The 56774-nt window shown below is 73.6% G+C and carries 52 protein-coding genes, 1 tRNA gene and 2 rRNA genes (1 of these 55 running past the window's edge); 12 read left to right on the top strand and 43 right to left on the bottom strand.

All coding sequences use genetic code 11. The annotated features are described in order from the left end of the window. Together BM223_RS12790 and BM223_RS12785 are read right to left on the bottom strand one after the other, a co-directional pair. Window positions 1-1795: the 5' portion of an acetoacetate--CoA ligase gene (locus BM223_RS12790; RefSeq protein WP_052138575.1), read on the bottom strand. It extends 83 nt beyond the left edge of the window; only the first 1795 of its 1878 coding nucleotides appear in the window; its start codon is at window positions 1793-1795; the stop codon falls past the left edge of the window. Next, window positions 1792-2457, bottom strand: a complete 666-nt coding sequence (locus BM223_RS12785; RefSeq protein ID WP_038678764.1) for an acyltransferase — start codon at window positions 2455-2457, stop codon at window positions 1792-1794. Before BM223_RS12785 ends, BM223_RS12790 begins: the two co-directional genes overlap by 4 nt. An 80-nt stretch (window positions 2458-2537) precedes the next feature. Here BM223_RS12785 and BM223_RS12780 point away from each other — a divergent pair, with 80 nt between their 5' ends. Next, window positions 2538-3680 carry a CDP-glycerol glycerophosphotransferase family protein gene (locus BM223_RS12780; protein WP_052138573.1) on the top strand — a complete coding sequence of 381 codons (1143 nt, stop codon included), beginning with the start codon at window positions 2538-2540 and terminating at the stop codon, window positions 3678-3680. 1 nt (window position 3681) lies between these two features. Here BM223_RS12780 and BM223_RS12775 read toward each other — a convergent pair whose 3' ends face one another. Next, the gene (locus BM223_RS12775; RefSeq protein WP_141267311.1) at window positions 3682-4383 is read right to left on the bottom strand and encodes a hypothetical protein; all 702 of its coding nucleotides are present in this window, start codon (window positions 4381-4383) and stop codon (window positions 3682-3684) included. 120 nt (window positions 4384-4503) lie between these two features. Here BM223_RS12775 and BM223_RS27905 point away from each other — a divergent pair, with 120 nt between their 5' ends. Beyond that, the gene (locus tag BM223_RS27905) at window positions 4504-5844 is read left to right on the top strand and encodes a DUF2786 domain-containing protein (protein WP_052138572.1); all 1341 of its coding nucleotides are present in this window, start codon (window positions 4504-4506) and stop codon (window positions 5842-5844) included. Here the strand turns inward: BM223_RS27905 and BM223_RS12765 are convergent. Continuing rightward, window positions 5841-6404: a TetR/AcrR family transcriptional regulator gene (locus BM223_RS12765; protein WP_038678760.1), complete on the bottom strand. Its 564-nt coding sequence runs from the start codon at window positions 6402-6404 to the stop codon at window positions 5841-5843. The genes BM223_RS27905 and BM223_RS12765 overlap by 4 nt on opposite strands. Window positions 6405-6535: 131 nt before the next feature. Between BM223_RS12765 and BM223_RS12760 the strand changes: the two genes are divergently transcribed. Then, entirely contained in the window at window positions 6536-7744 is a 1209-nt protein-coding gene (locus BM223_RS12760) for a cytochrome P450 (protein WP_038678758.1), read from the top strand. 19 nt (window positions 7745-7763) lie between these two features. Here the strand turns inward: BM223_RS12760 and BM223_RS12755 are convergent, their stop codons facing one another. Beyond that, the gene (locus BM223_RS12755) at window positions 7764-8141 is read right to left on the bottom strand and encodes a PaaI family thioesterase (RefSeq protein WP_038678756.1); all 378 of its coding nucleotides are present in this window, start codon (window positions 8139-8141) and stop codon (window positions 7764-7766) included. Continuing rightward, window positions 8138-8977 carry an SDR family oxidoreductase gene (locus BM223_RS12750; RefSeq protein WP_038678754.1) on the bottom strand — a complete coding sequence of 280 codons (840 nt, stop codon included), beginning with the start codon at window positions 8975-8977 and terminating at the stop codon, window positions 8138-8140. The genes BM223_RS12755 and BM223_RS12750 overlap by 4 nt, the downstream gene beginning before the upstream one ends. A gap of 101 nt (window positions 8978-9078) precedes the next feature. Here BM223_RS12750 and BM223_RS29505 point away from each other — a divergent pair, with 101 nt between their 5' ends. Further along, window positions 9079-9813, top strand: a complete 735-nt coding sequence (locus BM223_RS29505) for a PaaX family transcriptional regulator C-terminal domain-containing protein (RefSeq protein ID WP_038678752.1) — start codon at window positions 9079-9081, stop codon at window positions 9811-9813. Next, a complete protein-coding gene (locus BM223_RS29500) occupies window positions 9810-10790 on the top strand; it encodes a cation diffusion facilitator family transporter (RefSeq protein ID WP_038678750.1) in 981 nt (326 codons plus the stop codon). Before BM223_RS29505 ends, BM223_RS29500 begins: the two co-directional genes overlap by 4 nt. Here BM223_RS29500 and BM223_RS12735 read toward each other — a convergent pair. Next, window positions 10787-11770 carry an AurF N-oxygenase family protein gene (locus tag BM223_RS12735; protein ID WP_052138570.1) on the bottom strand — a complete coding sequence of 328 codons (984 nt, stop codon included), beginning with the start codon at window positions 11768-11770 and terminating at the stop codon, window positions 10787-10789. The genes BM223_RS29500 and BM223_RS12735 overlap by 4 nt on opposite strands. Window positions 11771-11937: 167 nt before the next feature. Next, complete coding sequence (locus BM223_RS12730; protein WP_038678747.1) at window positions 11938-12723, bottom strand: SDR family NAD(P)-dependent oxidoreductase; 786 nt, start codon at window positions 12721-12723, stop codon at window positions 11938-11940. A gap of 128 nt (window positions 12724-12851) precedes the next feature. Between BM223_RS12730 and BM223_RS30065 the strand changes: the two genes are divergently transcribed. Then, on the top strand, window positions 12852-13463 hold the full coding sequence (locus BM223_RS30065; RefSeq protein ID WP_038678745.1) for a TetR/AcrR family transcriptional regulator: 612 nt from the start codon (window positions 12852-12854) through the stop codon (window positions 13461-13463). A gap of 60 nt (window positions 13464-13523) precedes the next feature. Here the strand turns inward: BM223_RS30065 and BM223_RS12720 are convergent, their stop codons facing one another. Further along, complete coding sequence (locus BM223_RS12720; RefSeq protein WP_038678743.1) at window positions 13524-14564, bottom strand: NADP-dependent oxidoreductase; 1041 nt, start codon at window positions 14562-14564, stop codon at window positions 13524-13526. 26 nt (window positions 14565-14590) lie between these two features. Next, window positions 14591-15367: a helix-turn-helix domain-containing protein gene (locus tag BM223_RS12715; protein ID WP_038678741.1), complete on the bottom strand. Its 777-nt coding sequence runs from the start codon at window positions 15365-15367 to the stop codon at window positions 14591-14593. Window positions 15368-15486: 119 nt separating this feature from the next. Between BM223_RS12715 and BM223_RS12710 the strand changes: the two genes are divergently transcribed. Beyond that, complete coding sequence (locus tag BM223_RS12710; RefSeq protein WP_038678740.1) at window positions 15487-15837, top strand: nuclear transport factor 2 family protein; 351 nt, start codon at window positions 15487-15489, stop codon at window positions 15835-15837. Window positions 15838-15839: 2 nt separating this feature from the next. Here the strand turns inward: BM223_RS12710 and BM223_RS12705 are convergent, their stop codons facing one another. Then, complete coding sequence (locus BM223_RS12705; RefSeq protein WP_038678736.1) at window positions 15840-16298, bottom strand: VOC family protein; 459 nt, start codon at window positions 16296-16298, stop codon at window positions 15840-15842. 108 nt (window positions 16299-16406) lie between these two features. On the opposite strand from BM223_RS12705, the gene BM223_RS12700 reads away from it, so the two are divergent. Next, window positions 16407-17360 carry a helix-turn-helix transcriptional regulator gene (locus BM223_RS12700; protein ID WP_038678735.1) on the top strand — a complete coding sequence of 318 codons (954 nt, stop codon included), beginning with the start codon at window positions 16407-16409 and terminating at the stop codon, window positions 17358-17360. 1 nt (window position 17361) lies between these two features. Here BM223_RS12700 and BM223_RS12695 read toward each other — a convergent pair whose 3' ends face one another. Together BM223_RS12695 and BM223_RS12690 are read right to left on the bottom strand one after the other, a co-directional pair. After that, on the bottom strand, window positions 17362-23589 hold the full coding sequence (locus tag BM223_RS12695; protein WP_052138568.1) for a CshA/CshB family fibrillar adhesin-related protein: 6228 nt from the start codon (window positions 23587-23589) through the stop codon (window positions 17362-17364). 291 nt (window positions 23590-23880) lie between these two features. Beyond that, window positions 23881-23954: transfer RNA gene (locus tag BM223_RS12690), tRNA-Pro, on the bottom strand. A gap of 177 nt (window positions 23955-24131) precedes the next feature. On the opposite strand from BM223_RS12690, the gene BM223_RS12685 reads away from it, so the two are divergent. Next, window positions 24132-24668 carry a hypothetical protein gene (locus BM223_RS12685; protein ID WP_038678733.1) on the top strand — a complete coding sequence of 179 codons (537 nt, stop codon included), beginning with the start codon at window positions 24132-24134 and terminating at the stop codon, window positions 24666-24668. Window positions 24669-24675: 7 nt separating this feature from the next. Here the strand turns inward: BM223_RS12685 and BM223_RS12680 are convergent, their stop codons facing one another. Continuing rightward, the gene (locus BM223_RS12680) at window positions 24676-27990 is read right to left on the bottom strand and encodes an error-prone DNA polymerase (protein ID WP_038678732.1); all 3315 of its coding nucleotides are present in this window, start codon (window positions 27988-27990) and stop codon (window positions 24676-24678) included. A gap of 66 nt (window positions 27991-28056) precedes the next feature. Between BM223_RS12680 and BM223_RS12675 the strand changes: the two genes are divergently transcribed. Further along, on the top strand, window positions 28057-28926 hold the full coding sequence (locus BM223_RS12675; RefSeq protein ID WP_082003960.1) for a 2-phosphosulfolactate phosphatase: 870 nt from the start codon (window positions 28057-28059) through the stop codon (window positions 28924-28926). A gap of 16 nt (window positions 28927-28942) precedes the next feature. On the opposite strand, the gene BM223_RS12670 is transcribed toward BM223_RS12675, so the two are convergent. The 7 genes from BM223_RS12670 to cmk form a co-directional block, all read right to left on the bottom strand. After that, entirely contained in the window at window positions 28943-29158 is a 216-nt protein-coding gene (locus BM223_RS12670; RefSeq protein WP_038678730.1) for a hypothetical protein, read from the bottom strand. A 128-nt stretch (window positions 29159-29286) separates the two neighbouring features. Then, window positions 29287-29871, bottom strand: a complete 585-nt coding sequence (locus BM223_RS12665; RefSeq protein ID WP_038678728.1) for a hypothetical protein — start codon at window positions 29869-29871, stop codon at window positions 29287-29289. 81 nt (window positions 29872-29952) lie between these two features. After that, window positions 29953-31623, bottom strand: a complete 1671-nt coding sequence (locus tag BM223_RS12660; protein ID WP_052138566.1) for a Y-family DNA polymerase — start codon at window positions 31621-31623, stop codon at window positions 29953-29955. After that, window positions 31623-32231, bottom strand: a complete 609-nt coding sequence (locus BM223_RS12655; protein WP_141267314.1) for a hypothetical protein — start codon at window positions 32229-32231, stop codon at window positions 31623-31625. The genes BM223_RS12660 and BM223_RS12655 overlap by 1 nt, the downstream gene beginning before the upstream one ends. A 69-nt stretch (window positions 32232-32300) precedes the next feature. Further along, window positions 32301-33641, bottom strand: a complete 1341-nt coding sequence (gene der, locus BM223_RS12650) for a ribosome biogenesis GTPase Der (protein ID WP_038678726.1) — start codon at window positions 33639-33641, stop codon at window positions 32301-32303. Further along, on the bottom strand, window positions 33634-34350 hold the full coding sequence (locus BM223_RS12645) for a lysophospholipid acyltransferase family protein (protein WP_038678724.1): 717 nt from the start codon (window positions 34348-34350) through the stop codon (window positions 33634-33636). The genes der and BM223_RS12645 overlap by 8 nt, the downstream gene beginning before the upstream one ends. After that, the gene (gene cmk / locus BM223_RS12640; protein WP_371861503.1) at window positions 34347-34982 is read right to left on the bottom strand and encodes a (d)CMP kinase; all 636 of its coding nucleotides are present in this window, start codon (window positions 34980-34982) and stop codon (window positions 34347-34349) included. The genes BM223_RS12645 and cmk overlap by 4 nt, the downstream gene beginning before the upstream one ends. 165 nt (window positions 34983-35147) lie before the next feature. Between cmk and BM223_RS12635 the strand changes: the two genes are divergently transcribed. Continuing rightward, on the top strand, window positions 35148-35894 hold the full coding sequence (locus tag BM223_RS12635; RefSeq protein ID WP_038678722.1) for a formylglycine-generating enzyme family protein: 747 nt from the start codon (window positions 35148-35150) through the stop codon (window positions 35892-35894). Between the two features lies 1 nt (window position 35895). On the opposite strand, the gene BM223_RS12630 is transcribed toward BM223_RS12635, so the two are convergent. The 19 genes from BM223_RS12630 to BM223_RS12540 form a co-directional block, all read right to left on the bottom strand. Next, window positions 35896-36975 carry a prephenate dehydrogenase gene (locus BM223_RS12630; protein WP_038678721.1) on the bottom strand — a complete coding sequence of 360 codons (1080 nt, stop codon included), beginning with the start codon at window positions 36973-36975 and terminating at the stop codon, window positions 35896-35898. Window positions 36976-36997: 22 nt separating this feature from the next. After that, entirely contained in the window at window positions 36998-37402 is a 405-nt protein-coding gene (locus BM223_RS12625) for a VOC family protein (RefSeq protein ID WP_038678719.1), read from the bottom strand. Continuing rightward, entirely contained in the window at window positions 37383-38222 is an 840-nt protein-coding gene (locus BM223_RS12620; protein ID WP_038678717.1) for a helix-turn-helix domain-containing protein, read from the bottom strand. The genes BM223_RS12625 and BM223_RS12620 overlap by 20 nt, the downstream gene beginning before the upstream one ends. A gap of 15 nt (window positions 38223-38237) precedes the next feature. After that, window positions 38238-38990, bottom strand: a complete 753-nt coding sequence (locus tag BM223_RS12615) for a pseudouridine synthase (RefSeq protein ID WP_038678714.1) — start codon at window positions 38988-38990, stop codon at window positions 38238-38240. After that, window positions 38980-39612 (bottom strand): SMC-Scp complex subunit ScpB, encoded by a 633-nt coding sequence (gene scpB / locus BM223_RS12610; protein ID WP_038678712.1) that lies wholly within the window; start codon window positions 39610-39612, stop codon window positions 38980-38982. Before scpB ends, BM223_RS12615 begins: the two co-directional genes overlap by 11 nt. Then, on the bottom strand, window positions 39605-40468 hold the full coding sequence (locus BM223_RS12605; protein WP_038678709.1) for a segregation and condensation protein A: 864 nt from the start codon (window positions 40466-40468) through the stop codon (window positions 39605-39607). Before BM223_RS12605 ends, scpB begins: the two co-directional genes overlap by 8 nt. Further along, entirely contained in the window at window positions 40461-40826 is a 366-nt protein-coding gene (locus tag BM223_RS12600; protein WP_038678708.1) for a hypothetical protein, read from the bottom strand. The genes BM223_RS12605 and BM223_RS12600 overlap by 8 nt, the downstream gene beginning before the upstream one ends. Beyond that, complete coding sequence (locus BM223_RS12595) at window positions 40811-41785, bottom strand: ParA family protein (RefSeq protein ID WP_174823541.1); 975 nt, start codon at window positions 41783-41785, stop codon at window positions 40811-40813. Before BM223_RS12595 ends, BM223_RS12600 begins: the two co-directional genes overlap by 16 nt. A 148-nt stretch (window positions 41786-41933) precedes the next feature. After that, on the bottom strand, window positions 41934-44444 hold the full coding sequence (locus BM223_RS12590; RefSeq protein ID WP_052138561.1) for a DEAD/DEAH box helicase: 2511 nt from the start codon (window positions 44442-44444) through the stop codon (window positions 41934-41936). After that, window positions 44437-45396, bottom strand: coding sequence for a site-specific tyrosine recombinase XerD (locus BM223_RS12585; RefSeq protein WP_174823542.1), 960 nt, complete (start codon window positions 45394-45396; stop codon window positions 44437-44439). The genes BM223_RS12590 and BM223_RS12585 overlap by 8 nt, the downstream gene beginning before the upstream one ends. Before the next feature lie 13 nt (window positions 45397-45409). Continuing rightward, on the bottom strand, window positions 45410-46525 hold the full coding sequence (gene ald / locus BM223_RS12580; RefSeq protein WP_038678702.1) for an alanine dehydrogenase: 1116 nt from the start codon (window positions 46523-46525) through the stop codon (window positions 45410-45412). Between the two features lie 136 nt (window positions 46526-46661). Further along, entirely contained in the window at window positions 46662-47150 is a 489-nt protein-coding gene (locus tag BM223_RS12575; RefSeq protein ID WP_075018607.1) for an Lrp/AsnC family transcriptional regulator, read from the bottom strand. Next, window positions 47143-47739 (bottom strand): NUDIX domain-containing protein, encoded by a 597-nt coding sequence (locus BM223_RS12570; RefSeq protein ID WP_038678700.1) that lies wholly within the window; start codon window positions 47737-47739, stop codon window positions 47143-47145. Before BM223_RS12570 ends, BM223_RS12575 begins: the two co-directional genes overlap by 8 nt. Before the next feature lie 10 nt (window positions 47740-47749). Then, window positions 47750-49459 (bottom strand): CTP synthase, encoded by a 1710-nt coding sequence (locus BM223_RS12565; protein WP_038684288.1) that lies wholly within the window; start codon window positions 49457-49459, stop codon window positions 47750-47752. Between the two features lie 33 nt (window positions 49460-49492). Further along, a complete protein-coding gene (gene recN / locus BM223_RS12560; protein ID WP_052138557.1) occupies window positions 49493-51241 on the bottom strand; it encodes a DNA repair protein RecN in 1749 nt (582 codons plus the stop codon). Continuing rightward, on the bottom strand, window positions 51238-52221 hold the full coding sequence (locus BM223_RS12555; protein WP_052138555.1) for an NAD kinase: 984 nt from the start codon (window positions 52219-52221) through the stop codon (window positions 51238-51240). The genes recN and BM223_RS12555 overlap by 4 nt, the downstream gene beginning before the upstream one ends. Beyond that, the gene (locus BM223_RS12550; protein ID WP_038678697.1) at window positions 52218-53051 is read right to left on the bottom strand and encodes a TlyA family RNA methyltransferase; all 834 of its coding nucleotides are present in this window, start codon (window positions 53049-53051) and stop codon (window positions 52218-52220) included. The genes BM223_RS12555 and BM223_RS12550 overlap by 4 nt, the downstream gene beginning before the upstream one ends. Then, a complete protein-coding gene (locus BM223_RS12545; RefSeq protein ID WP_052138553.1) occupies window positions 53051-53263 on the bottom strand; it encodes a hypothetical protein in 213 nt (70 codons plus the stop codon). The genes BM223_RS12550 and BM223_RS12545 overlap by 1 nt, the downstream gene beginning before the upstream one ends. Window positions 53264-53272: 9 nt before the next feature. After that, a complete protein-coding gene (locus BM223_RS12540; protein WP_038684282.1) occupies window positions 53273-54334 on the bottom strand; it encodes an HAD-IIA family hydrolase in 1062 nt (353 codons plus the stop codon). Window positions 54335-54384: 50 nt separating this feature from the next. Here BM223_RS12540 and BM223_RS12535 point away from each other — a divergent pair, with 50 nt between their 5' ends. After that, window positions 54385-55542: a DUF1015 family protein gene (locus tag BM223_RS12535; protein WP_052138551.1), complete on the top strand. Its 1158-nt coding sequence runs from the start codon at window positions 54385-54387 to the stop codon at window positions 55540-55542. On the opposite strand, the gene BM223_RS12530 is transcribed toward BM223_RS12535, so the two are convergent. From BM223_RS12530 to BM223_RS12520, 3 genes are all read right to left on the bottom strand, one after another. Next, a complete protein-coding gene (locus tag BM223_RS12530; protein WP_038678695.1) occupies window positions 55502-55870 on the bottom strand; it encodes a single-stranded DNA-binding protein in 369 nt (122 codons plus the stop codon). The genes BM223_RS12535 and BM223_RS12530 overlap by 41 nt on opposite strands. A 309-nt stretch (window positions 55871-56179) precedes the next feature. After that, window positions 56180-56296: ribosomal RNA gene (gene rrf, locus BM223_RS12525) — 5S ribosomal RNA — on the bottom strand. A 191-nt stretch (window positions 56297-56487) separates the two neighbouring features. After that, a 23S ribosomal RNA gene (locus BM223_RS12520) occupies window positions 56488-56774 on the bottom strand; the annotation flags it as partial.

Raw genomic sequence — 56774 nt, 5'->3', positions numbered from 1 at the left:
GCGCCGCGGCCGGGTCGTGGCCGGTGAGCACCTTCTTGACCGGGACCTCGAGCTTCTTGCCGGTGCGGGTGTGCGGGATCCCCGGTGCCCGCAGGATCACGTCGGGGACGTGGCGCGGCGACGCGTGCCGGCGGACGGCGTCCCGGATGCGCGCGTCGAGCTCCGCGTCGAGCTCGACCCCGTCGGCGAGGTCGACGAACAGCGGCATCCAGTAGCCGCCGCCGGGCTCGTCCACGCCGATCACCAGCGCCTCGCGGACCTCGGGCAGCGCCTCGACGGGCTCGTAGATGTCGGCGCTTCCCATCCGCACGCCGTTGCGGTTGAGGGTGGCGTCGGAGCGGCCGTGGATGAGCACCGAGCCGTGGTCGGTGAGGGTGATCCAGTCGCCGTGGCGCCACACCCCCGGATAGGTCGAGAAGTACGCCTCGCGGTAGCGGCTGCCGTCGTCGTCGCCCCAGAAGCGGAGGGGCATCGACGGCATCGGCCGGGTGACCACGAGCTCGCCGACCTCGCCGCGGACCGGCCGTCCCCCGGAGTCGAAGGCCTCGAGCGCCACACCGAGGCAGGGCCGGGACAGCTCGCCCGGCCAGACCGGCAGCGTCGGCGCCGGCCCGACGAAGGCGCTCACCACGTCGGTGCCGCCGCTGATCGAGCAGATCTGCACGCCGGGGCCGAGGGCGTCGGCGAGCGCCTCGTGGCTGCTCGCCGGGAACGTCGAGCCGGAGATGCCCACCCGGCGCAGCCGGGACAGGTCGTGCCCGGCCGGTCCGCGTCGCGCCTTCTGGCCCAGCGCGACGTAGCCGGGGCTCATCCCGACGACGCTCACCCGGTGCCGCGCGGCGAGCGCCCAGAGCCCGTCGAGGCCGGGGTGGGTCGGGCTGCCGTCGTACGTCACGACGGAGGCGCCGGTGAGCAGGGCGCCCACGACGAAGTTCCACATCATCCAGGACGGCGTGGTGTGCCAGAGCAGCCGCTCGCCCGGGCCGAGGTCGAAGTGGAGCGCGGCGACCTTGGCCTGCTCCAGCAGCGCGCCGCCGTGCCCGTGCACGATCCCCTTGGGTCGGCCGGTCGTGCCCGACGAGAACAGCACCCACAGGGGGTGGTCGAAGGCCACCGCGACGGGCGCGAGCGGGACGTCGTCCGCGAGCGCCGCGGCCCACGCCGGGCCGGCGACGTCGAGCGTCGCGCGCAGGGTGGGCAGCGCGCCGGTGAGCTCGGCGACGACGTCGCCGCGGTCGTGCGCCTCTCCCCCGTGGACGTACGACGACGCGTGCACCAGCACCACCGGGTCGAGCTGCTCGAAGCGCGCACGCGCCGCGGATGCCGCGTAGTCCATGCCGCACACCGACCAGACGGCGCCCAGGCTGGCCGTGGCGAGGAAGGCGACGATCGCGTCCGGCGTGTGCGGCAGGTAGCCGACCACGCGGTCGCCCTCCCCCACACCCAGACCGCGCAGGGTCGCGGCGAGGCTCGCCGTCTGCCGGCGCAGCTCGCCCCAGGTGAGCTCGCGGACGTCGTCGGGGTCCTCGCTCGCGCCGACCACGGCGACCTCGTCGTCGGGCCGGCCGTCGAGCACCGCGGCGGCATAGCTCACGCGCGCCTCGGGGAACCACACCGCGCCGGGCATCCGCTCCTCGGCGAGCACCGGGCCCGGCAGGTCGAGACCGAGGTGGGTGGCCACCGCGGCCCAGAACGCGTCGAGGTCGCGGACCGACCAGGCCCACAGGTCGTCGTACGTCCCCGGGACGCCGACGGCGGCCGCGAACTGCTCGATCCGGCTCGGCCGCTCCCTCATGCGGTCAGGGTAGGGGCGGCCTCCTCGCGGACCCGCACCCACCCGGCGCCCGGCTCGAGCCGCCGGATCAGCTTGGCCGGCACCCCGCCGACGACGCTGTGGTCGGGCACGTCGCCGCGGACCACGGAGCCCGCCGCGACGACGACGTTCCGCCCGATCGTCGTCCCGGGCAGGATCATCGCGCCGTGCCCGATCCACGAGCCGGCGCCGACCGCGACCGGCTGGTGGGCGCCGAACTGGCGGCCCACGGGGACGTCCGGGTCGGTGTAGCCGTGGCTGGCGTCCGACACGAAGACGTCCTGGCCGAACCACACGTCGTCGCCGATCTCGATCGACTCGTGCGCGGTGATGCAGACCCGGGCGCCCAGCACGCAGCGCTCGCCGATGACGAGACCGCGCTCGGGCAGCACCGCCTGGGTCGGCCCGTAGCCGACCGAGAGGGTCGCGTACTTGCCGATCAGGGTGTCGCGCCCGATGTGGATCGCGGCCGGGTTGACGACGTCCGAGAGCGGGAACGCCAGGCACGCGCCGGGCCCGAACGTGCCAAACCGGTCACCCAGGTCGGTGCCCGGCGCCACGTCGCCGACGTGCTCGGCCCACCGCCACGCGGCGTGGACGGAGCGGTTCAGGAGACGGCGGAGCGGACGCCGGAGATCGGGCACCGGTGGAGGTTACCGAAATGCAACCTTGGCAGGGGTTCTCCGGTTCGTCCGCACCGCCGGCGGACCCGTAAAATCCGGGAGTGCAGAAGCCCCACGTCATCGCCTACTTCGCCGACGACCCGACCCGGGTCTACCAGCTGCTCCAGTGGCTGCCGGTGCTCGAACGGCTCGATGACACCCATCCCGTGGGCATCCTGGTCCGCGACCCCCAGACCCATGCGGTCCTCGAGGGGCGCACCACCCTGCCGCTCCACCTGGCCCCGGGCTTCGCCGACCTCGCCGCCGCCTACGACGAGCTCGACGCCAAGGTCGTCCTCTACTGCAACAACTCGATGCTCAACTTCAACTCGCTGCTCGACGGCCGGATGCTGCACGTGCACATCAACCACGGTGAGAGCGACAAGCAGAGCATGGTGTCCAACAACGCCAAGGCCTACGACCGCGTCTTCGTGGCCGGCGAGGCCGCCGTGCTGCGGCACCGGGCCGCGCTGATGGAGCTCGACGAGTCGCGCCTGGTCCGGATCGGCCGCCCCCAGCTCGACCTGCGCCCGGCTCCGCTCGTGCCGCCGAGCGAGCGTCGTACGGTGCTGTACGCGCCGACCTGGGAGGGCGACGCCGACTACAACGACTACACCTCGGTCGACGTCTTCGGTGCCGACATCGTCCGCTCGGTGCTCGCCGTCCCCGACGTCCGGCTGGTCTACAAGCCGCACCCGAAGGTGACCACCAGCCAGACCCCCGCGATCCGTGAGGCGCACCAGGCGATCCTCGAGCTCGTCGAGCGTGCCGCCGAGGCCGAGCCCGAGGCCGGCCACGCCGCCATCTGGCAGGGCGACATCCTCGCCGTCTTCCCCGGCTGCGACGCGATGATCACCGACGTCTCGTCGGTCGGCCTCGACTGGCTCTACCTCCAGACCGACAAGCCGATCCTCATCACCGACCGGCACCACGACGCCGAGCGGCTGCGCCGGGAGGTGCCCGTCAGTCGCTGCGCCGACGTCATCGACGCCGACGACCTGCCCGGCCTCACCGCCCTGCTCACCGACCGGCTCGCCCACGACGAGCACCGGATCGCCCGCGCCGCGATGCGCCACCACTACTTCGACGACAACGGCGTCGGCGACAGCACCGTCCGCTTCGTCGAGGCGATCACCGCCCTCGTCGAAAAGCGCGACCGGCTCCGGGGGGCGAGCCCCGAAGCCGGTCTGGTGGAGTCGGCCTGACTCAGTAGCGCCAGGTCGTGATCACGTAGTACGAGTAGCTGGTGATGTAGCCCGAGCCGGCCTTCACGACGGCACGGAAGTGCGTCTTCCGGCCGCTGATCGTGAGCTTGGTCGACCAGGCGCCCTTGGCGTTGGTCTTGACCGTGCGGAACTTCTTCCACTTGCACGAGGCGACCTTCGGGTTGGCGCAGGTCGACTTCTGGATCAGGACCGGCTTGCGGCCGTAGGACGCGATCTTGCCGCTGAAGTTGCGGGTGCGCTTCTTGAACTTGTCGTTCAGGTTGCGGGCGACGCCGACCTGGACCGTGTTCGAGGTCTTCGCCGGGTACACGTCGGGGCCGACGGTCGCGCCCGAGTAGACCACCCGGTACTGCGTGTTCTTGGCGGGGCGGACCGTCCAGCTCAGCGGCTGGGTGCCGGGGCCGAGGGTCGTCACGCCGACCCCGGTCCAGGTGCGCGCGCCGTAGGGCAGCTGCTGGAGGGTGGCCGTGCCGGCCGGGACGTAGTAGGTGCCGTCGACGTCGACGTAGCCGACCTGGGCCTCGACCGTCGCGGTGCCACCGGCGCGGACCGCGATCGTGGCCCGGACCTCGACTACGGTCGGGAAGGTGTCGGCGTGCGCCGGCGACGCGACCGTGACGAGCGACAGCGAGCTCGCCACGAGCGCGACGACCATCAGGACGACGCGACGCAGTGCTTTCATGTTCATGTTCATGGGAGTCCCCGGAATTGAGTTGTGGTGAGCCTTCGCGGCGAATGCCGCCAGCGGAGGCTACCCCGGCCGGTCCCGGGTTATGTCGGCGGTACCTGACAGGCTGTTCCCATGCCCGACACCCGTGACGTCTACGCCGCCGAGGACCTCTTCGCCGGCTGGCTCGACGACGCGAGCCGGACGCCGGGCGAGCCGCTGCGGGTCCGGGTCGGGTCGAGCCTCCAGACGTTCGAGCCCGAGGTCGAGCCGCGCTTCTCCGACCCGGCTGCCGCGCAGGCCTACGTCGACCGGGTGCTGGCCCACCTGACCGCCACCGGCAGCAGCTACGACGACGGCACCGGCCTCGACCGGGCCGCGGTGCCGGTCGTGGTCCGGCCCCGCCGCGGCCGCTCCCGCGCCCACTACGAGTACGACGAGCTCCCCCTGCGCGGCGTGATGGCGATCCCGCCCCGCGAGGTCGGGGGCGCCTGGTCGCTGCGCGCCGCGGTGGTGCTCCACGAGCTGGCCCACCACCTGTGCCCGGCCGAGGGGCACGGGCGGGAGTTCCGCACCACCTTCCTGCGGCTGCTCGAGGACATCGGCCAGCCGGTCCAGGCCGACCTGCTCCACACCGCCTACCGGCTGACCGGGCTCGACACCGGCGTCGACGGCGAGGACCGCACGCTGCTGCGCATCGGCCGGCTGCTGCGCCAGGCCGAGCGCACCACCAACACCGCCGAGCGCGACGCCTTCTTCGCCAAGGCCCAGGCGCTCGCGACCCGGCACCAGATCGCGCTCGCCGTCGCCCGGGCCACCGCGGGCGCCGAGGAGCAGCGCGAGGACCCGGCCTACGAGACGGTCCTCATCGGCGAGTCCGGCAAGCGCTCGCTGGCGCGCTACGTGCGGCTGGTGCTCGAGATCGCGCGGGCCAACGACGTCCGGGTGGCGATCTACACGAGCAACACCCGGGTCACGCTCTACGGCTTCCCGTCCGACCTCGCCGTGGTCAAGGCGCTCTACGCCTCGCTCGTCACCCAGATGGTCGCCGACGGCGACGCCCACCTGCGCTCGGGCGCCCACAAGGCCGACCAGCGGCAGGTCTGGGACGCGCGGCGCCGGCGCTGGGAGGTCCGGCCGGTGCACGGCTCGACCGCCCGGGCCGCGTTCTACGAGGCATGGGCCGACCACGTCGGCGAGCGGCTCGCCGCCGCCCGCGCCCAGGCCCGGGCCACCGCGGTCGCCGCCGACGCGCCTGTCGCCGACGGGCCCACCTCGACCGAGCTGGCGCTGCGCGCCAAGGAGGTCGAGGTCGTCGACTACTTCGGCCGGATGCAGCGCGAGCACGACATCCGCGGCACCTGGAAGGGCACCGCCTCGGCCGGCCACGCCGCGCCGGGCTCCCGCGACGCGGGCACCGAGGCCGCGGCCCGGGCCCGGCTCGGCACCGAGCAGGCGATCGACCGGCGCCGCTAGGCCCCGTCGTCGTCGACCAGGCCGAGCGGCGGCACGACGTACGACGCGACGAGCGCGCGCTCGGCCGCCGGGTCGCGCCCCGGCATCGCGACGAGGGCGAGCACCGAGCGGACGATCCACTCCCCGTCGCGCGGGTCGGGCCGGGCCGCGCCGGTCAGCGCCCGGGCCAGCGCGGTGATCCCGTCCGGCCCGCCGAGGACGTCGTCCAGGCTGCCGCGGTCGCGCAGCCACACGGCGACGACCGGGTCCGCCCGGATCGCCTCCGCCGCGGTGACGATCGCCTCGACGGCGCGCGCGGCACCCGTCAGCCCGGCGGTGGCCGCCTCCACCCGGGCGACGACATCCTGGGCGCCGGCGGCGAGCAGCGCGTCGACGAGCGCCGCGCGGCTGCCGACCAGGCGGTAGAAGGTGGCCCGGGAGCAGCCGGCGCGCCGGGCGACAGCGTCCGCGGTGGTGCGCTCGATCCCCCGCTCGAGGAAGAGCTCGCGCGCCGCGCGGTGGATCCGCCGTACGGCGGCCTCGCGGCGGCGTCCGTCCAGCAGCCAGTCCCCCTGGGTCACGGTGAGAGCGTCTCGCACCGAGACACTCCCTGACCAGTCCCAGGCGGTGGATGAGACATCCGGACCGGTGCTGCGCACCGGGGTGTCCGGCTCCGTTGACGCTCCCGCGGCGACGCCCTGACCCTGGTGCCATGTTCGACGTCTTCGACCCGGCGCTCATCGACGACCCGTACCCGGCGCTGGCCCGGCTGCGGGCGACGGCGCCCGTGCACCGGGTCGGCGGGACCGGCTTCCACCTGGTCTCGTCGTGGGAGCTGGTCCAGGAGGTGCTCGCCGCGCCCGAGTCCTACTCCTCGCACCTGCGCTCGGTGCTCCTGCGCCGGCCCGACGGCTCCGCTGGGGCGCTCCCCCTCGACGGCGGCGGCACGATCGAGCAGGTGCTCGCGACCGCGGACGAGCCCGCGCACCAACGGCACCGCAGCGCCGTCCTGGCCACCCTCGGACGCCGCGTCCGGGGGCTCGGGGCGTCGGTGCAGGACAACGTCGACCGGCTGTGGGCCACGTACTTCACCGGCGCCACGGGCGACTGGGCGCGCGACCTGGCCGACCGGCTCCCCCTGCTCCTCGTCGCCGAGCTGATCGGACTGGCGCCCGACGACGTCCCGGACCTGCTGCGCTGGGCCTACGACAGCACCGAGATGCTCGGCGGCTGGGTCGACGACGACCGACTGGAGGCGACGGTCGCGGCGTCCCTCGCGCTGCACGCCTACCTCGCCGAGCGCTTCGACGCCGCGCTCGACCGGCCCGGCGACGACCTCATGGGCGAGCTCGCGCTCGCCTGCCGCGCCGGCGACCTCGAGGCCGGGACGGCGGTCCTGGTGCTGCTCCAGCTCGTCGGCGCCGGCGGCGAGTCCACGGCCGGGCTGCTCACGACGGCGGCCCGGCGGCTGGCCTCCGACCCGGACCTGCAGTGCCTCCTCCGCGCCCGGCCCGAGCTCGTCGACCCGTTCCTCGACGAGTGCCTGCGGCTGGAGTCACCCTTCCGCGGCCACTACCGCCACGTCCCCGCCGCGACGACGCTCGGCGGCGTCGCGCTGCCCGCCGGCAGCAGCCTGCTCCTGCTCTGGGGCGCCGCCAACCGGGACCCGGCCCGCTTCGCCGAGCCGGACGTCCTCGACCTGGGCCGCGACGGCGTCCGGCGGCACCTGGCGTTCGGCCGCGGCGCGCACTTCTGCGTGGGCTCCGCGCTCGCCCGCCTCGAGGCGACCGTCGCGGTGCGCGCGCTGCTCACCCGCACCACGTCGTTCGGCCTCGACGGACCCGAGGACGAGGCCGCCGCCTGGGTGCCGAGCATCCTCGTGCGCCGGCACGCGCGGCTGCGGCTCGCGCTGAGCCACTGAGCCACCGAGCGCTGGGCCGCTACCCCCGCGCCCGGCGGTTGGCCCGGCCGGTGGCCCGCGCGACGAGCTCGTCACCGTCGGTCAGCCGGACGACGAAGATGTCCTCCTTGGCCAGCCGCTCGGCGACCTCGGCGGTCGCGACGAGGGTGTCGCCGGCCCGCGCCGGGCGCACGTAGTCGATCTGCACGGCGCTCACCACCCCGGAGTGCTCGGCGTCGTTGGCCGCAGCCGCCAGGGCGATCCCGGCCAGCGAGAAGAGGAACGAGCCGTGCGCCGTCCCGTGCGGGTTGAGGTGGTCGCCGGTGACGACGACGCGCGCCTCGGCCCGCCCACCGCCGTGGCCGGTGACGGCGACGCCGAGCGTCGCCGCGAAGGCGTCGCGGGGACCGCCGCTCATCGTGGTCCGTCCACGAAGATGTCGTACTCCAGCTCTGCCCCGCCCCCGCCGCCGTACGGCGCCAGGTCGGTGACGCCCGCCTCGCGCAGCACGTCGACGTCGAGCACGGCCTGCCCGGTGAACTCGCGCGAGGGCCGGCTGAGGATCTCGACCGCCGCATCGGCGACGATCTCGGGCGTGCGCGCCTTGGCGATCGCCGCGTCACCGCCGAGCAGGTTCTGCACCGCCGCGGTGGCGATGAGCGTCTCGGGCCACAGGCAGTTGGCGGCGACGCCGGCCTCGGCGTACTCGGCCGCCCAGCCGAGGGTCAGCAGCGACATGCCGTACTTCGCGAGCGTGTAGGCGGGGTGCTTGCCGAGCCACTCCGGCGACAGGTTGAGCGGCGGGCTCAGCGACAGGATGTGGGGGTTGGTGCCCGCGCGCAGGTGCGGCAGGCAGGCGCGGGTGAGCAGGTAGGTGCCGCGCAGCTGGATCTGCGTCATCAGGTCGAACCTCTTGACCGGCAGCGCCTCGGTGCCGTCGAGCGCGATCGCCGAGGCGTTGTTGAGGCAGATGTCGATGCCGCCGAAGCGCTCGACCGCGCGGGCCACCGCGTTCTCGACGGACGCCTCGTCGCGCACGTCGCCGACCACGGCGAGAGCCTGGCCGCCGGCCGCCTCGATCTCGGCCGCCGCGGTGTGCACGGTGCCGGGCAGCCGCGGGTCCGGCACGTCGGTCTTGGCCAGGAGGACGACGTTCGCCCCCTCGCGCGCCGCCGCCAGCCCGATCGCCAGCCCGATCCCCCGGCTGCCGCCGGACATCATCAGGGTCCGCCCCGCAAGTCGCTTCTCGCTCATGGCGTCACCGTTACACAGCGCCGACAACCGCGCCAAGACTGTTAGACATAGATCACAACAGTTCCTCGACAGCCGTCGGCGGTCGGTAACATGGCCGGGCCATGGCTGCTCCCGACCTCAAGCCCGTCTCCACCCGATCGGCGCTGCTCACCCTGCTCCTCGGCGCCGAGGTGCCGCGGCTCTCCACCCGCGAGCTCGTCGCCGCCGCGTCGGTCGTCGGCTTCGCCGAGCCCACCGTGCGGGTCGCGCTGTCCCGGATGACCGCCGCCGGGGACGTCGTCCGCGACGACGAGGGCGGCTACCGGCTCTCCGAGCGGCTCGTCGTCCGGCAGCGCCGGCAGGAGGAGGCCGCCCACCCCACCCTGCGCGACGACTGGGACGGCGCCTGGGACCTGCTCGCCGTCACCACCGCCGGACGGACGGCGAGCGAGCGGGCCGAGCTGCGCACCACCCTGACCGAGCTCCGCCTCGCCGAGCTCCGCGAGGGCCTGTGGACCCGGCCCGCGAACCTCGGCATCGACTGGCCGGACGCCGTCACGGAGGTCTGCGAGCGCTTCACCGGCGCCGCTCCCGTCGCCGCCCCCGTCGCGCTCGCCGCCCGGCTCTGGGACCTCGACGGCTGGGCGGCCACCGCCCGCACGCTCCTCGCCGCGACCGCCACCGACGACCCGGTGCTGCGGTTCACGGCGTGCGCCACCTCGGGCCGGCACCTGCTCACCGACCCGGTGCTGCCGCCGTCCCTGCTGCCGGCCGACTGGCCCGGCGACGCGCTGCGCGCCTCGCACGTCGCGTACAAGCAGTGGGTGGTGGACATGCGCCGCACAATGGTGGGGTGACGACGCCCGAGGCTCCCGCGGAGTCGAACGAGAGCCTGCTGACCGTCCTCGTCGCGCTCGCCGCCAACGCGCTCATCGCCGTGGCCAAGACCGTCGCCGCCGTCGTCACCGGCTCCGCGTCGATGGTCGCCGAGGCCGCGCACTCGTGGGCCGACGCCGGCAACGAGATCTTCCTGCTCGTCGGCGAGCGGCAGAGCGCCCGGCCCCCGGACGACGAGCACACCCTCGGGTACGGCCGGGCCGGCTACATCTGGTCGATGTTCGCCGCTTTCGGGCTGTTCAGCGTCGGGGCGGCGGTGTCGGTGTGGCACGGCGTCCAGTCGCTGGGCGGCGAGGCGGACCCGCCGTCGTACACCTGGGCGTACGTGGTGCTCGCGATCGCTTTCGTGCTCGAGGGCACCTCGTTCCTCCAGGCACTCCGCCAGGCGCGGGCCGCGGCGGCGCCGCGCCGGCTGCGACCGATCCGCTACCTCCACGTCACGTCGAACCCGATGCTGCGCGCCGTCGTCGCCGAGGACTCGGCCGCGCTCGCCGGCCTGGTCATCGCGTTCACCGGCATCCTGCTCCACCAGCTGACCGGCGACCCGATCTGGGACGCGCTCGGCTCGATCGTGGTCGGCGTGCTGCTCGGGCTGGTCGCGCTCTTCCTGATCCGGCGCAACATGGACTTCCTCACCGGCGAGGCGGTCACCCCGCTCGCCCGCAACGTCGTCCTCCACGCACTGCTCGAGCACCGGGACATCGCGCGGGTCAGCTACCTGCACATGGAGTGGGTCGGGGCCGACCGGATCTTCCTCGTCGCCGCGGTCGACGTCGTCGGCGACGCGCCCGAGTCGGACGTCGCGGGGCGGCTCGCCTCGATCGCGGACGACCTGCACGAGCGCCCCGAGATCGTGCGCGCGGTGCTCACGCTCACCCGGCCCGACGACGCGACCGACCTGCGGCCCGCCGCCCTTCCGGACTGGTACGAGGACTAGTCGGCCGCGGAGGCCGGCTCGCTGCGGAACCGGTTGGGCCGCCCGGCGATGCCCAGCGCCCGCCACACCCGGCGCGAGACCGGGTTCATCAGCCCGGTCTCCTCGGCCAGCATCCGGACGTCGCCGAACATGTCCCGCAGGAACTTGCGCGACGAGGGGCTCCCCCACCACACCTCGCGGACGACGTCCTTGGGGATGCCCATGTCGCGCACCGCCCGCGGCCCCGGCACCACGATGGCGTCGCACAGGACCCGCATCAGCACCGGCGTCAGCACGGAGGCGAACCCGCGCTGCAGCCGGTTGAGCCGGGGCGCGCGGTGCTCGAGGTACTGGTGCGCGAACCCGATGTGGCGCGCCTCCTCGGCGACGTGGATCTGGCTGATCCGGTGCAGCAGCGGGTGCAGCTCCTCGCCCGAGCGCAGCATGACCTTCTGGACGTAGTCGATCGGCTCCTCGCCGCCGAGCACGCCGATGAAGAAGATGAAGGGAAGGTGCTTGGCGGCCAGCGGAAGGAACGGCCCCAGCGCCCGGAACAGGCTGTGCGCCCCCGGCACGTCCAGGCCCGTGCGGTTGACGAACTCCTGGAACATCTGGGTGTGGTGGCACTCCTCCGTCGCCTCGTGCGTGGAGTAGCGGAACTCGGCCCGGCCGTTCGGCAGGTCGAGGCAGTACATCATCAGCCCCGCGATGAGGACCTGCTCGAACTGCAGCCCGACCTTGACCACATTGGTCTGCCGGTAGAAGCCGACCTCGATCTGCCGCTCCCGCGGGAGCGAGCGGTACCACTCCGTGCGCCCCAGCGGGTCGACCGCCGGCAGGATCCAGCGCGGGTCGGCCGGGTCGATCGCGTAGGCCGGGTCGTCCCAGGCGATGTCGGTGGAGGCGTCGAAGTGGTGCTCCACCGACGCCTCCGACAACGTCCGCAGCAGCGCCTGGTAGTCGCCCTGGCTGACACCCTGCTTCATCCCGACAACGCTCATGCACTAGATGCTACCGCCGGTAACATCTACCGCAACCGTTCCACCCCGCCGAAGTGCGCCGGTTGCGGGCCCGAAGTACGCCGGTTGCGGGTCCGAGTGCCGCACCTCGCACCCGCAACCTCCGCACCTCGCACCCGCAACCTCCGCACTTCGCGGGGCCGGAAGGATCAGAAGTGGGTGCCGCCGTCGATCCGGACCTCGGTGCCGGTGATGAAGGCGCCGTCGTCGCTGGCGAGCATCGCCACCACGCCGGCGACGGTCTCGGGGCCGGCGAAGCCCTGGCCGAGGGCGGGGGCGAGCTTCATGAAGAGGCTCATGTCGGCGTCCTCGGGGAGGCCGGGGCCGGCGCTCTGCTTGCTCTGGCCGCTGCCGTCGGTCATCCCGGACGAGATCGAGCCGGGCTGGACGGCGGTGAAGCGGATGCCGGCCTGGGCGTACTCGGCCGCCAGGGCGTGGGTCATCGACTGGATGCCGCCCTTGCTCGCGGCGTACGCCGCCATGTAGGGGTGGGCGAACTGCGCGGAGGTCGAGCTGAAGTTCACGACCGCGGCGCCGTTGCCCTCGAGCAGCGCCGGGACAGCTTCGCGGATGACCAGGAAGGTGCCGACCAGGTTGATCCGCAGCACCTGCTCGAAGGCGTCGACCGCCATCTCGTGGGTGTGCGCGGAGCGCAGGATGCCGGCGGCGTTGACGACGGCGTCGAGCCCGCCGAGCACCTCGACGGTGCTTGCGACGCCCGCGCGGACCGACTCCTCGTCGGCGACGTTCATCACCACGGTCGCGAGCCGGCCGGCGGCGGCGCCGGCCTTCGTGACGGTGTCGGCGAGGCCGGCCTCGCTCACGTCGGCGGCCACGACCCGGCCGCCCTCGGCCAGCATCCGCAGCACGGTGGCCTGCCCGATGCCCGAGCCCGCTCCGGTGACCAGGACCCGGCGTCCCTCGTAACGGTTCATGATGGTTCCTCTCTGTCGCTCTCGCTTCGCTGTCGGTCACGGTGGCGGCTTCGTCATCGCGTTACTGGCACAACGTGCCACACCTGCACAATATGCCCGGAAGGCAGCGGAACGCTACGCTCGGTCTCGTGACCGAGACAGCAGGGACGACGACGGGCGGCTCGCTGACCGAGCGCCGCAAGGCGGAGACCCAGCTGGAGATCGCGCGGACCGCGGCCCGGCTCTTCACCGAGCACGGCGCCGCCGGCACCACGGCCGAGGCGATCGCCGAGGCCGCCGGGATCGCGCTGCGCACGTTCTACCGCTACAGCCGCACCAAGGAGGACGCCGTCGCGCCCCTCCTCACCGTGGGCGGCGACGCCTGGCGGGCCGGGCTCGCGGCGACCGAGCCCGGCACCCCCCTGCTGCCCGCGGTCGAGGCCGCGGTCCGCGCCACGATGACGAGCGCCGACGACGACCCCGGACTCACCTGGGTCCGCGGCCTGCTCCGCGCCGCAGCGGACGACGTCGCGCTCGCCGCCGTCTGGGGCCGGGTCAACCTCGACTCCGAGCGCCGGCTGCGCCCGATCCTCGCCGCGATCGCCCCCGACGCCGACCCGGTCGACCTGCTCCTCGTCGCCGCCGCGGCCACCGACGCCATCCGGATCGCGTTCGAGTCCTGGGCCGAGGGCGACGCGCCGGAGGCACCGGTCGAGCTCGCCGTCCGGTGCCTCCGCTCACTCACGGCCGGCCTGGCCTGATCTGACCCTGGCCGGCTGCGGGCTGCGCAGCTCGCCCCGGGGGCGGTGCGCCGATGATGACTAGCTGGTCGGGTCGTCGCCGACCTGGACCAGCAGCTTGCCGAAGTTGCGGCCCACGAGCAGCCCGCGGAACGCCTCGAGCGCGTTGTCGAGCCCCTCGACGACGTCCTCGCGGTAGCGGACCTGCCCGTCGCGCACCCAGCCGGACATCTCGCGCAGGAACGGCTCCTGCAGGGTCGGCTCGAACTCACTCTGGATGAACCCGCGCACCGTCAGGCTCAGCGTCAGCACCCGGCTCATGAACCCGGGCAGCCGGTCCGGCCCCTCCGGCGCCTCGGTCGCGTTGTAGTTGGCGACCAGCCCGCACACCGGCACTCGCGCGTAGAGGTTGAGCCGCCGGGTCACCGCCTCGGCGACCGGGCCGCCGACGTTCTCGAAGTAGACGTCGACGCCGTCGGGAGTCGCCGCCGCGAGGTCGTCGCGGAACGTCGGCGAGCGGTGGTCGAGCGCCACGTCGAAGCCGAACTCCTCGGTCAGCGCCCGCACCTTCTCCGGACCGCCCGCGATGCCCACCGACCGCGCGCCCTTGAGCTGCGCGATCTGGCCCACGGCCGACCCGACGGGTCCGGTCGCCGCGGCGACCACCACCGTCTCGCCCTCCTTCGGGCGGCCGATCTCGAGCAGTCCGGCGTACGCCGTGAAGCCGGGCATGCCCAGCACGCCCAGCGCCGTCGAGACCGGCGCCGCCTCCGGGTCGAGGCGCCGCGTGTGCCGCGCGTCGGCCACCGCCAGCGTCTGCCACCCCGTGTAGGCCAGCACCAGGTCGCCGACCGCCCGTCGCTCCGAGCGGCTCTCGACGACCTCGCACACCGTCGCCCCGACCATGACCCCACCGACCGGCACCGGCTCGGCGTACGACTTGGCGTCGCTCATCCGGCCACGCATGTAGGGGTCGAGCGAGAGGTAGACGGTGCGGAGCAGCACCTGGCCCTCGGTCAGCTCCGGGACCTCCTCGGTCGTGGTCGTGAAGTCGCTGTCGGCGGGCTCGCCGACGGGGCGGGTGGTGAGGCGGATCTGGGTGGTCGTCCGGTTCGTGGGCACGCATCGAATCTAGCGCCCGGCCACCGTCACCCGAAGAACGCCCGCGTCTCCTCGTCGGCCGGCAGGAACGTCTCCAGGTGCAGCCCCTCCAGCGCCGCGTCCGTCGCCGTGGTCAGCTGCGCCGACGTGCTGAACATCCGCAGCGTGCGCTCCCCCAGCCGCAGCTGCATCGTCACCACCGGCCCGCCCGCCGCGGGGTCGGTCCGCGGGACGCCGCCGCGCAGGTCGGCGATCTCGGCCGCGAGGGCGCGGTGCCGCGGGTCGTGGGTCCGCTCGGCGCGGTGCCGGACCTGGTGGTGCAGGTGGGCCGCCCACTGGTCGAGGTTCGCGATCCGCGGGGCCAGGCCGTCGGGGTGGACACACAGGCGGACGACGTTGATCGGCGGCTCCACGAGCGCCGGCCCGCAGCCGTCGAGCAGGGCGGCGACCGCGGCGTTGGCGTCGACGACGTCCCAGTGGTCGTCGAGCAGGAGGGCCGGGTAGGGCAGGTGCGCGTCGAGCAGGCTGCGCAGGCCGTCCATGACGACGGCGAGCGAGGCGTCGTCCCAGGCCCGGTCCTGGTAGCGCGGCGCGTAGCCGGCCGCCAGGAGCAGCCGGTTGCGCTCGCGCAACGGCACCTCGAGGTTGTCGGCCAGGTGCAGGATCATCTCCGGCGTCGGGTGCGCGCGGCCGGTCTCGACCCGGCTCAGGTGCCGGGTCGAGACGGTCGAGCGGTTCGACAGCTCCTGCTGGCTGAACCGGCGGCGCTCCCGCCACTCGCGGAGCAGCGGCCCCACCTGCGGGCTCTCGGCTACGGCGGTCATGGCCCCACCCTAGGGAGCCGGCGACGCCGTCCCCATGACCTCGGAGGTCATGGCCGGACGGCGCCCGCCCGGGCCACGGTTGACCCCGTCCGATCCACTCCCCACGAACGGAGCCCACCATGAACCACGTCGTCGACGCCTACCTCGCCACCTGGAACGCCGCGCCCGCCGAGCGCGAGCAGCTGCTGGCCGAGCACTTCTCCCCCGACGTCACCTACACCGACCCGCTCGCCCAGGTCGCCGGCCACGCCGGGCTGCACGCCCTGGTCGACGGCGTCCACGCCCAGTTCCCCGGCTTCGTCTTCACGCCGGTCGGCGCGCCCGACGGCCACCACGACCGGATCCGCTTCCAGTGGGGTCTCGGCCCCGAGGGCGCCGAGCCGGCCGTGATCGGCTTCGACGTCGTCGTGCTGGACGACGCCGGCCGGATCCGCGACGTGCACGGCTTCCTCGACCGCGTGCCCGCCTGACCTCAGTCGGCCGCGACGTCGAGCACCCAGGTGACGCCGAAGCGGTCGGTGAGCATCCCGAAGCCCGGGCTCCACGCCGACGCGGCCAGCGGCTCGACGACGGTGGCGCCCTCGGCGAGCCCGTCCCAGTAGCCGGTGACCTCCGCCAGGCTCGTGCCGCGCACGGACAGGAAGAACGTCCGGTCGGTGATCGTGGCGCCGCCCGCGCGGGTGGTGACGCCGGCGAGCGCGGCAGGGTCGGCGGCGGCGTCGCCCGGGACGTCGTACGCCATGACCCGGAAGCCGGTCTCGCTCTCGAGCTGGCCGAAGACGAGCCGGTCCGCGCCCGGCGTGCCCGCGGGCTGGCCGAGGTCGCCGTAGGTCCTCGCGACGACGTCGCCGCCGAAGACCTGCTGGTAGAAGGCCAGCGCGGCCCGCGCGGTGCCGTGGAAGTTCAGGTGGGTGGTGGTCGTGATGCTCACGGGGACTCCTGGAGGTCGACGTCGGGTCGCGGCGGTCGCCGCGCCCCGACGCGACCTTCCCGCACGAAGCGGACAGATTCGGTCCGCTTCTTGCCCGAGAATGAAGGTGTGCTCGCCAGCTCATCGCGGATGTTGTCGCTCCTGTCCCTGCTGCAGACCCGGCGCTCCTGGCCGGGCCCGGTGCTGGCCGAGCGCCTGGACGTGACCCCGCGGACGGTGCGCCGCGACGTCGACCGGCTCCGCGAGCTCGGCTACGCGATCGAGGCGGCCAAGGGACCCGACGGCGGCTACCGGCTGGCCGCCGGCGCCGACCTGCCGCCCCTGCTCTTCGACGACGACCAGGCCGTCGCCCTCGCCGTCGCGCTCCAGCACGTCGCGGCCTCGGGCGTGGACGTCGGCGAGGCCGCCCTCCGCGCGCTGGCGACGGTCCGCCAGGTGATGCCCTCGCGGCTGCGGCACCGCGTCGACGGCATCGCCTTCGAGAGCACGCCAGCGCCGGACCGGGCCGCGGTCGACCCCACCGTGCTCGCGGCCGTGAGCGCCGCCGTCCGCGACACGCGCACCCTCCGCTTCGACTACGCCGGCGGCGGCGAGGACGTCGTACGGCGGCGCACGGAGCCGCACGCCCTGGTCGCCCGGTCCGGGCGCTGGTACCTGGTCGCCTGGGACCTCGATCGTGCCGACTGGCGCACCTTCCGCCTCGACCGGCTCGCCCCGCAGCCCGGCGGCGTCCGCTTCACCCGGCGCCCGCTGCCCGCACCGGACGCCGTGACCTTCGTCGCCGCCCGGGCCAGGGGCGCGACCACGAGCACGGACGACCGCTGGCCCTGCACCGGCCAGGTCGACCTCCCGCTCCCCGCCCGCGAGGTCGCCCCCTGGCTCGGTGACGGGACGCTCGAGGAGCTGCCCGGCGGCGGCACCCGGATCACGATCGGCTCGTGGTCGTGGACCGGCGTCCTGGCTCTCGTCGCGCGGTTCGACGTCCCGTTCACGATCGTGGGACCCGAGCCGCTGCGAGTGGCGGCCGGCACGCTCGCGGCGCGGATGGCAGCCGCCGGCTGACTCACCCCCGGCGCCGGGGCCGGTGCTGACGACGTCCGTACCAGGCCAGCGCCAGACCGCCGAGCAGGGCGGCGAGGCCCGCGCCGACGTACCCGGGCGAGACGGCGGAGCCGGTCGCCGGCAGCGCGCCGCTGCCGCCGGAGTTGCCGCCTACTGCGCCGGGCGCTGTCGCGGGCGCCGGACCTGACGCAGGCGGGACCTCGTAGGTGACCGTGTCGGCGGCCGACGTGGTGCGGCCCTCGGGGCTCTGGGCCGCGACCTCGGCCGTGTTCCGCAGGCTCGTCCCGGCGTCGCCGGAGCGCAGCGTGTAGGTCACGTCGGCGCAGTCCCGGGACGTCCCCGGCGCCAGCGGACCGGACCCGCACGCCACCGGCCCGCCCAGCATCGGATCGTCGACCGCGATGTCGTGGAGCACCGTGTTGCCGGTGTTGGTGACCCGGAACCGGTAGACCAGCGTGTCGCCGGCCGACCCGCCCCGCGGCGCCTTGTCGGTGTACCTGCCGGTCGTCTTGTCGAGCGCGATACCGGGCCGGTCGGGCGCCACCGCCGGCGTGTACGTCGACCGCGCGATCGTCCCGTTGACGTCGGCGACCTGGTAGTCGACCGGCGTCGCGGTGCCGGTGAAGTCCGGCTCGGGCGTGAACACGATCTTGCCGTCCTCGATCGTGTAGACGCCCTCGCCGGGCACGGTGACCGAGTCGACCGGGTCACCGTTGCCGTCGAGCAGGGTGAGCGACGCGGGGTCGAGCGGGACCGCCGGGTCGCCCGCCTGGTCGTTGGCGAGCGGGTCGATGCTCTGGGGCCGGCCCTGCGGCCCGGACGTCTGGTCGGGGTGCGCGGTCGGCGTGACCGGCGTGAGCGTCGGCGTGTACGTGGACTCGACGGTGTTGCCCTCGGCGTCGCCCACCCGATAGCGGACGGGGGTCGCCGTGCCGGCGAAGCCGGGCTCCGGCGTGAAGACGAGCTTGCCGTCCTCGACGGTGTAGGTGCCCTCACCGGGCACGGTCACGGTGTCGGTCGGGTTCCCGTCGGCGTCGACCAGGGTGAGCGTGTCCGGGTCGAGCTCGACGCCGTCGGCACCGTCGTTGGCCAGCGGGTCCACCGACTGCGGGACGCCCTGCGGACCCGAGGTCGTGTCGGGCTGCGCCACCGGCGTCACCGTCGGCGTGTACGTCGACTCGGCCGTGGTGCCGTTGGTGTCGGCCACCCGGTACTTCACCGGGGTGGCCTCGCCCACGAAGCCGGGCTCGGGGGTGAAGACCAGCTTGCCGTCCTCGACCGTGTACGTGCCCTCCCCGGGGATGGTGACCGTGTTGGCCGGGTTGCCGTCAGCATCGAGGAGGGTGAGCGAGTCGGGGTCGAGCGGCACCGCGTCGTCCCCGGCCTCGTCGTTGGCCAACGGGTCGATCGACTGCGGCCGACCCTGCGGGCCCGACGTCTCGTCGGGGCTCGCCTTCGGCGTGACCGGCGTGATCGTCGGCGTGTACGTCGACTCGGCCGTGGTGCCGTTGACGTCGGCCACCCGGTACTTCACCGGGGTGGCCTCGCCCGTGAACTGCGGCTCCGGCGTGAACACGATCTTCCCGTCGGAGACCGTGTAGGTGCCCTCGCCGGGAACGGTCACCGAGTCGACCGGGTCACCGTTGTCGTCGAGCAGCGTCAGCGAGTCGGGATCGAGCGGCACCTGGTCGTCGCCGGCCTCGTCGTTGGCCAGCGGGTCGATCGACTGCGGCTGGCCCTGCGGACCGGACGTCTCGTCCGGGTTCGCGACCGGGCTGACCGGCGTCACGGTCGGCGTGTACGTCGACTCGGCGGTGGTGCCGTTCACGTCGGCGATCCGGTAGCGGACCGGGGTCGCCTCGCCCGTGAGCTGCGGCTCCGGGGTGAACACCAGCTTGCCGTCCTCGACCGTGTAGGTCCCCTCACCGGGAACGGTGACCGACGAGACGGGATTGCCGTCGGCGTCGAGCAGGGTGAGCGACGCGGGGTCGAGCGGGACGGCGTCGTCGCCGGCCTCGTCGTTGGCCAACGGGTCGATCGACTGCGGGACACCCTGCGGACCCGACGTGGTGTCCGGGTTCGCCGTCGGGCTGACCGGCGTCACGGTGGGCGTGTAGGTGGACTCGACGGTGTTCCCGTCGGTGTCCTCGACCTGGTAGCGAACCGGGGTCGCCTCGCCGACGAAGCCGGGCTCGGGCGTGAAGACCAGCTTCCCGTCCTCGACCGTGTACGTGCCCTCACCGGCCACCGTGAGCGACGAGACGGGGTTGCCGTCGGCGTCGACCAGCGTGAGCGTCGACGGGTCCAGCTCGACCCCGTCCGCACCGTCGTTGGCCAGCGGGTCCACCGACTGCGGGACTCCCTGGGGACCCGAGGTGGTGTCCGGCTGCGCCACCGGCGTCACCGTCGGCGTGTACGTGGACTCGGTCTCGGTGCCGTTCACGTCCGCGACCCGGTAGCGGACCGGCGTCGCCTCGCCGACGAAGCCGGGCTCGGGCGTGAAGACCAGTTTGCCGTCCTCGACCGTGTACGCGCCCTCGCCAGGCACGGTGACCGTGTCGGCCGGGTTGCCGTCGGCATCGAGGAGGGTGAGCGAGTCCGGGTCGAGCGGGACGGCGTCGTCACCGGCCTCGTCGTTGGCCAACGGGTCGATCGACTGCGGCTGCCCCTGCGGGCCCGACGTCTCGTCGGGGTTCGCGGTGGGCTCGACCGGCTCGATCGTCGGCGTGTACGTCGACCGCGCGGTCGTGCCGTTGGTGTCGGCCACCTGGTAGTCGACCGGCGTCGCGGTCCCGGTGAACTGCGGCTGCGGGGTGAAGACCAGCTTGCCGTCCTCGACCGTGTACGTGCCCTCGCCGGGGATGGTGACCGTGTCGGTCGGGTTGCCGTCGGCATCGAGGAGGGTGAGCGAGTCCGGGTCGAGCGGGACGGCGTCGTCACCGGCCTCGTCGTTGGCGAGCGGGTCGATCGACTGCGGCTGCCCCTGCGGACCGGACGTCTCGTCCGGGTTCGCCTTCGGCGTGACCGGCGTGATCGTCGGCGTGTACGTCGACCGCGCGGTCGTCCCGTTGGTGTCGGCGACCTGGTAGTCGACCGGCGTCGCGGTCCCGGTGAACTGCGGCTCCGGGGTGAAGACCAGCTTGCCGTCGGACACCGTGTAGACGCCCTCACCGGGAACCGTCACCGACGAGACCGGGTTGCCGTCCGCGTCGAGCAGGGTCAGGGAGTCGGGATCGAGCGGCACCGCGTCGTCGCCGGCCTCGTCGTTGGCCAGTGGGTCGATCGACTGCGGCTGCCCCTGCGGGCCGGACGTCTCGTCCGGGTTCGCCACCGGGGTGACCGGGTTGATCGTCGGCGTGTACGTCGACCGCGCGGTCGTCCCGTTGACGTCGGCGACCTGGTAGTCGACCGGCGTCGCGGTCCCGGTGAACTGCGGCTCCGGCGTGAAGACCAGCTTCCCGTCCGACACCGTGTAGACACCCTCACCGGCAACCGTCACCGACGAGACCGCGTTGCCGTCGGCATCGAGCAGCGTCAGGGAGTCCGGGTCGAGCGGCACCGCGTCGTCACCGGCCTCGTCGTTGGCCAGCGGGTCCACCGACTGCGGGACACCTTGCGGACCCGACGTGGTGTCCGGGTTCGCCGTCGGGGTCACCGGAGTGACCGTCGGCGTGTAGGTCGACTCGACGGTGTTCCCCTCGGAGTCCTCGACCCGGTAGCGGACCGGCGTCGCCTCGCCGGTGAACTGCGGCTCCGGCGTGAACACCAGCTTCCCGTCGGACACCGTGTAGGTCCCCTCCCCCGGCACCGTGAGCGACGAGACGGGGTTGCCGTCGGCGTCGACCAGCGTGAGCGTCGACGGGTCCAGCTCCACACCGTCCGCACCGTCGTTCGCCAGCGGGTCCACCGACTGCGGGACACCCTGCGGACCCGACGTGGTGTCGGACTGCGCCACCGGCGTCACCGTCGGCGTGTACGTCGACTCAGCCGTCGCGCCGTTCACGTCCGCCACCCGGTAGCGCACCGGCGTGGCCTCACCCACGAAGCCCGGCTCCGGGGTGAACACCAGCTTCCCGTCGGACACCGTGAAGGTCCCCTCACCGGGCACTGTGAGCGACGAGACCGGGTTGCCCTCGTCGTCGAGCAGCGTCAGGGACGACGGGTCGAGCGCGGCCCCCTGCGGTCCCCGCTCGTCGTTGGCCAGCGGATCGACCGACTGCGGCGCACCCTGCGCGCCCGTCGTCCGGTCCGGGTGGGCGGTCGGTCCTGGGTCGTAGGTGACGGTGATCTTCGCCCCGGCCTCCTGACCGGCACGGTCCTCGACGGTGTAGTCGACCGGGGTCGGGTCGCCCTCGAAGCCGGGCTCCGGGGTGAAGGTGATGGTCCCGTCGTCACCGACCGACCAGGTGCCCTCCCCCGGGACGACCAGCTCGGTGACCGGATCGCCCGCGGGATCGGTGAGACGCAGGGTCGACGGGTCGAGGTCCCCCTTGTCGTTGGCCAGCGGGTCGATGCGCACGGTCGATCCCCGCGGGTTGTCGCGCGACTCGTCGTCGGTCGCCTCGGGGGCGTAGGTGACGGTCACCGACGCTCCGGTCCGGAGGCCGTCGGCGTTCTCGACCGTGTAGTCGACCGGGGTCGGGTTGCCCTCGAAGCCGGGTTCCGGGATGAAGGTGATGGTCCCGTCGTCACCGACCGACCAGGTGCCCTCCCCCGGGACGACCAGCTCGGTGACCGGATCGCCCGCGGGATCGGTGAGACGCAGGGTCGACGGGTCGAGGTCACCCTCGTCGTTCGCGAGGACGGCGACCGTGACCGGGGCGCCGATCTCGTTGCCCTCGGACCGGTCGTCGGCTGCGACCGGACCCTGCACCACGCGGACCGAGACCCGGTAGTCCTCGACCTCGCCGGTCAGCGTGGGGCCGACGGGACCGATCTCCTCGCTAGGGTCGGCGATCCGGACGCGGACGAAGGTGGTGCCCGTGCCGACGACGGCATCGGCAGGGACCTGCCACGTCACCGCGACCGAGCCATCGGTACCGCACGGCTCGGTCGTCGACCGCTCGGACTCGTCGAAGCGGCCGTTGCGGTTCCAGTCGAACCAGGCGACGACGTCGCCGGGGCCGTGGCACTCGATCGGGGGTGAGGTGATCGGTTGGCCGCGGGTCGCCTCGACGGTCGCCGGGAAGGTCACCGCGTCCTCGTCGTCGACGCCGGCGCGGTCGTCGCCGAGCGCGTCGGCGCTGAACAGCTGGGTCGATTCCGGGTCGACCCGGGCGCCCAGGCGCGGCGTCGGCTGCCCCATCGCGGCCTCCTGGACGCCGGCGTTGAACGCCTGGGTGTTGCCGTACGCGAGCTCGCCGCCCTGGATCACGCCGTCGGACAGCGCGGCCGCGACGCCATAGCTCTCCGGCGCGTCACCGAAGTCGATGAACGAGACGGTGCCGAGAGCCAGCGCGCTCACGGCTCCGTTGCTCGAGTTGACGTCGAACGTCGCCGAGCTCGCGTGCTCCATGTAGGTCAGCGCGATCGGGCCACCCGGCGTACCGGAGCACTGCGTGGCGGTCGACTGCATGCGCATGCTCTCGTTGGCCTGCCCGCGGGTGAGCCAGGTACCGGTGCCGCACCCGGCGGTCCGGGCCCGCTCGAGCAGCCGCCAGGTGACGCCTGAGGGGTCGTCGGGCGTCGCCCGGATCCACTCCTGCTGGCCGTTGGGCTGGTAGTTGTTCTGCTCGGCATCGGCGAAGACCAGGCCCGACAGCGGGATCTGCTCGCCGTCGAGGGTGGCGACGCAGTCGACGTGGAAGCTCATGGTGCCGGGGTTGCGTGGGTTGGTGCCGTTGGAGATCCCCGCCACCAGCTGGTTGTTCGTCCCCGTGCCGCCGATGTTGTAGAGATCGTCGAGCGCGTCCCCGGACCACGAGCCGGACCGGTAGCGGTAGATGTCTCCCGCGCCGTCGTCGGCCCGGATGTTCGTCAGGGTGCACGTCGTCCGCAGCGTGTGCCCGCCGAACTGCTGGGTGGTGCTCGCCTGGGCGCCGTTGGAGATCCGCCCGGAGCCGTCACCGGGCCACTCCATCCAGTTGACGAGCGAGCGCCAGCGTCCCGAGCCTCCCGTCGCGTAGCGCGCCTCGGCGCTGTCGACGACCACCAACCAGGCACCCACGGCCAGGACGCCGGCCGCGACCACGGCGAACCAGCGCGCGCGGAGGCCGGACACCTGGCGCACGGCAGAACCTGCGGTCGGTACGCGGTGCGGGACGGAAGGCACGGCTGCTCACCCCCAGAGCACGTTCGTCGAGCGCCGTCGCCACAGTCCCTGGCGGCCCGCCAGATCCGGATGACGACGACGCACCTGTTGCTGCGGACGCTAGGGAGGAACCGCCCGGCCAGCCATCGATCGGCGTCGTTCGTGCGCATATCGTCGATTGAGGAGGCGACGAGCGGGTCGCGCCGCCCGGAAAACGGAAGAACCGCCCCTGGCCTGCTTCTCAGCAGATCAGAGGCGGTTCTCGTTCGGTCGGGCTGACAGGATTTGAACCTGCGACCCCCTGACCCCCAGTCAGGTGCGCTACCAAGCTGCGCTACAGCCCGAAGCCCCGTCCGGGATCGCCGTCCAGGGCGAACGGAACACTACCCCAGCCGGTCCGGGTCCCCCGAATCGCCCTCCCCCTGGCGCAATGTTCGGGTGCCGCCCTGATGCCGCGGGGACGGCGTCCTCCCTAGCGTCGTCGAGCCCGCCGACGGTCGGCGCGGCCCGAGGGAGGACTCATGTTCGGGATCCGGATCCGGCTCAGGCCCGGGATGTTCGCCGGCGTCGTCGCGCTGCTCGCGCTCGTGGTGGCGCTGTCCGGCGGCGCGTACGCCGCGGGCAAGATCACCGGCCAGCAGATCGCGAAGAACGCGATCACCAGCAAGCACATCAAGAACGGGCAGGTCACCTCCGCCGACCTGTCCGCCGAGGCGCGGACCCGGCTCACCGGACCGCGCGGCGCGGCGGGGACGCCGGGGACGCCGGGTGTCAGCGGCTACCAGGTCGTCACCGGGACGAGCGCCAAGGCGACCGGCGCCGGCGACTGGGTCGACGTGACGGTCAGCTGCCCGGCCGGCAAGAAGGTGCTGACCCACGGGGTCACCTGGACCAAGCTCGACCCGGACGACATCCAGGGCATCGGCGTCTACTACAGCTCGGTGGCCCAGGGCACGATCGTCGGCGGCGGCACCGGGGTGAAGTTCTACGGGTACGCCCCGTCGATGCCGCAGAACTGGGGCATCGTCGGCCAGGTGGTCTGCGCGAACGTGTCGTAGGCGCCTCCTACCGGAAGTCCCGCGAGGACTGGCGGGCCTGGAGCGCGTCGCCCACCCCCGGCAGGACGACGTCGAGCGGCTGGACGCCGTCGGCGATCAGGTTCGTCACGCCGTCCTGCCGCTCGACGGTGCCCCGGATCACCACTGCCACCCGGTTGCGCGCGGCCTGCCGGTGGGCGCGCATCACGCCCTGCGAGCAGACCACGTTGAGCATCCCGGTCTCGTCCTCGAGGTTGAGGAAGGTGACGCCGCCGGCTGTCCCCGGGCGCTGGCGGTGGGTGATCAGGCCGGCGACGTGGACCCGCCGGCCGGCGGTGACGCCGGGCAGGTCGGCGACCGCCTTGATGCCCGCCTCGGTGAGGGTCGTGCGGAAGTGCTCGACCGGGTGCAGGTCGGTGGAGATCCGGGTCGCCCACAGGTCGGCCAGGGTCACCTCGAGCGGGGACATCTCCGGCAGCACCGGCGCGGTGGGGGCGGGCGTGCTGCCGGGCAGCTGGCCGTCGCTCTCGGAGTACCCCGCCATCCACAGCGCCTGCCGGCGGTCGAGCCCGAAGCCGTCGAGCGCGCCCGCCGTCGCCAGCGCCTCGAGCTGGGCCGAGGACAGCCCGGCCCGGCGGGACAGGTCGCGGATGTCGGCGTACGGCGCCTCGTCGCGCGCCGCGACGATCCGGGCCGCGATGTCGTCGCCGATCCCCTTGACCGCGTCGAGGCCGAGCCGCACGGCGAGCCCGGCGTCGTACCGCTGGGGGTCGGCGGCGGTGGGCGGCGGGCCCGGCTCCAGCCCGGCCCGGGCCTGCGAGCGGGCGAGGTCGGGACGTCGTACGGTCACGCCGTGCCGGCGGGCGTCGGCGACCAGGGACTGCGGGGAGTAGAAGCCCATCGGCTGGTTGCGCAGCAGCCCGGTGAGGAAGGCCGCCGGGTAGTGCAGCTTGAACCACGACGACGCGTAGACCAGCAGCGCGAAGCTCAGCGCGTGGGACTCGGCGAACCCGAACCCCGAGAACGACAGGATCTTCACGTAGATCGCGTCGGCGCGATCGCCGGTGATGCCCTTGGCCGTCATGCCGGCGTACAGCTTGTCCTTGACCTTCTCGATCCGCTCCACGCCACGCTTGGAGCCCATCGCCCGGCGCAGCAGGTCGGCGTCGTCGGGGCTGCAGTCGCCCAGCGCGACCGCCATCTGCATGAGCTGCTCCTGGAAGAGCGGGACGCCGAGGGTGCGCGCGAGGATCGGCTCGAGCGACGGGTGGTCGTACTCGACGGGCTCGCGGCCGGTCTTGCGCCGGATGTAGGGGTGCACGGCGCCGCCCTGGATCGGACCGGGCCGGATCAGCGCGATCTCGATGGCCAGCTCGTAGAAGCTGCGCGGCTTGAGCCGGGGCAGGGTGCCGATCTGGGCGCGCGACTCGACCTGGAAGACCCCGATCGAGTCGGCCCGGCCGAGCATGTCGTAGACCGCCTTCTCCTCCTTGGGCAGCGTCGCCAGCGTCCAGCGCTGCCCGAGGTGCTCGTCGACCAGGCGGATCATGTGGTCGAGCGCGCCGAGCATGCCCAGACCGAGCAGGTCGAACTTCACCAGGCCCATCGACTCGCAGCCGTCCTTGTCCCACTGCAGGACGGTCCGGTTCGGCATCCGGGCCTTCTCGATCGGGCACACCTCGCCGATGGGCCGCTCGGTGAGCACCATGCCGCCGGAGTGGATGCCGAGGTGGCGCGGCGCGCCCATCAGCTCCTCGGCGAGCTCGACCACCTGGTCGGGGATGCCCAGCCCCTTCTCGACCTCGCTCCCCCAGCCGTCGATCTGCTTGGACCAGGCGTCCTGCTGGCCCGGCGAGAAGCCCAGCGCCTTGGCGGCGTCGCGCACCGCCATCCGCGGCCGGTAGCTGATCACGTTGCACACCTGCGCGGCGTTGCGGCGGCCGTAGGTGTCGTAGACCCACTGGATCACCTCTTCACGCCGGTCGGAGTCGAAGTCGACGTCGATGTCGGGCTCCTCCTCGCGGTGCTGGGAGATGAACCGCTCGAACGGCAGGTTGTAGAAGACCGAGTCGATCGCAGTGATCCCCAGCGCGTAGCAGACCGCGCTGCTCGCTGCCGAGCCCCGGCCCTGGCACAGGATCCCCTCCCTGCGGGCGAAGGCGACGATGTCGTGGACGATGATGAAGTAGCCGGCGAAGTCCTTCTCGAGGATCACCTTCATCTCCCGCTCCACCCGCTCCCGGGCGGCGCGCGCGTGCGGCTCGTGGTCGTAGCGCAGGGCGAAGCCCCGCTCGAGCAGGTCGCGCAGGTGCTCGGCCGGCGTCCGCCCCTCGGGGATGCCCTGCTTGGGCAGGCGCGGCGAGGCCTTGTGCAGGTCGAACGCCAGCTCGTCCGCGAGGACGACGCTGCGGTGCACCGCGTCGGGCCGGTACCGGAACCGGCGCAGCATCTCGTCGCCGCTGCGCAGGTGCGCCCCGCCGGAGAGGTCGAGCCAGCCGTCGAGCTCGGCGATGCTGCGCCGGGCCCGCACCGCCGCCATCGCCGCCGCCAGCCGCCGCTTCTCGGGCGTCGCGTGGTGGACGTTGCCGGTCGCCACCACCGGCAGCCCGCGGTCGTCGGCGAGCGCCGCGAGGAGGTCGTTGTCGTCCTCGCCGCCGGGATGGTCGCTGAGGGTCAGCTCGACCACCACGTGGTCGCGCCCGAACCTGTCGACCAGCAGGTCGAGCTCGCGCGCGGCGCCCGCCGGGCCGTCGTCGCGCAGCGCCTGGCGGACCGTGCCCTTGCGACAGCCGGTGAGCACCAGCCAGTGGTCGCGGCCGCGCTCGGCGAGCTCGTCGAGGTCGTGCGCCGGGCTGCCCTTCTCGGGCGCCCGCAGGCCCGCCTCGGTGATCGCGCCGGAGAGCCGGTGGTAGCCCTCGACCCCTCGCGCCAGCACCAGCAGGTGGCTGCCCTCGGGATCGGGGACCCCGTTCTGGGACTGGGTGAGGCCGAGGGTGAGCTCGGCGCCGTAGACCGTACTCTGGCCGTGGTCGGTGCCGGCCTCCGCGAACAGCGGCGCCCCCGCGAACCCGTCGTGATCGGTGAGCGCGATCGCCGACAGCCCCAGCCGGACCGACTCCTCGACCAGGTCGCGCGGCGAGCTGGCGCCGTCGAGGAAGCTGAAGTGGCTGTGGCAGTGGAGCTCGGCATAGGCCGTGCCCTGGTCGGGCCGCAGGATCGGGACCGGCTCCGCGCGCGGACGCTTGCGGCGCGACACCGGCGCCTCGCTGTCGGGTCCCGGCGCGCGGCCCGAGAGGCGGCGCTCGAGCTCGCGCCACGGGACGGGTGGGTTGTTCCAGCCCATGGACCTACGGTAGTCGAACATCTGTTCGAACGCACCTTGGTCCCGGAGCCGCTCTACGCTGCCGGGGTGAGCGAACCCGCACCCGCCTCTGACGCTGAAGGCGTCGCCGCCGCCCGGGCCCTTGCCCATGCCCTCGCCCATGCGCAGGCCGGGCGACAGGTCCGGCTGGAGTGGGGACCAACCGGTGGCGCCGCGATCAGCGCGGACGCGGACATCGCCGTGGTCGTCGACGTGCTCTCCTTCACGACCACGCTCACGATCGCGACCGCCCGCGGGACCCGGGTCCACCCGTTCGCCTGGAAGGACGAGCGCGCGGCGGCGTACGCACGGGAGCGGGACGCCGTACTGGCGGTCGGGCGGTTCGAGGCGCGCGGGGGCGGGCGTGGGGGTGCGGCGCCGCCGAGCCTGTCGCCGGCGCAGCTGCTGGACGCCGTCCCGGTGCCGCGGCTGGTGCTGCCCTCGCCGAACGGGTCGAGCATCTGTGCGGCGCTGGCCGGAGCCGGCACTAGGACCGGGCTCGGGCTGCAGGTGGTCGGGGCGTCGCTGCGGAACCGGACCGCCGTCGCCCGCTGGCTGGCGCCGCGGATCGCCGCAGGAGCGAGGGTCGCGCTCGTCCCCGCCGGCGAGCGCTGGCCCGACGGGAGCCTGCGGCCCGCCGTCGAGGACCTGTGGGGAGCGGGGGCGATCCTGGACGGGCTCGCCACCGAGGGCGCAGACCCGGACGCGGGACGGTGGAGCGCGGAGGCGCGCCAGGCCCGGGCGGCCTACCGGGCGGCGGCGGCTATGGGGGCCGGGCTCGAGGCGGCGCTGCTCGACTGTGCGAGCGGGCGGGAGCTCGTGGCGGTCGGGTTCCGCGCGGACGTCCTCGCGGCCGCGGCGCTGGACGCCGACGACGTCGTACCGCTGCTGGGCGGGGACGGGTTCACGGCGGCCTAGCGTCCGGCCGACCGCTTCAGGCGGCGACCCGCCGGCGCTGGCGGCGCGAGTGACGGCGGCGGGCCCAGCGGAGGCTTCGGCGCCACCAGGCCGGCCCGCGGCGCTCGGTGGTCCAGACCCAGCGGCGGCGACCCGGGCCAGGGGCGGACTCGCGCTCGTCGAGTGCGGCGGCCAGGACCCGGATCACGGGATCCTCGTGGTGCGCCCGGTCCTGCGCGGTGTCCCGGGACACTGTCCCCGCCCCTCGCTCGCTGTCGTCGTGCCGGCGCCTCTGTCGTGGCCCCGCCGTGGTCGCGTCCAGTAGAGCAGCCGGCACGCCGGGAGGCCCGCCGCCGGCGGGGGGCGTTCGCAGTTCGTCGATCAGGCGCCGGGATCGCGGGCGAGGAGGCGGTCGATCTCGGCGAGGACGCCCTTGCGGTTCTTGCCGGCAGCCTCCTGGGCGCGGGCGCGGCGCAGGCCGGCGGCGTCGAGTCCGGCGAGCCGGGGCTTGGCCTGGGCGACGGTGAGGTCGGCCAGATCCGGGACGTCCGGGAGGTCCGGTGCCGCCGCGGCGGCGGGGGCGGGGGCGGCGGGCGCCGGCGCGGGCGCCGGGGTGCGGCGGCCCGGGACGACGAGCTTGGGCGCCTGGCGGACGGTCTCGACGAGGAGCCCGGCGGTCGCGCGGACCGGGGAGGTGAGGACCTTGGGCGCGGCGAGGACCTTGCGGGACTCCGTCGTGACCGAGTCGAGCACCTGGAGGAGCGCCTGGGAGTAGGCGCGGCTGGTGGTGACCAGCTGGCCGACCAGGTGGTCGGCCTCGGCGCGGGTCAGGGCGCCACGGGCGACCAGGTCGTCCATGAGCTCCTGGAGGCGGGTCGCCTGGATGGTCACGCTGTGCTCGAGGGCGCCGTGGAGCGCCCGGAGGTTCCGGATGATCAGGTCCGCCGGATTCACCGATGCCCCCATGGCCGCCTCCCGGTCGCCGCCGCGTGCTCCTCCTGGCAGGGTAACGCCGCGGGGACGGCGGGGGCGAGGGCGAGGGTCGCGTCAGTCGTAGGCGGCTTCGACCTCCCAGCTGCCCCGGGCGTCGGGGCCGAGGGCGCTCCAGCGCAGCAGCCAGGCGCGTCCGTCGACGCCGACCACCTGGAAGCGCGCCGCCCGGGCGGGCGCCGCCCCCGCCACCCCCGCCGCCCCTGCCCCTGCTGCCCCCGCGACCAACCACCACCCCTCGTCGACCGGCCACGGTCCGGCCCAGGAGGCGATGGGCATCCAGGGCAGCGCGCGCGGGGTGACGGCGACCCGGAAGCGCCAGGGCTCGCCGGTGACGAGGCCGCGCACCGTCACCCCCACCGGTACGGCGGCCTCGTCGACGACCTCCGCCGGGGGCGGGTGGGCGAAGACGCGGCTGGGGGCGGGTCCGGGGATCCGGCCGGGCCAGGGCCGCTCGACGGGACGCAGGCCGACGGGGCGCTCACCCCAGGGCACCAGGGCCTGGCGGTCGGCGGCGCCGCGTCCGCCCTGGAGCACCGGCACCTGGACGGCGTCGTACCCCACCATCGCCTGGACCCGGGCCACGCCGCGGACCACCTGGTCGTCGGCACCGCCGCCCCAGAGCCCGTCGGCGTGGTCACCGGCGGGCTCGACGGTGTCGGGGAGGAAGCGGACCAGGGTGACCGGGGAGGTGATGTCCTCACCGGTGCTCTTGCGGCTGCGCAGGCCGGAGGTCGCCATGCCCGCCTGGAGCTGCCAGTGCACCCGGTCGACGAGGTCGCGGGAGGTGAAGCAGCGCGGGTGCAGCCAGGTGCGGGCGGAGACACCCTCCTCGAACTCGGCCTCGACCCGGACCCCGGTGGCGACCAGCTGCCGGTCGGCGAGCCCGGCGACGAAGCGCTCGGCGGTGGTCCGGACGCTGAAGGTGACCGCCTCGGCGGAGTCGAGCGGGGGCTCGAAGGCGATCTCGCAGGCCAGCTCGGGCGGTGGGGTGCGGGAGGCGAGGCGGGTGACCTCGTCGCCCTGGACCCGGCGCCAGACCTCGGTGCCGTAGCCGCCGAACCGGTTGCTCACCTCACCGGCGCGCAGCCGGGCGAAGTCGCCGAGCAGGCGCAGCCCGAGCCGGCGCAGCACGCCGGCGAGCTCGGCGCCCTCGGGACCGTCGTCGGCGAGGACGGTCACCGGCAGGCCGCGCAGGAAGTCGGCCGAGCTGCCCGGCGGGATCGCGACGCAGCCCTGCTCCGGGGCACTGCGGGCCGCGCGCTCGGCGGTGTAGAGGTCGTCGGCCGCCCCGAACCGGCTGTCCCACACCCCCGCCCGGACGAGGTGCTCGGCGAGGACCGCCGCCGCGGCCTCCTCACCGTCGACGCCGGCTCCGGCGCGCGCGAAGTAGCGCCCCGGGGCGGGCACCGCGAGCAGGCCGGGGCGCAGCGGCGCGACCCCCGGGCGGACCTCTTCGACGGCGCTGAGCACCGGCTCGAACCAGCGCGCGTCGCGGTCGGGGTTGGCGGCCAGCAGCACCAGCTCGGGGCAGCGTGCCTGGGCGTCGCGGCGCCGCTGGCCGCGCCGGACCCCCTCGGCCCGGGCGGCGGCATTGCACACCACCACCCGGTTGTTGGCCAGGACGACGGCGGGCGCCTCGACCCCCACCGGCTCGTCGGTGTCGGCCCGCTCGAGCAGCGCCGCGGTCACCGACCAGTCCGGGCACCAGACCACCATGGTCCGCATCAGGGCAGCACCGCCTCGGTGCGCACCGGCGCGCGGCCCGGCTGCCGGGCGACCAGGGTGACCCGGCGCTCGCGCAGCCGCCCGCGGCCGGCGTCGAGCCCCGCCCAGGCGACCCGCTCGGCGGCGACCCGGGCCTCGCAGCGGGGCCAGTCCCCCTGCACCACGAGCACCGCGGAGCGGGCCCGGAGCCGGGCGTCGAGGATGGCCGCGGACTTGGCGTCGACGGTGGCCGGCGGGCGGAGCACGACGACCTTGAGCACGTCGACCAGCGCCGCGGTGACCTCGAGCCAGTGCTCACCCGGGGCCGGGACGAGCACGGTGCGCGAGAGCACGATGCCCTGCTGGTGGGCGGCCTCGACGCCGAAGTCGTCCCAGCCCGCGAAGCCGACCCACTCACCGGCCTGGGAGGCGCCGGCCGCCAGCGCCATGCCGAGCGTGGCCGAGTCGACGCCGTAGACCCCGCCGGTGCGCAGCGTGAGGAGCCCGTCGAACAGCGGCAGCACCGGCACCGTCAGCCGGCTCGGCCCACCTTGGAGCGCGGCGATGCGCCCCCGCAGCTGGTCGAGGACCTGCTGCGGATCGGCGATCTCCAAGGGGCGAACACTCACCCACCTATGTTCGAACACATGTTCGAACAAAAGCAAGCGGCGGTCGCTCCCTGTGGACGAACGTCGTCGCTAGCGCCGGCCGCGCTTCTCGCGCGGCTGCACCTTGATCTCGATCGGCGTGCCGACGAAGCCGAACTCCTCACGCAGCCGGCGCTCGATGAACCGCTCGTAGCCCTGGTCGAGCTTGCCGGTGGTGAACAGCTTGAACACCGGCGGCGCGCTCTGCACCTGGCTGCCGAACAGGATCCGCGGCTGCTTGCCGCCGCGCACCGGGTGCGGGTGCTCGGCGACGATGCGGCCGAGGAAGGCGTTGAGCGCACCGGTCGAGATCCGGGTCTCCCAGCCCTCGATCGCGCGGTCGAGCGCGGGCACCAGCCGGTCGACGTGCCAGCCGGTCTTGGCGGTGATGTTGATCCGCGGCGCCCACTGCACCTGGACGAGGTCGCGCTCGATCTCGCGGTCGAGGTAGTAGCGGCGCTCGGCGTCGACGAGGTCCCACTTGTTGAAGGCGATGATGAGCGCCTTGCCGGCCTCGCGCACCTCCTGGAGGATCCGCATGTCCTGCTCGGCGATCGACTCGTTGCCGGCCAGGACGAGCACGCAGACCTCGGCCCGCTCGATGGCGGTCGAGGTGCGCAGCCACGCGTAGTACTCGTGGCCCGACGCCTCCTTGACCCGCTTGCGGATGCCGGCGGTGTCGATGAAGCGCCACTCGCGCCCACCCAGCTCGACCAGCTCGTCGACCGGGTCGACGGTCGTGCCGGCGACGTTGTCGACGACGACGCGCTCCTCGCCCGCGAGCTTGTTGAGCAGCGAGGACTTGCCGACGTTGGGCCGTCCGACGATGGCGATCCGGCGCGGGCCGCCGATCTCCTGCTCGCCGTGCTCGGGTGCCTCCGGCAGCACCGCGAGGACGGCGTCGAGCAGGTCGCCCGAGCCGCGTCCGTGCAGCGCCGAGACGTTGAAGGGCTCGCCCAGACCGAGGTTCCACAGCGCGTGCGCCTCGGCCTCGGCCCGCTCGTCGTCGACCTTGTTGGCGGCCAGGACGACGGGCTTGCCGGACTTGCGCAGCACCCGGACGACGGCCTCGTCGGCATCGGTGATCCCGACGGTCGCGTCGACGACGAAGAGCACCGCGTCGGCCAGGCCGACCGCGATCTCGGCCTGCGCCTTGATCCGCTCGGCCATGCCGCGCGCGTCGGGGTCCCAGCCGCCGGTGTCGACGACCGTGAAGGCGCGTCCGGCCCACTCGGCGTCGTACGACACGCGGTCGCGGGTGACGCCGGGGATGTCCTCGACGACGGCCTCGCGGCGGCCGAGGATCCGGTTCACCAGGGTCGACTTGCCGACGTTGGGGCGGCCGACGACGGCCAGCACCGGGACCACCCCGGTCGGGGTGTCTTCACTCATCACGTTCTCCTTGCGGGAGCGGGCCGGGCAGGCTCCGCCCCGTCTCGTCCAGGGCTTCGGCCAGCTGCCGCTGCATGTGGTCGCGCAGCGCGGCCGAGGTCAGGAGGACATTCTCCCGCGTCCGGGGCCAGGGCACCGCATCGACGGCGTAGGGCTCCCCCACGACGATGTCGATCCGGGCCCCCTTGTGCGGCAGCGAGCTGCTCGATCCACCCGGGTCGCGCGAGCCCAGGAACGTCAGCGGTACGACGGGCGCCCCGGTCACGAGCGCCAGGTAGGCCGCCCCGCCGTGGAAGGTCTCGAGGTCCCCGGGCCCCCGCGTCCCCTCGGGGAAGACGCCGACCGCGTGCCCCTCGCGCAGCACCCGCAGCGCGATCCGCACGGCCGCCGGATCGGTGTGGTCGCGGTCGAGCGGGACCTGCCCGGAGGCACGCAGGAAGGCCCCGAGCGGGCCGGTGAACATCTCGATCTTGGTCAGCGCGTGCACCGGCCGCGGCGCGAAGATCGCCATCAGCGGACCGTCGACGAAGCCGATGTGGTTGCCGGCGACGACGGCCGGCCCGGCGTCCGGGAAGCGTGCCGCGTGGTGCACCCGCACGTCCCAGCGCCGCCGGATCAGCCAGCGCGAGGTGCGCCGGCCGCGCACCAGCAGCCCCCGCGCCGGGGTCCGCACCGCGTCGCTGCGCGGTCGCTGGAGATGGGCGCTCACACGCGCTCCATCACCAGGCCCACCACCAGCTCGACGACCTCGTCGAGGGTCAGGTCCGTGGAGTCGACGTGGACCGCGCCGTCGGCCATGGTCAGCGGCGCGACCGCGCGTCCGGAGTCGATCTTGTCGCGGGCGAGCAGCGACTCCTGGGTGGCGGTGAGGTCGGCGCCGCCGTTCTCGAGCGCGCGTCGCGCCGCGCGCGCGGCCGGGTCGGCGGTGAGGTACACCTTGAGCTCGGCCTGCGGCCACACGACGGAGCCGATGTCGCGGCCCTCGACGACGATGCCGCCGGTGCCGATCAGCGCGCGCTGGAGGTCGACGAGTCGGCTGCGCACGGCGGGCACGGCGCTGACCGGCGAGACCGCGCCGTTGACCTCGTCGCTGCGGATCTCGACCGACACGTCGACGCCGTCGACGGTGATCGAGGGCGCGAGCGGGTCGGTCCCGGAGACGAGCACCGGCTCGCCGGCCCGCGCCGCCACGGCCTCGGCGTCGTGCACGTCGACGCCCTCGCGCAGCATCCACCAGGTGATCGCGCGGTACTGCGCGCCCGTGTCGAGGTAGCGGAGCCCGAGCCGGTCGGCGACCGCTCGGCAGGTGCTGGACTTGCCCGAGCCGGAGGTTCCGTCCACTGCTACGACTACGTTCACCGGCACGTTCACGGGCGGAACCTTACCGGTGAGTCACCCAGCCGTTCGACTCCGCCGACCGTCGAGCACGACCCGTCACGGTTGCCAGCAGCGGCCGGCGGGACCAATCTCGGGGATGTGAAGCACCTCGGCGGCGAAGGAGTCGGCATGACGGGAGTCCCCGCGCTCCTCGACGCGATGGTCCGCATCCCGGCGGGAGTGGTCCGCATGGGCACCCGGATCGAGGACGTCGACGCCGTCATCGCCGCGGACCGGCCGCTGGCGCTGCCTCGCGAGTGGTACCTCAAGGAGTGCCCTCGCCACGAGGTGCTCGTCGAGGAGTTCTCCCTGAGCAGGACCCAGGTGAGCGTGGGCCAGTGGCGCTCCTACGCGGCGGCCACCGCCCGCAGCGTCGCCCGGTGGGAGGGACGGCATCCCGCCGTCCCCGTGCACGACATCACCTGGGAGGAGGCCGAGGCCTTCTGCGCCTGGCTCTCCGAGCTGACCGCCCAGGAGTTCCGGCTGCCGACGGAGCACGAGTGGGAACGCGCCGCGAAGGGCGACGATGCCCGCACCTACCCCTGGGGCGACGTCTTCGACAGGGCCCGCTGCAATCTCGCGGAAGCCGGAATCGGCGACTACCTCCCCGTCGGCAGCCTGCCCGACGGCGCCTCGCCGTTCGGGGTGCTCGACCTGGCCGGCAATGGCGACGAGTGGACCTCGACGATCTACCGCCCCTACCCGGGAGCTCCCGCGGGGGTGCCGGAGGTCGACCCCTCCAGCAACGACCCGCACGTGACCCGAGGAGGCTCCTTCCGTCACCGGCGCGACCTGGCGCGCTGCTCCCGGCGCCACGCCCTGTACGGCGACGAGCACGGCGCGACCTTCCGGGTGGCGACCTCGGCGGCACTCTGACCTACCGGTGCGTGGTCCAGCCGTTCGACTCCAGTGCGACCCGCAGCTCCTCGGCGCGCGCCGCGACGACGTCCAGCTCGACGAGGCCGACGGGCCGGCCGGGGTCGTGGTCGATGCGCACGTCCTCGATGTTGACCCCGCTCGCACCGGCGTCGGCGAACAGCCGGGCCAGCTCGCCGGGGTGGTCGGGCACGGACACGCGGACGGCTTCCATCGGCTGCGGCGCGGTGCCGTGCTTGCCGGGGATGGCGCGGGTGCCGGCCTGCCCGTAGGCCAGCAGCGACTCCAGTCCGGCCCGGTCGTCGCCGGACACCGCCTCGATGGCGAGGTCGAGCCGCTGGCGCACCTCGGTGAGCAGCGCGGCGACCGCGCCGGCGTTGCCGCCGATGATCTGGCTGTAGAGGCGCGGGTCTCCCCCGGCGACGCGGGTCACGTCACGCACACCGGTGCCCGAGAGCGCCAGGTGGTCGGCCGAGGCGCCGGCGAGCGTGCCGGCGACGAGCGAGGCCATCAGGTGCGGCACGTGGGAGGTGCGAGCGACGGCACGGTCGTGCTCGGCCGGCGACAGCGGCACCGGGACGGCGCCGCACAGCACCACGAGCGCCTCGACCAGCCGGGCGGCCGCCGGGGTCGCCTCGGGGCCGGGGGTGACCGCCCAGGGACGCCCGTCGAAGAGCGCCGCGCTCGCCGAGAGCGGGCCGGAGTGCTCGGTGCCGGCCATCGGGTGGCTGCCGACGTAGCGGCTCACGGCCGGGTGCCCGGCCACCGCGGCCAGGGGTGCGGCCTTGACGCTGCCGACGTCGGTGACGACCGTGTCGGGCCCGGCCGCGTCGAGCGTCGCGGTGATCGCGGCGCCGAGCGCGTCCGGGGGGACGGCGACGACGACCAGCTGCGGGACGTCGTCGGGGGTCCGGGGCCGCCCGGCGCCGAGCCCGGACGCCGTGCGGACGTGGTCGGGGTCGGTGTCGGTGAGCAGCACCTCGAGGCCCGCGCGGCGGCAGGCCAGCGCGATGGAGGTGCCGATCAGCCCGGTGCCGACGATCTCGACCGGTCCGGACAGCCGTCCACTCGTCTCCGCCACGCAGGAAAGGCTAGAGGACGGCTCAGCCGCCCGGCTGGTAGGACCCGAACGACCAGTGGTTGCCCTCGGGGTCGCGCACGCTGCCGCCGCGGCCGCCGTAGTCCTGGTCGACCATCGCGCGCTGCACCGTGGCGCCTGCCGCGACCGCGGCGTCGAAGACGGCGTCGGGGTCGTCGGTGACGAGGTAGGCCGCGCCGTGGCCGGCCGGCTGCAACGGGCTCTCGTCCCGCACGGCGCCGAACATCAGCCCGCCACCGCCTGGCCACAGCCACTCGGCGTGGACGACGGTGCCGGACTCGTCGCGGTGCGTCGCGTGCTCGACGAAGCCGATCGCCCCCAGCCACGCGGTCATCGCGTCGACGTCGCGGAACTGGAGGGCCGGCCAGAGCCGGACGGTCGCTGCCTGGTCACTCGTGCTCGTGGTCATGACCCGAGCCTGCTCCCCCGGCGGCGGCGCGGTCTTGAACGAACGGGAACTCCTCGCGCAGCCAGGTCGTCGGCGTGCAGCCCGCCAGCGCGCGCCACTCGCGGGTCAGGTGGGCCTGGTCGCTGTAGCCGCACACCGTCGCGACCTCGGCCAGCGGCCGGACGCCGAGCAGCCGGCGCGCCGCCTCGAACCGGGCCACCCGCTGGAACGCCTTGGGCGAGAGCCCGCACTCGGCCTGCACGAGGCTGGAGAGCCGGCGCCGGCTGAAGCCGACGTCGGCGGCGACGTCGGTGACCCGCGCCCCCGAGGTGAGCAGGCCCAGCGCTCGCGCGACCTCCGCACGCGGCGCGGGGTCGCCGGCCCGTGCGGCGAGCGCCGCGAGGGTCCGGTCGACGAGGGCCACCCGGGCGGCCCAGGACGGCGTGCCGTGCAGCCGCTCCGGCAGCTCGCGCAGCGCACGCGGGACGACGTCCGCCTCGTCGAGATCGGTCAGCGCACCCGCCAGGTCGGCCGCCGGGCGCCCGAGCAGGACCCGCGCGCCCTCGACCGTCAGCGCGAGCTGGACGCCGCGCTGGGTCCCCGTGTGGTGGATGGCCGCCGGGGCGGTGTGCAGCCCGGAGAGCGACGCCCAGCCGGCGTGCAGCGTGTCCTCACGCCCGGCCCACGACACCCGGATCGGCTCGTCGAGCGGCAGCACGAAGGTGAGCGTGGTCGACGGCAGGCCGCGGTGGACGCCGGGCCCGCCGAAGTCGACGTCATAGGGGATCCGGGAGACGACGTAGCGCCGCAGGGCGGGCGGCACCGCGGAGACCGGGATCACCCACCCACGGTAGGTCTAGAGACCGACCAGCTCCAGCAGCGTGCCGAGCTCGTCGTCGGAGAGCTCGCGCAGCGTGCCGCTGCGGAGCGTGCCGAGCTCGATCGGGCCGAACCTCGTGCGGCTCAGCTGGCGCACCGGGTGGCCCACCTGGTCGAGCAGGCGGCGCACGATCCGGTTGCGGCCCTCGTGGATGACCAGCTCGACGATCGACTTGTCGGCCGCGGTGGCGAGGATCCGGGCGCGGCGCACCTGGACCGGGCCGTCGTCGAGGGTGACCCCGGCGAGCAGGTCGGCGAGCGTCGCCTTGTCGAGGCGGCCGGCGACCTCGGCGACGTAGGTCTTCTCGACCTCGAACGACGGGTGCGCCATGCGGTGCGCGAACTCGCCGTCGTTGGTGAGCAGGAGCAGGCCGGAGGTGTCGGTGTCGAGCCGGCCGACGTGGAAGAGCCGCTCGGCGCGGTCGGCGACGAGGTCGGTCAGCGTGGGCCGGCCCTGCGGGTCGGACATCGTGGAGACCACCCCGCGCGGCTTGTTGAGCACCAGGTAGACGTGGTCGGAGATCGGCGGCAGCCGCTTGCCGGACACCTTGATCACCGCGGTGCGCGGGTCGACCTTCGTGCCGAGCCGGGTGACGACCTCGCCGTCGACCTCCACCTCGCCGGCGAGCATGAGCTCCTCGCAGCGGCGGCGCGAGGCCACGCCGGACTGGGCGAGCAGCTTCTGCAGGCGGATCTGGCCGTCGTCGTCGACGGCGATCTCACGCGTCATCAGGGGTGTCCTCGTTCTGGTCGTCGGGCTGCGGCTCGGGGGTCGGCGTCGGCGCGAGCTCCTCCTCGACCTCGGCCAGGTCGGGCAGGTGCGGGGCCAGGTCGGGCAGCTCGTCGAGCGAGACGATGCCGATCCGCTCCAGGAAGTACGACGTCGTGCGGTAGAGCGTGGCCCCGTGCTCGCCGTCCTGCCCGGCCTCCTCGACCAGGCCGCGGTTGAGCAGGGTGCGCATCACGCCGTCGACGTTGACGCCGCGCACCGCCGAGACCCGGGCCCGCGAGACGGGCTGCTGGTAGGCGACGACGGCGAGCGTCTCGAGCGCGGCCTGGGTGAGCCGGGCCTGCTGGCCCTCGAGCACGAACGCCTCGACGACGGGCGCGAACTCGTCGCGCGTGGAGTAGCGCCAGCCGCCGGCGACGTTGCGCAGCTCGAAGCCGCGGCCCTGCTCGTCGTACTCGGCAGCGAGGGCGCCGAGCGCCGCGACCACCTCGGGGGCCGGGTAGCCGACCGCGGTGGCGAGCGCGAGCTCGTCCAGCGGCTGGTCGGCGACCATGAGCACCGCCTCGAGCGCGGGGCGCAGCTCGAGGAGCGGGGCGCCGGGCTCGTCGGTCTCTTCAGTCATCGCTCGGTGTCTCCTCCGGGGGCGGGACCGCCCCGTCGAACTCGTCGGTGATCAGGTCGTCCACGTCGACCGCCTCGTCGCCGGTCCAGCGCACGGTGAGCTCGCCCAGCGGCGTCATCTGGTCGAAGCCGATCACCCCCTCGCGGAACAGCTCGAGCAGCGAGAGGAAGCGGGCCACCGTGGTCAGCGTGTCCGGCGAGTCGCCGCACAGCGCGCGGAAGGTCATCGTCCCACTCCGGCGCAGCCGGTCGACCACGATGGCGGCCTGCTCGCGCACGCTCACCGTCGGCGCGTGGATGTGGTGCAGGGTCAGCTCGAGCTCGGGCTTGGGCGTCATCGCCTTGGCCGCGAGCGCAGCGAACTGCTCCAGGCCGATGCCGATGAGCACCTCGGGCAGCAGCCCGGCGAAGCGCTCCTCGAGACCGACCGCGCGCGGGTAGCGCCGCGCCTCGGCCTGGAGCCGCCGGTCGAGGACGGCCGCGACCTGCTTGTAGGCCTTGTACTGCAGCAGCCGCGCGAAGAGCAGATCGCGCGCCTCGAGCAGGGCCAGGTCCTCCTCGTCCTCGACGTCGCCGGCCGGCAGCAGCCGCGCGGCCTTGAGGTCGAGCAGGGTCGCGGCGACGAGGAGGAACGACGTCGTCTCCTCGAGGTCGCTGTCGGGGAGGTTCTTGACGTGCGCGATGAACTCGTCGGTGACCTTCGAGAGCGCGATCTCGGTGACGTCGAGCTTGTGCTTGGAGATCAGGCTCAGCAGCAGGTCGAAGGGGCCGTCGAAGTTCGCCAGGTGCACCTGGAAGCCGCCCGTGGCCCCGGTCTCGTCGACCGGGGCCTCGGGCACGGCGGCGTCGTCACTCACGCAGGCGCCTGACCAGCGCGGAGCTCTCTCCTTCGGTCTCGAGCTCACCGAGGACCAGGTGCAGCGCCTCGCGGACGAGGCGGCCGCGGTCGACGGCCAGGCCGTGCTCGCCCCGCAGGGTGAGCCGGGCCTGCTCCAGCTCCATCAGCTCGGCGGAGGTGACGTAGACCGTGATCTTCTCGTCGTGCCGGATCCGGCCGCTGGGGGCCTTCGGGGGCTCCTCCTCGGGCGCGGGCGCGACCGGTTCGGGGGCATCGGGGACGGCGCGGACCTTCCCCCGGCGCGCCGTCGGCTCCTCGTTGTCAGCGGTCGGCCGGAAGAGGTCGTCCGCGGCAGGCAGGCTCACACGTCGGGGCACCGCAGCGCCACCTCCTTCGCGAGCTGCCGGTACGCCTCCGCTCCACTCGACCCGGAGGCGTACGACGTGATCGGCTCGCCTGCGACGGTGGAGTCGGAGAACTTCACGGTGCGGCGGATGACCGTGTGGAAGACCTGGTCGCCCCAGGCCTGGACCAGGCGCTCGAGCACCTCGCGGCCGTGGAGCGTGCGGCCGTCGTACATGGTGCCGAGGACGCCGTCGACCTCGAGGTTCGGGTTGAGGCGCTGCTTGACCTTGTCGATGGTCGCCTTGAGCAGCGCGACCCCGCGCAGCGCGAAGTACTCGCACTCCAGCGGCACGATGACGCCGTGCGAGGCGGTCAGCGCGTTGACCGTCAGCAGGCCCAGCGAGGGCTGGCAGTCGATGAGGATCACGTCGTACTCGGCGATGGCGGGCGCCAGCACGCGCTGCAGGGTCTGCTCGCGGGCGACCTCGTGGACCAGCTGCACCTCGGCGGCCGACAGGTCGATGTTGGAGGGCAGCAGGTCCATGCCGGGCACACCCGAGGGGACGACGACCTCGTCGAGGCGCGTCTCGGGGTCCATCAGCAGGTTGTAGACGGTCAGCTCCATCTCGTGCGGGTTGAGCCCGAGGCCCACCGAGAGCGAGCCCTGCGGGTCGAAGTCGACCAGCAGCACCTTGCGGCCGAACTCGGCCAGCGCGGCACCCAGGTTGATCGTGGTCGTCGTCTTGCCGACGCCGCCCTTCTGGTTGCACATCGAGATCACGCGCGCGTTGCCGTGCTGGACGACCGGCTTCGGGTCGGGCAGCACGGGCATCGGGCGCCCGGTCGGGCCGAGGTCGCCGGACACGGTCTGCACCGAGACGCGGCTGGGCTCCGGCTCGCGCTCCGGAACCGGGAACTGCAGGGTCATCGCATCCTCCGTCCCCAGCGGGACGTCGTTGCCGGGCGTCGGGATCGGTGCCCGCGGCGGCATGTCCGGCGCGCTGGATCCTCCGTAGATTCCACCGACCATGGTGGCTCACCTCACGTGTGTTGTGGTCGGGCTCCTTCCCCAGAGCCCGTGACCCCTCCATCCAACAATGTCGACACGGCGACATTCTGGAGGCGCGCCGCAGCGTTCGTCAGTCGGTGAGCGAGCGCACGTCGACCGTCCGGACGACGGCCTCCCCCGCCTCGTCGCTGGCCGCGAGGTCGACGTCGGCGACGATCACCCAGTCGTGGTTGCCGTCCGGGTCGTGCAGCGTCTGGGTCGCCTCCCACGTGCCGCCCGGCCGCTTCTCGACCGTGAGCAGCACCGGGCCGCGCGCGTCGGCGTCGGTGAGCAGCCGGTCGTGCTCGGTGAAGTAGGCCTCGAGCGCGGCGTCCCACTCCTTCTCGCCGTAGTCGCCGCCCGCGTCGAGCGCGGCCAGGCCGGGGACGTCGTCGCGGGCGAACAGCTCGACCCGGCGCCACATCGCGTTGCGCACCATGACGTCGAAGACCCGGCCCTGCTGGCTGAGCGGACGCGGCGGTGGCGGGGGCGCGTGGTGGCTGACCTCGCGCGAGGCGTGCGCGGGGTCGTTGAGCGCCTCCCACTCGTCGAGCAGCGAGGAGTCGACCTGGCGCACGGTCTCGCCCAGCCAGTCGACGAGGAGCTCCAGCTCCTCGCTCCGGAAGGACGCCGGCACGGTCTGGCGCAGCGCCCGGTAGGCGTCGGTCAGGTAGCGCAGCACCAGTCCCTCGGAGCGCGCCACCTGGTAGCGCGAGACGAGGTCGGTGAACCCCATGCCCTGCTCCCACATCTCGCGCACGACCGACTTGGGCGCGAGCGCGTCCGGCGAGAGCCAGGGGTGGCGCTCGCGGTAGGTCTCGAAGAGCGGTTCGAGCAGGTCGCTCAGCGGCTCGGGCCAGGTGATGTCCTCGACGAGGGTCATCCGCTCGTCGTACTCGACGCCGTCGGCCTTGAGCGCCGCGATCGCCTCGCCGCGCGCCTGGTGGCGCTGGGCCATGAGCAGGGGGCGGGGTGCCTCGAGCGTGGCCTCGACGACCGAGACCACGTCGAGCATGAACGTCTCGCTGTCGGGGTCGAGCACGTCGAGCACCGCGAGCGCGAAGTGCGAGAGCGGCTGGTTGAGCGCGAAGTCCACCGGGAGCGCCTCGGTGAGCACGTAGCGCCGGCCGAACGCGTCGACCTCGTCGAGCCGGGTCAGCACCTCGGAGGTGACCAGGCTGCGGGCCAGCCGGACCGCGCGCTTGGCCAGGCGCAGCTGGCTGCGCCGCTCCTCGTGGTTGTCCATGAGCAGCCGCCGCATCACTGGGAACGCGTCCTCCTCGCGGGACAGGACGTTGACCAGCATCGCGTTGTCGACCTTCATCTGCGACTTGAGCGGGTCGGGCTTGCCGGCCACCAGCTTCTCGAAGGTCTGCTCGCTCCACACGACCGTGCCCTCGGGCGGCTTGCGCAGCTGGGGCTTGGACTTCTTCTTGGGGTTGGCGGCGTTCTTGGCCTCGGACTTGGCCTTGGCCTTCTCGTTGTCGATCACGTGCTCGGGCGCCTGGACGACGACGTACCCGGCCGTGTCGAAGCCGGCCCGGCCCGCACGCCCGGCGATCTGGAGGAACTCGCGCGTGCGCAGCACCCGCTGCCGCGACCCGTCGAACTTGGCCAGCCCGGTGAACAGCACGGTGCGGATCGGCACGTTGATGCCGACGCCGAGCGTGTCGGTGCCGCAGATGACGGTGAGCAGGCCGGCCTGCGCGAGCTGCTCGACCAGGCGCCGGTAGCGCGGCAGCATGCCCGCGTGGTGGACGCCGATCCCCTGCCGCAGCAGCTTGTTGAGCGACTGGCCGAAGCCGGCAGCGAAGCGGACCCCGGCGATCCTCTCGGCGATCTGCTCCTTGCGGTCCTTGGGCAGCACGGTGTCCAGGCGCCCCGGCCCGCTGAGCAGCGACACCGCGTGCTCGACCGCGGCGGCCTGGGTGAAGTGGACGACGTACACGGGGCCCTGGCCGGTGGTGACGAGCTCCTCGAGCTTCTCCCCCATCGGTTCCAGCGACCAGGTGAAGTCGAGCGGCACCGGGCGCTCGGCGTCGTCGACGATCGTGGTCTCGCGGCCGTTGCGGCGGGTCAGGTCGGCGCCGAGCTCGGTGGTGTCGCCGAGCGTGGCCGACATGAGCAGGAACTGCGCCTGGGGCAGCTCGATGAGCGGCACCTGCCAGGCCCAGCCGCGGCCCGGCTCGCCGTAGAAGTGGAACTCGTCCATCACGACCATGCCCACGTCGGCGGCCGAGCCCTCGCGCAGCGCGATGTTGGCCAGCACCTCGGCGGTGCAGCAGATGATGGGCGCGTCGGCGTTGACCGCGACGTCGCCGGTGAGCATGCCGACGTCCGCCGCGCCGAACACCTCGACCAGGTCGAAGAACTTCTCGCTGACCAGCGCCTTGATCGGCGCGGTGTAGAACGTCACCCGGTCGTCGGCGATCGCACCCATCGCGGCGGCCATCGCCACCAGCGACTTGCCCGACCCCGTCGGCGTCGCGAGCACGACGTTGTCGCCGGCGAGCAGCGCCAGGATCGCGTCCTCCTGGTGCGGGTAGAGCGTGAGCCCCTGGCTCTCGGCGTGCTCCAGGATGCGGTCGTAGGCGTCAGCCATGGCGGGCCCTCGGGTGCGCGGTCGCGAAGACCTCACGCAGGTTGTCGACGGTGACGAGCGTGTAGACCTGCGTCGTGGTGACCGACGCGTGGCCCAGCAGCTCCTGGACCACCCGGACGTCGGCGCCGCCGTCGAGCAGGTGCGTGGCGAACGAGTGGCGCAGGGTGTGCGGCGAGACGTCGCGGGTGACGCCGGCACGCTCGGCGGCCTTGACCAGCACCGCCCACGCCGACTGGCGGCTCAGCCGGCCGCCGCGCGAGTTGAGGAACAGCGCGCCACCGCTGGTCGAGCCGGTCGAGACCCCGACCAGCGCCGGCCGCCCCCGCACCAGGTACGCCGCCAGCGCGGCCCGCGCGTACGAGCCGACCGGAACCAGCCGCTCCTTGCCGCCCTTGCCGCGCAGCAGCACGGTGGCGTCGGCCTGGTCGAGCTCGGGGACGGCGAGGTGGCTGACGTCGTCGACGTCGAGGCCGACCGCCTCGGAGATCCGCGCCCCCGTGCCGTAGAGGACCTCCAGCAGCGCCCGATCGCGCAGCGCGAGCGGGGTGTCGGCAGCGCCGGCCGCCTCGAGGATCGCCTCGACGTCGGCCAGCGGCAGCGCCTTGGGCAGCCGCTTGGCCGGGCTCGGCGGCTTGACCCCCGCGGCCGGGTCGACCGCGGCGAGCCCGTCGGCGACAGCGAACTTGTGGAAGCCGCGCACCGCGACCACCGTGCGGGCCGCGCTCGACGCGCTCAGCGGCGGGTGGTCGGCGTCGCCCTCGCGCAGCCGCATCAGGAACTCGGTGACGGTCGCCTCGGTGACCTGGTCGAGCGAGGTGATCCCCTCGGCCGCCAGGTGCGCGCGGTAGCGCCGCAGGTCGCGCCGGTAGGACGTCAGCGTGTTGACCGCGAGCCCCTTCTCGACGGACAGGTGGTCGAGATAGGTGCGGACCGCCCGATCCACCGCACCTATCGCACTCACCCGGTCAGGCTAGCGCCTCCGCGGTCGGCACCGACGCGATCCCCGTGGCCTCGCCGACGGGGGCGTTGGTCAGCAGGCCGGCGTGGGTGTTGAGGCCCAGCGCGAGACTGGCGTCGGCCCGGCAGGCCTCGCGCCATCCCTTGTCGGCCAGCGCGACGGCGTACGGCAGCGTGGCGTTGGTCAGCGCGTAGGTCGACGTGTTCGGAACCGCACCCGGCATGTTCGCCACGCAGTAGAACGTCGAGCCGTGCACCTGGTAGGTCGGGTCGGCATGCGTGGTCGGGTGCGTGTCCTCGAAGCAGCCACCCTGGTCGACCGCGATGTCGACGAGCACCGAGCCGGGCTTCATCCGCGAGACGAGGTCGTTGGAGACCAGCTTCGGCGCCGCCGCGCCGGGGATCAGCACCGCACCGATGACCAGGTCGGCCTCCATGACCTGCTGCTCGAGGGTCAGCTTCGACGAGGCCAGGCCGTGCACCCGGTTGTTGTAGCGCCAGAACGACATCCGCAGCTTGTCGAGGTCGGTGTCGAGCAGCGTGACGTCCGCCCCCATGCCGAGCGCGATGTTGGCCGCGTTCTGGCCGGAGACGCCGGCACCGATGATGACGACCTTGGCGTTGGCGACGCCGCCCACACCGCCCATGAGCACGCCGCGGCCGCCCTGGGCCTTCATCAGCGAGTAGGCGCCGACCTGGGGCGCCAGGCAGCCGGCCACCTCGGACATCGGGTAGAGCAGCGGCAGCGCGCCCGAGGGCAGCTGCACGGTCTCGTAGGCGATCGCGGTCACCTTGCGGGCGACGAGCTCTTCGGTCAGCACCTTGTCGGCGGCCAGGTGGAGGTAGGTGAAGAGCACCTGCCCCTCCCGCATCCGGTGGTACTCCTCGGCCACCGGCTCCTTGACCTTGAGGACCATCTCGGCGCTGCCCCACACCGCGTCGGCGTCGGGCAGGATCGTCGCGCCGGCCGCGACGTAGTCGTCGTCGGTGATCGAGGAGCCGACGCCGGCCCCCGTCTGGACCACGACCTCGTGGCCGTGCGCCACCAGCTCGTGCACCCCGATCGGCGTGATCGCCACCCGGTACTCGTGGTTCTTGACTTCCTTGGGCACGCCGACGCGCATGGGCATCCCTCCTGGTCATGGAATCCGTGGCGGATTCCCCTGTGGAGAGAAATCATGAAGATCAGTCGGCGCCACCGCTAGACACGCCAGCGAAAATTCGCGCGGCGCGCGGAAACCCGGATCGGATCGTCGGTGATCAGGCCTGCGCCGGGCGCTGCGCCGAAGCCTGTGCGGCGACCTGGTTGCCGCGCAGGTGCTCGAAGATCAGGCTGGTCTCGGTCATCGCGACGTCCTTGGTCCCGCTGAGGTGGTGGAGGACGAACTCGCGCAGCTCCTCGGAGCCGGCGGTCGCGACGTGGATGAGGAAGTCGTCGGCGCCTGCCAGGAAGTAGACGTTGAGCACCTCGGGCAGCGTCGACATCGCGTGCGCGAAGGCGCTCAGCTCGCCGCGCGCGTGGGGCCGCAGCCGGACCGAGATCATCGCCTGGAGCGGACGGCCGATGCTCGCCTGGTCGATCTCGGCGTGCGCGCCGCGGATCACCCCGCGCTCGAAGAGGGCCCGCACCCGGCCGTGGCAGGTCGAGGGCGCGATGCCGACCCGGGCCGCCAGCACGTTGTTGGCCAGCCGGGCGTCGTCGCGGAGCTCGCGGACGATGGCGGCGTCGATCGGGTCGAGCTCAACCATGCCGCGCCTCGCGATCGCGACGCACCTGCAGCGCGAGCACCGCCTGGACGACGGGCCCGTCGGCGACGTCGCCGGCGAGGATCGCGTCGACCAGCTCGGCGAACGGCACCCAGAGGACCTCGAGGTCGGCCTCCTCGTGGCGCAGCTCGAAGTCGCCGCGGTCGGCCTCGCTCAGCTCCTCGGCCAGGTAGTAGTGGATCCGCTCGGCCGAGTAGCCCGGCGAGCTCCACGTCGAGAGCAGGTGGGTCCACCGCTCGGCCGCGAGCGCCGCCTCCTCGCGCAGCTCGCGGCGGGCGACCTCCTCGGGGTCCTCCCCCGGGTGGTCGCACACCCCGGCGGGCAGCTCGACCAGCCGGTGCTGCGCGGGGTGTCGGTACTGGCGCAGGCACAGCACCCGGTCGTCGGCGTCGATCGCCAGGATCACCGCCGCGCCCGGGTGCTCGACCACGAGCCGCCGGAAGTCGCCCTCGTCGTCGGCGCCGGGACGTCGTACCTGGTCCGAGCGCAGGGCGAGCACCCAGCCGTCGCGGTGCAGGTCGGTGCGCGAGTCCACCGGCCAGACCTCGGGGGTGTCCCTCAGGTCGGTCACGGCCGGCCCGTCACTCGTCGTCGGTCGGCTCGGCGTGGAGGCCGGAGTCGTCGATCTCGAGGCGCGTCTCGCGCTGCCGGGCGATCGCGGCGCCGACCAGGCCCGCGAACAGCGGGTGCGGCCGGGTCGGCCGCGAGCGGAGCTCGGGGTGCGCCTGGGTGCCGACGTAGTAGGGGTGGACGTCGCGGGGCAGCTCGACGAACTCGACCAGGTCGAGCTCGGTGTTGAGCCCGGAGAAGACCAGGCCGGCCTCCTCGAGCTGGCTGCGGTAGGCGTTGTTGACCTCGTAGCGGTGGCGGTGCCGCTCCTCGATCACCTCGGCGCCGTAGACCTCGCGCGCGATCGTGCCGGCCTTGAGCTGGGCCGGGTAGAGGCCCAGCCGCATGGTGCCGCCCAGGTCGCCGGCGCCCTCGACGATGGACTTCTGCTCCTCCATCGTGGCGATGACCGGCTCCGGGGTGTCCGGGTCGAACTCGGTGGAGCCGGCCTTGGTCAGTCCCAGCTCGGTCCGGGCGTACTCGATGACCATCGACTGCAGGCCCAGGCACAGGCCGAGCGTCGGAATGCCGTGGTGCCGGGCGTAGGTGAGCGCACCGAGCTTGCCCTCGAGGCCGCGGATGCCGAAGCCACCCGGGACGCAGATCCCGTCGACGTCGGCGAGGTGCTTGGTCGCGCCGGCCGGGGTCTCGCACTCGTCGGAGGCGACCCAGCGCAGGTTGACCTTGGCCTCGTGCGCGAAGCCGCCGGCGCGCAGCGCCTCGGTCACCGAGAGGTAGGCGTCGTGCAGGTCGATGTACTTGCCGACCAGCGCGATCGTCACCTCCTCCTTGGGGTGGTGCACGCGGCGCAGCAGGTCGTCCCAGACGGTCCAGTCGACGTCGCGGAAGGGCAGGTTGAGCCGGCGCACGACGTAGGCGTCGAGGCCCTGGCGGTGCAGCACCTTGGGGATGTCGTAGATGGACGGCGCGTCGGCAGCGGTGACGACCGCGTCCTGGTCGACGTCGCACATCAGCGAGATCTTCTTCTTGATGCTCTCGGGCAGCTCGCGGTCGGCGCGGCAGACCACGGCGTCGGGCTGGATGCCGACCTGGCGCAGCGCGGCGACCGAGTGCTGGGTCGGCTTGGTCTTCAGCTCGCCCGAGGGGCCGATGAACGGCACCAGCGAGACGTGGAGGAAGAAGACGTTGTCGCGGCCGATGTCGTGGCGCACCTGGCGCGCGGCCTCGAGGAACGGGAGCGACTCGATGTCGCCGACCGTGCCGCCGATCTCGGTGATCACCACGTCGACGACCTCGTCGCCGTAGCCCATGGCGAGGATCCGGTCCTTGATCTCGTTGGTGATGTGCGGGATCACCTGGACCGTGTCACCGAGGTACTCGCCCTTGCGCTCCTTGGCGATGACCGAGGAGTAGACCTGCCCGGTCGTCACGTTGGCGATCTGGTTGAGGTCGGTGTCGAGGAAGCGCTCGTAGTGCCCGATGTCGAGGTCGGTCTCGGCGCCGTCGTTGGTGACGAACACCTCGCCGTGCTGGAACGGGTTCATCGTCCCGGGGTCGACGTTGAGGTACGGATCGAGCTTCTGCATCGTCACCCGCAGGCCGCGCGAGCGCAGCAGCCGGCCGAGGCTGGAGGCGGTCAGGCCCTTGCCCAGCGAGGAGGCGACGCCTCCGGTGACGAAGACGTGCTTTGCCTGTCGATTCGAACCACTACCCGGCGCCATGTTCACGGGATTCCATCCTACTACTCGAAGACCTCAACCGTTACGTCGCCGCGCCAGGTCGAGCAGCTCGCGTGCGTGCGCGAGTGCCGTGTCGGACTCGGCGAGGCCGGCCAGCATCCGGGAGAGCTCCCGTTCGCGGGCCGCGTCGTCGAGCGTGACCAGGCCTGAGCTGGTCACCGTGCCGTCGCTGGACTTCTCGACCAGCACGTGCCGGTCGGCGAAGGCGGCCACCTGCGGCAGGTGGGTGACCACGAGCACCTGGGCGTCGTCGGCGAGCGTCGCCAGCCGGCGCCCGATCTCGACCGCCGCCGCGCCGCCGACCCCCGAGTCGACCTCGTCGAAGACGAACGTCGGCACCGGGCTGGTGCCCGCCAGGCAGACCTCGACGGCCAGCATCACCCGGGAGAGCTCACCGCCCGAGGCGCCCTTGTGGAGCGGACGGGGATCGGAGCCGGTGTTGGCCGCGAGCAGGAACTCGACCTCGTCGAGGCCGCTGCGCCCGAACCGGACCCAGCGCTCCCCCACCTGGAGCAGGTCGGCCGGCGGGTGCGCGGGATCGGCCGGCGCGTCGGCCGCGCGCGGCGCGACCCGGATGGTCACCACCGCGTGCGGCATCGCCAGCAGGGTCAGCTCGTCGGAGACCGCCGTGCCCAGCTTGCTCGCCGCCTTGACCCGGGCCTCGGTGAGCTCGGCACCCACCGTGGCCAGCTCGGCCCGGAGCGTGGCGGCCCGGGCCGCCAGCTCACGGATGCGGTCGTCGGTGGAGTCGAGGTCGAGCAGGCGCAGCGCGGACTGCTCGGCCCAGGCGAGCACCTCGTCGACCGTGTCGCCGTACTTGCGGGTGAGGGCGACGAGCGCCGCGCGCCGCTCGGAGACCGCCGCCAGGCGGTGCGGGTCGGTGTCGATCCGGGAGGCGTACGACGCCACGTCGGCCGCCACGTCGGAGAGCAGGTAGCTGACCTCGCTCACCCGGTCGGCCAGCTCGGCCACCGCGGGATCGTGGTCGCGGACCCCGTCGAGCAGCCCCCGGGCCGCGGCGACCGCGGCCATCGCGTCGGGTGAGCCGAGCTCGCTCGACAGCGCCTCGCGCGCCTGCTCGGCAGCACCGCGCAGCGTGTCGGCGTGGCCGAGCCGGGCCTCCTCGGCCGCGAGCTCGGCGTCCTCGCCGGGCTGCGGCGCGACCGCCGCCACCTCGTCGACGCCGAACCGGAGCAGGTCGGCCTCGCGGGCCCGCTCGCGCGCGGTCGCGGTGACCTCGGCGAGGTCGCGCTCGGTGGTGACGAGCTGGTCGTGGACCTTGGCGTACTTCGCGAGCAGCTTGTCGAGCTTGCCGAACCGGTCGAGCGCCTGGCGCTGGGTCTGCGGCTTGAGCAGCCGGTGCTGGTCGGACTGGCCGTGCACCGCCACCAGCGGCTCGGCGATCTCGGCCAGCGTGGCGATCGGGACAGACGCGCCGCCCGCGAACGCCCGAGAGCGCCCCTCGGCGCTCACGTTGCGCGCCAGCACCACGCCGTCGTCGTCGGCCTCGCCGCCGGCCTCCTCGACCGCGGCGACCAGCCGGGGCAGCGCCTTCGTCGCGACCAGCCCCTCGACCCGCGCCTGCTTGGCGCCCGCCCGGACCGCACCACTGTCGGCGCGCCCGCCCAGCAGCAGGCCGAGCGCGGTGACCACCATCGTCTTGCCGGCACCGGTCTCACCGGTGATCACGGTCAGGCCCGGCCCGAGCTCGAGCGTGGAGGAGTCGATGACTCCCAGCGAGCTGATCCGCAGCTCCTCGATCATGCGTCCTCCCCTCGGGCTCGTCGTTCTTGTCGTCGTTGCTCGGCCGCCCCGCGCCAGCCCTCGACCGAGAGGCCGAACTTGGCGACCAGGCGGTCGGTGAACGGCGCCTGGTGCAGCCGCACCAGGCGGACCGGCCGCAGCCCCCGGCTCACCTCGATGCGAGCGCCGGGCGGCAGGTCGACGCTGCGTCGTCCGTCGCACCACAGCACCCCGGAGCCCTGGTTGCCCTGGAGCACCTCGATCGCGATCACCGACGACGGCGCCACCACCATCGGCCGCGAGAACAGCGCGTGCGCGCTCAGCGGCACGATGCACAGCGCCTCGACCTGCGGCCACACGATGGGGCCCCCGGCGCTGAAGTTGTAGGCGGTCGACCCCGTCGGCGTCGCGCACACCACTCCGTCGCAGCCCCACCGGGACAGCGGCCGGCTGTCGACCTCGACCACCACCTCGAGCATCCGCTCGCGGGCCGCCTTCTCGACGCTCGCCTCGTTGACCGCGAACGTCGCGTAGACCAGCTCGCCGTCGACGAACGCCCGGACGTCGAGGGTCAGCCGGTCCTCGGTCGTGTAGCGCTGCTGGACGATCGCGTCGATCGTCGCCGCGACGTCCTCGTGCTCGGCCTCGGCGAGGAACCCGACGTGCCCGAGGTTGACCCCCAGCACCGGCGTCGAGCGCTCGTGGGTCACCTCGGCCGCGCGCAGGATGCTGCCGTCGCCACCGATCACCACCGTCAGCTCGCAGCCGTGGCTCGCGTCGCTCTCGGAGTCGGTCAGCTCGACCCGCGGCACGTAGTCCTCAGGCTCCAGCTCGAGGTCGTCGGCCTCGTGCCGCAGCAGCCGGACCACGATGCCGTGCCCGGTCAGCTCCTTGACGAACGACCGGGCCACGTCCCGCGCCTCGGACCGGCCGGTGTGGGCGAGGACGAGCACCCGCCGAGGCGTGGTCGCCGGCGTCGCGCTCGTCCCTGGGGTCGTCATGGACTCACCCTCTCATCCACCCCCGACGTTCCGCGCCGGACGACCTCCGCCATGGACTCGTCGTCCAGGGCCGGCGGCCCCTTCCGCAGCCAGAGGAAGAACTCCACGTTGCCCGACGGCCCCGGCAGCGGGCTCACCGTCACCGCCCGCGCACCCCACCCGCGCTCGGCCGCCGCGTGCGCCACGCCCAGCACCGTCTCGACCCACAGCTCGGGATCGCGGACCACCCCGCCCTTCCCGAGCCGGTCCTTGCCCACCTCGAACTGCGGCTTGACCATGAGCGCCAGGTCGCCGTCGTCCTTCGTGACGCCGAGGAGCGCGTCGAGGACCAGGCGCAGCGAGATGAACGACAGGTCGCCCACCACCACGTCCACCGGTCCCCCGATGTCGTCGGTCGTCAGGGTCCGGACGTTCGTCCGGTCGTGGACCGTCACCCGCTCGTGCTGCTGCAGCGACCAGTGCAGCTGCCCGTACCCGACGTCGACCGCCACCACCTCGTCCGCCCCCGCCCGCAGCAGGACGTCGGTGAACCCGCCCGTCGACGCCCCCGCATCGAGGCAGCGCCGCCCCTGGACCGCCAGCCCGAGCGGCGCGAACGCCGCCAGCGCCCCCACCAGCTTGTGCGCCCCGCGCGAGACGTAGTCCGGACCGTGCTCGCCCTCGCGCACCACGATCGCCACGTCGGTCGTCACCCCCGTGGCCGCCTTGGAGGCCACCGCGCCCCCCACCTTCACCCGCCCGTCGGCGATCAGCTGCGCCGCCCGCTCCCGGGACGGCGCCAGCCCGCGGCGGACCAGCTCCGCGTCGAGCCGGAGTCGTCGCGGCGGCACTACGGCGTGACGGCCGGCGTCGGACCCGATGCCGGGGCCGGGGCCGGGGCCGGCGGGTGGTCGAGGGTGCGCCGGAGCTCGGCGTGCGCCTCCTCGAGGACTCCCGCGTGCTCCTCGAGCGGGCGCCGGTCGAGGCCGGCGACGAGGTCGAGCACACGGTCGACAGCGTCGATGCCGGTCGGCGTGGGCGCCGGAACAGGTACCTCGGTCATGCTGCGAGGCTACCGCGCCGGCCGCTCCCGCCCGGGGACCCGGAGCCCGGCGATGTCCACCACCGCGCCCGTCGTGTCGAGGTGGTGCCAGGCGGTCGCCGCGGCCACCCGCCACCAGTCCGCCTCGTCCGGCTCGGTGGGCTCGGTGGGCTCGATCTGCAGGCGGCCGTCGCGGACCGAGCCCGCCCAGCCGCCCAGGACCCAGCGCTCCCCGTCGCCCGCCGGTGCGGGGTGGGCGGTGGTCAGGCCGGCGAGGTCCGGGGACAGGTAGGTCGGGCGCAGCGCCGGCCCGGCCGCGACCAGCTCGGCCAGCCCGGTCACGCCGGTCAGGACCAGGAGCGAGTCGATCCCCGCGTTCCGGGCACCCTCGATGTCGGTGTCGAGCCGGTCGCCCACCATGAGGGGACGGCTCCCGCCGACCCGGCGGATCGTCTCGTCGAGCAGGGGCCGGGACGGCTTGCCGGCGACCTCGGGTGTGACCCCGGTGAAGCGGCTGAGCATGTCCACGAGGACGCCGTGGCCCGGCGCGACGCCGTACGGGGTCGGGATGGTGTGGTCGGTGTTGCTCGCCACCCAGGGCAGACCGTCCCGGATCCGGACCGCCACCCGCATCAGGTCACCCCAGCGCAGGTCGGGGCCGTACCCGCTCGCCACCGCGTCCGCCCCGTCGTCACCAGCGCCGCCGTCCTCGCCGGCCTCGCCGCCGGCGACGCCCAGCGGCACCAGGCCGGCCTCATCGAGTGCCGCCCGGAGACCGTCGGCGCCCAGGCAGAGGATCCGGGCGCCGGCGCCGAACCGGTCCCGGAGGACGCGTGCGGCCGCCTGGGCGCTGGTCACGACGTCGTCTGGGGCGGCCTTCACGCCGAGCGCGGTGAGGTGCTCGGCGACGGCGTCCGGCGGGCGGGAGGCGTTGTTGGTGATGAAGGCGACCCGCATCCCCGCGTCGCGCGCCCGGCCCACGTGCTCCGCGGCACCCTGGACCGCGTCCGGGCCGACGTAGACCACGCCGTCGAGGTCGAGCATCGCCAGGTCGTAGACGTGGGCGAGCGGCTGGCTGGATGTGAGCAACACGAGCACCACCTTGCCAGCCGCCCCGCCCACGGGCTCCGTACGATGCCCTGATGGACGCAACGACCCTCGTGACGCCGCCGTACGTCGCGGGTCCGCTGCGCCTCGAGCCGTTCGCGGCGCTCATGCTCACGCCCAACCGGGTCGGCAACCCGAGCACCGGACGCGCCTTCGCACGGCCGTACAAGGACGTCTCGGCGCGCCTCCTGCGCTGGCAGGCACGAGGCTTCGTCCGTGCGGACCAGGAGCCGGCGCTCTACCTCCACGAGTACAGCTCGGCCGGGATGACCGTGCGCGGCCTCGTCGGCGCTCTCGACGTCTCGCGCCGCGCCGCACGGGCCGAGGACCGGGCCATCCTGCCGCACGAGGGCATCCACCCCGCCCAGGCCGACGACCTCGCCGACCGGATGGAGGAGATGCAGCTCAATCCCGCGCCGATCCTCCTCGTCCACCAGGGGACCGCGCCGCTGCGCGACCTCCACGACAAGGTCGCCGCCGGCGAACCCGCCCACGCCTTCAGCGACCGTGGTGGCCAGGAGCACCGGATCTGGGCCATCCGGGACGCCGCCAGCCTGGCCACGATCGCCGAGCAGCTTGCGGACAGCCAGGCGCTCATCGCCGACGGGCACCACCGCTACGCCGCCTACCTCCGCCTGCAGCGGCGTCTGGCCGGGACACCTGCCCAGGGGACGCGGCCGCCGACTGACCTCGGGCTCGCCATGCTCGTCGACCAGGAGGCGACCCCGTTGTTCCTCGGGCCGATCCACCGCACCCTGAGCGGCACCTCGCTCGACGACCTCCGGGATGCCGCCGAGTCGCTCGGGCTCGACTACCGGCTGCACACCCAGGCCGACGCCGTCGCTGCGCTCTCGGCCCAGCGGCTGGCAGCCACCGACGGTGAGCGGTGGGCGGTGATCACGCTCGGGATCGGCCCGGACGAGGCCGCGGTCGAGGCGCTGCACCGCCGCATCCTGCCCGCGCTCCCCCACGGCCCGACGTCGATCGCCTACCACCACACGGTCGACGACGCGCTCGGCGGCGCGCGTCCCGAGGCCATCTCGGTGCTCATGCCGGCGCCGTCGGTCGAGCTGGTGCTCCGCGTGGCCGCCGCCGACCGGCTGCTCCCGGAGAAGGCCACCTCGTTCCAGCCCAAGCCGAGCCTCGGCGTGCTCATCCGCTCGCTCCGCGACGCGTCCGTCGCGCCGAGCTGACCTCGACCTCCACCCGCGAGGCCGTGCGCTCGCCGGCCTTGAAGAAGCGCCGACGCAGCTCCCCCTCGACCCGCACCTGGTCGCCGGCCCGCCAGCCCCGCATCGACCGGCGCACCTTGGGCGTCCACGCCACCAGGTCGATGACGTCGACTGACGCCCCGCGCCGTCCGGAGGCCAGCACCCGCACATCGGCTCGCGGCACGATCAGCCGACAGCTGCACAGCCGGTCCCCGCTCGCCAGCTCACGTTCCGCGGGCTCCCCCGCGACCCGGCCGCTGAGCGCGACGTTGTTGTTGCTGGCCTCTTCTGACGCGACGTCGACCGACATGTCGCCACCTGCTTCCCGAGAGCATCGGTGACGAGCCACCCTGGCTCGTCCTCGGGACCATGCTCGTCGCCCCACGCCGCCGCGCGAAGAACCGCCCTTCCGCCCTGGGGACAACACCGCCCAGGACCGCACCTGGGGACGATTCCCGGACAGTCGTGCGACAGAAGGGACCACCGGCAAACGTCCGGCCAGACGGGGACGCACGTCCAGCCGGTCGGGAACACACGTCCAGCCCGCCGAGGAACGGGCGAAAAGCACCGAAAAAGCACTCAGGGCCAGCACGTGAGTGCTGGCCCTGAGCCAATGTATGTCCGGCGGCGTCCTACTCTCCCACAGCCTCTCGGTTGCAGTACCATCGGCGCTGGCAGGCTTAACTTCCGGGTTCGGGATGGGACCGGGTGTTTCCCTGCCGCTATGGCCGCCGTAACTCTATGAACCCCTGTACGCGCCTCAGGTCACCGTCACGGGAGTGTTCTCGTGGGGTGGCCCGACGCTGGTCGGGGTTGGTCTTCATCGTGGACGCGCAGCACATGCAGACCCGTGGGTCTGTGTGTTGTTCCGTGACACCACCACCCACCCTGTCGGGGGGTGTGTTGTTGGGTGTGTTGGGGGTTTGTTGTGGCAAGTCTTCGGCCTATTAGTACCGGTCGGCTGGGCATTGCTGCTGTACACCTCCGGCCTATCAACCCAATCATCTTTTGGGGGCCTTAACCCACAAGGGGTGGGAAACCTCATCTTGAAACGTGCTTCCCGCTTAGATGCGTTCAGCGGTTATCACTTCCGAACGTAGCCAACCAGCCATGCACCTGGCGGTACAACTGGCACACCAGAGGTTCGTCCATCCCGGTCCTCTCGTACTAGGGACAGCCTTTCTCAAGTTTCCTACGCGCGCGGCGGATAGGGA

The organism is Pimelobacter simplex (assembly GCF_900114845.1).
Classification (GTDB): Bacteria; Actinomycetota; Actinomycetes; order Propionibacteriales; family Nocardioidaceae; genus Nocardioides; species Nocardioides simplex.
Note: the sequence above shows the minus strand (reverse complement) of the source record. Positions and strands in the feature narration are given on the sequence as shown.

Bases quoted from the DNA above. Each gene is read 5' to 3' on its own strand.
- BM223_RS12775 (WP_141267311.1), bottom strand. From the start codon at position 4,383: ATGAAAGCACTGCGTCGCGTCGTCCTGATGGTCGTCGCGCTCGTGGCG.
- BM223_RS27905 (WP_052138572.1), top strand. From the start codon at position 4,504: ATGCCCGACACCCGTGACGTCTACGCCGCCGAGGACCTCTTCGCCGGC.
- BM223_RS12760 (WP_038678758.1), top strand. From the start codon at position 6,536: ATGTTCGACGTCTTCGACCCGGCGCTCATCGACGACCCGTACCCGGCG.
- BM223_RS12755 (WP_038678756.1), bottom strand. From the start codon at position 8,141: ATGAGCGGCGGTCCCCGCGACGCCTTCGCGGCGACGCTCGGCGTCGCC.
- BM223_RS12750 (WP_038678754.1), bottom strand. From the start codon at position 8,977: ATGAGCGAGAAGCGACTTGCGGGGCGGACCCTGATGATGTCCGGCGGC.
- BM223_RS29505 (WP_038678752.1), top strand. From the start codon at position 9,079: ATGGCTGCTCCCGACCTCAAGCCCGTCTCCACCCGATCGGCGCTGCTC.
- BM223_RS12735 (WP_052138570.1), bottom strand. From the start codon at position 11,770: ATGAGCGTTGTCGGGATGAAGCAGGGTGTCAGCCAGGGCGACTACCAG.
- BM223_RS12730 (WP_038678747.1), bottom strand. From the start codon at position 12,723: ATGAACCGTTACGAGGGACGCCGGGTCCTGGTCACCGGAGCGGGCTCG.
- BM223_RS12715 (WP_038678741.1), bottom strand. From the start codon at position 15,367: ATGACCGCCGTAGCCGAGAGCCCGCAGGTGGGGCCGCTGCTCCGCGAG.
- BM223_RS12710 (WP_038678740.1), top strand. From the start codon at position 15,487: ATGAACCACGTCGTCGACGCCTACCTCGCCACCTGGAACGCCGCGCCC.
- BM223_RS12685 (WP_038678733.1), top strand. From the start codon at position 24,132: ATGTTCGGGATCCGGATCCGGCTCAGGCCCGGGATGTTCGCCGGCGTC.
- BM223_RS12680 (WP_038678732.1), bottom strand. From the start codon at position 27,990: ATGGGCTGGAACAACCCACCCGTCCCGTGGCGCGAGCTCGAGCGCCGC.
- BM223_RS12665 (WP_038678728.1), bottom strand. From the start codon at position 29,871: ATGGGGGCATCGGTGAATCCGGCGGACCTGATCATCCGGAACCTCCGG.
- BM223_RS12660 (WP_052138566.1), bottom strand. From the start codon at position 31,623: ATGCGGACCATGGTGGTCTGGTGCCCGGACTGGTCGGTGACCGCGGCG.
- der (WP_038678726.1), bottom strand. From the start codon at position 33,641: ATGAGTGAAGACACCCCGACCGGGGTGGTCCCGGTGCTGGCCGTCGTC.
- BM223_RS12635 (WP_038678722.1), top strand. From the start codon at position 35,148: ATGACGGGAGTCCCCGCGCTCCTCGACGCGATGGTCCGCATCCCGGCG.
- BM223_RS12625 (WP_038678719.1), bottom strand. From the start codon at position 37,402: ATGACCACGAGCACGAGTGACCAGGCAGCGACCGTCCGGCTCTGGCCG.
- BM223_RS12615 (WP_038678714.1), bottom strand. From the start codon at position 38,990: ATGACGCGTGAGATCGCCGTCGACGACGACGGCCAGATCCGCCTGCAG.
- scpB (WP_038678712.1), bottom strand. From the start codon at position 39,612: ATGACTGAAGAGACCGACGAGCCCGGCGCCCCGCTCCTCGAGCTGCGC.
- BM223_RS12595 (WP_174823541.1), bottom strand. From the start codon at position 41,785: ATGCCGCCGCGGGCACCGATCCCGACGCCCGGCAACGACGTCCCGCTG.
- BM223_RS12590 (WP_052138561.1), bottom strand. From the start codon at position 44,444: ATGGCTGACGCCTACGACCGCATCCTGGAGCACGCCGAGAGCCAGGGG.
- ald (WP_038678702.1), bottom strand. From the start codon at position 46,525: ATGCGCGTCGGCGTGCCCAAGGAAGTCAAGAACCACGAGTACCGGGTG.
- BM223_RS12575 (WP_075018607.1), bottom strand. From the start codon at position 47,150: ATGGTTGAGCTCGACCCGATCGACGCCGCCATCGTCCGCGAGCTCCGC.
- BM223_RS12565 (WP_038684288.1), bottom strand. From the start codon at position 49,459: ATGGCGCCGGGTAGTGGTTCGAATCGACAGGCAAAGCACGTCTTCGTC.
- recN (WP_052138557.1), bottom strand. From the start codon at position 51,241: ATGATCGAGGAGCTGCGGATCAGCTCGCTGGGAGTCATCGACTCCTCC.
- BM223_RS12555 (WP_052138555.1), bottom strand. From the start codon at position 52,221: ATGACGACCCCAGGGACGAGCGCGACGCCGGCGACCACGCCTCGGCGG.
- BM223_RS12545 (WP_052138553.1), bottom strand. From the start codon at position 53,263: ATGACCGAGGTACCTGTTCCGGCGCCCACGCCGACCGGCATCGACGCT.
- BM223_RS12535 (WP_052138551.1), top strand. From the start codon at position 54,385: ATGGACGCAACGACCCTCGTGACGCCGCCGTACGTCGCGGGTCCGCTG.
- BM223_RS12530 (WP_038678695.1), bottom strand. From the start codon at position 55,870: ATGTCGGTCGACGTCGCGTCAGAAGAGGCCAGCAACAACAACGTCGCG.